The sequence below is a fragment of the Lactobacillus sp. X-49 genome, assembly GCF_057063645.1.
This window is the reverse complement of record NZ_JBXSQM010000006.1, coordinates 56,781-99,161: the sequence shown is the minus strand read 5'-3', so window position 1 is coordinate 99,161 and position 42,381 is coordinate 56,781. Positions and strand designations below refer to the sequence as shown.

Genomic DNA, 42,381 nt, shown 5'->3' with positions numbered 1-42,381 from the left:
CTACATGTAATGCACGATTCTCTAAACGTAGACGTTCAAGTTCAGTTAACTCTTGAGAAGTATATTTATGCTTCTTTGCTTTAATTTTCTTTTTATGCATTAATGGTCGTCCTTGCTTAATAAATAAAGCATCAACACCGCCTTCATTTAATTTTCTTTGCCAATTCGCAATAGTGGAATGTTGTTTAATATTAAAATGATTGGCAGTAATTTGATAGCTGGCACTATGTTCTTTTCTCCAGTTTAAGACTTCTAATTTAAATTGACCACTATATCTTGTCTTAGAAAAGCTTTTTTCCAGGCCTCTGTTACCATACTGTTGATAATTATTGATCCAACCATCAATAGATCTACGTGATGTGATATGTAATTTCTCTTGAATTTCTTTTGTACTAAATCCTCTTTGATACAAATCTACTGCTTCTAATTTTGTTTTTAGTAAATATTTAGACATAAGAAAACCCCCGAATTGGAATCTTTGTCCAATTCCGGGGGTTAACTTCACTTTAATATAATTAAATGCCAGTTTTTTAATTTAGTTCTTTTAATAATCTCTTAGCCTCCCAACCGTGGCCGAGCCGTTATCAGCAATTGCTGACCTATAATTAAAAGCTGTGAACTAAAATTAAGCTTAAATATAATTTTGGTTTCTTCTATTATTAAGCTTTCAGATAACATAATAAACTTGTCGTTAGACTAGCAAAAGTTAAAAAGTATAATTTAAACTAAAAAGACTAATCTCAATTTAACATCAAGAATTAGTCTTTAATTAAACGCTATCCAGAATATTTTTAAAGATGTTGCGCATGGACTACTGCATCAATTATCATTGTCCACTGTACACCTTATCCACCTAGTCGTTGAACATTGTAATATTGTCCTTATATAAATTTAACCCCAGAATTAACTAGAAGGTTAAACTTTTTTTGTTTTAAAAAATGGCATCTAAGCAAAAAAATTAATATTGATTAATTATGAGAAATCATGCTCAATTGGTTATTTTCCAATTTATAAGCACGAGTAAATTTATTCTGCAAATCTTCAGGAATATGGTGATCGATCTCGACCACGGTCAGGTTTGATCCCAGAATTAATTCGTGAATTTCGTGTGCGGTTTGCGGGTCTAGTGAAGCGGTACCCTCGTCAATCAGTAGGAAGTCGCGGTTGTATAAAAAAGCTCGGGCCAATTCAATACGCTTCTTTTCACCGCCCGACAGATTAGTCCCGTCCTCCTTGATGACCGCGTCAAGACCAATTTTATCTACTAACGGTATTAAGCCCGCTTTTTGAACGGCATTTGCTAGTTCTTGTTCAGAGAAGCTACGTCCTAGCGTCAGGTTGAAGCGCAGGGTATCGTTAAAAATGTTAGAATCCTGGTTTACCTCCCCGAAGTAGTCGGGCTCAGGAGCGATAGCTATGCCGTCCTGCCTAACTAATTCAACTTTACCTTGCTCGGGTTTTAGGACGTGTGCTATTAGCTTAAGCAGCGTACTCTTGCCTTGACCACTGCGACCGGTCAAAAGGATTTTCTCTCCACGCCTAACCACTAAGTTGGCATGCTGAACGACAGCTTTATCCTGATAACTAAAAGTTACATCATCTAAATATAGCTCTTTAAAGTCGATTGTTGTCAGCTGGTCACTTACTTCAGATTGAGGCAGCTTTTTAATCTTTTCCAGCTTACCTAACAGTGGCTTAGCCGAATTAATCGTTGTCATCGACTGGTTAATAGCTAAGATTGAGTTGACCACCCAAGTGCTCGAATACTGGACCATGATAAAGGAAGAAAGTGGCAAACGGTGATCTAGAACAAACAAAATACCGATTCCGATGGGTAAATATGACAAAGAATAAGCCAAGATGCCAGCCAGCAAGTTACTCATAGCAATTGTGTTCTCCCGTTTTTGTTTAGCAGTGGCAGTGTCGGTGATAGCTTTCTTACCCTTTAGTAAAAAGAAAGGCATAGCGTTGTAGTGCAGAATTAAATCGATGTGTTTAAGGTAATCCGACATGAAACCCGTATACTTGCTCACGCTGGCACTCCACGCTTCTGAACTAAGCATGACGCGCTTAGCCATAATCCTGGGAGCGACTGCCGAAATAACCGAAAAACACATAAAAACCAAGGTTAGTAGGAAGTTGGCGTTTAGAGCCATAACCAGACAAAGTAGCAAGTTAACAATACTAGTAATTAATTTAAAGATTTCCTTGACGTAATTATTTTCGACCAGCTCTAAATCATTGGTGACAAAAGATAGCTTGTCAGAAACCGATCCCTTCTGCCGAACAAAGTTGGAAGAGAGCAGATCGCTGCGCACGTTCCGGTTAAAAAGGTAAATATTCCGGTTCAGAGTTCGCTCATACAGGTAACGAGCAAAAGTCAAAATAATAGTAACCAGGACAATCAAGCTAATTTCGACCACCACCCGCCTTTTATCAGCGGCCTCAACCATGGCAAAAATTTGTGAATAGGTCCACGTGCTAAAAGGCGTATCCAGACCCACAATTACGGTCAATAAGAGGCAGAACAAGATGCTCTTACGTTCAAAATATTTTTTCATAATCCTAATACCTTTACCTTTCAGGTTTTTAATCTACTCTCGTTGAAATTACTCCATAAAATGGAATTATGTCTGAGTCACTGAATATATGTTCCCATTTGTTGGGTATTATTTGTTTAACCGGACGATTTTATGAAATCACTTTTTGCATTGTTTAAACAAATTATTTGAGCACAAGCTCCAATTAATTCAACTACTTTGTTAATGTTACAGTCCACTTTTGTAATTCCAAAGACAGTTAATGCGCTACCATAACGTGGATCCCAAAATGAAAATTTATTTTGAAGACTTTGATATGATAAACTTTTGTTTTTTTCCTTATCCCAGAAACAATGACCGTCATTTTCAAAAGTTTTATAAAAACAATACTTATCTTCTATTCCTAAGTACTTACTAATCTGGGATAATTCTATTTTTTTTAAGGCTTTAAATTTATCAATTTTAATCCAATTTGAAAGCATACCGTAATATATTCCACTTGATCGATACCGATATTTTTCCCTTAATTGATCGAACTGAAATAGATTTAAATTTTCTGCTTTAAAGTTACCTAACTTGATTACATCAATATTTCTACCAAAGCTAACTTTATCGAATTTCAAGTCAAGCATACTTGCTAACATATAATATGATCCTATAATATGACCAGCTTCTAATGATTGAAGACTATTATGTATTTGAACATAAATTTTCTCTTTTATTTCTTTAGTTCTAACAATATATATATCATTTTTATTAACCTCAAAATTTACACTATATATAGTAAATTGACTTTCACCCGGTATCTTACTAATTACTTGGTTGTTTCCTAAACCGACAAATCCTCTTATTGTGTAAAAAGATCTTGCTGATGGATACGACAGATGCCAAACATATGGAGTATCATTTAAGTTTCTTAAAGATTGCTCTATCAGCGGTAAAAGAAGAATTTTTGTCTCAGGAGAGAGACTATTAATATTAATTTTTTTTATTTTAGTTAAGATTACATTTTCTTCATCACAATAATATTGTTGAGATGAAAACTTAGTTTTAGTATTGCAATATAAAATATCTTTATATAAATCTTCAACAGTATATTTCATTTTCTTCACGCTATCGGCAAAAACTTAGGGAAATTTAGCTTTTCTAATTTATAGTTAAAAATCATACTATTTCCTCCCAGAGCTACAACTTTTACACAAGATAACCCCAATTCTGCTATTGCTGTAGGAGTTATATCTATAACTACAATGTCTCTATATCTTTTAGTTAACGAAATATTTTTACATTGCTTATAGAAATCTTCAAGTGATAGATCCCTTTTAAACTTGTACAGATTTGCAATAATTTGATTATTATTTGCATCAAAGTAGTAATTTTGAATTTTATCTAAAGTGCTATCACCATTTTTTTTAGTATTTTTCTCCTTTTTAACTATTGCTCCCATAGCTTCATCAAATGAATGCTTTAGGCATTTTTGAATATTTTCACTTGAAGCAAATCCTGAAGAACTAAAAATATCTTTTTTTCTAGTCTTCACTAAACACCAGACAATAAACTTGTTATCAATTAAATTTTTATATAAAAAGAAGTCAGTTTTTATATTCATCAAACTACATAATTGTTTAAAGGATTCGCCTAAAATTTGGCTAATTGAAGTTAATCTAACAAGATTAGCTCCTCTACCTAACCAAGACTCAATTAAAACATCTCGTTCAATAAACTCGTTCAATGCCCGCTGTACACTATCTTGGTAGCTTGAACCAATGGCTGTACCATTAGAAGAGCCTAAATATGTATCTTCTCCTTTGTCTGGATTACCATAAAACACAAAGTTAAATGGTATATATACAGGATTTTGGTCTCTTTCGGAGAACGCTTCTACCCATTTACTAACTTTAGGAATTGATTTTGTACCCCATAGAATCCCCAATTGCTTATAGTCAATAGCTTTACTATGCAACGGAACATTCCTAACCGATTCTATATGATCAACATTAGTCGAACTAATTCTCTCATAGTATTCAAATATAGCTCGTTTTTTTAATGAATCAATCGAATTATCCCAAACACTAAATGCATATCCAGATAATTCTGGGTACTTCTCATTAAATATCACTATTTCATCTTTTAGGCTTACTTGTTGCCATAACAATGAATTTTCTATTTTCAAATTATTTATTTCTAGAAATCTAAGGCTTTCTATTCCATCAATAACAGTACCTATAAAAATTCCCCATTAGCAATCTTATATGAACAGTACCTATAAAAAATTCCCCATTAGCAATCTTATATGCCGAAATGAAAGTTAAGCTATAAAAATTAGATAAAAATAAGTCAAATTTTATTTTATCAAGTTTAAGCCAAATTACAGGTTCTTTGCTTCTAGTTCGATTTTGTATAATCAAGCTATCCCCTGCTTGAAAGAACATAAAGTTATCATTGATTGTTTTTAAGGGGCGAGCTTTCTTAGCTGAAATTTTCAGGCATTTCATTTTAATACTTCTCCTTCTTTAATAATTTTTGAGAAAGTTTAAGAAAAGAATCAATAGTAGAAGTAGATTTAACACGACATATTTGTTTTAGTATTCTAAGAGCTTCAGTACTCATGTCATCTAGCTTTTCAACTTCTTCAATAATCAATTTATTAATCGTAGAAATATTAAATTTATTTTGATTTTTTGATAATGCACTATATAAATATAGTAATTTTGCAATACTAAAATTTGGAGCGTAAAATATACATTCTTTTTGATCTATTGCTTTAAACCTAATTTTTTTAAAAGGTAAAAAATTAGATTTTAATACTGTAGTTTTCAAAAATTCTCTTTGCAACAAATAATAAGATTCTGAATTCAATAATTGTGTAGAAAATTGTTCACTTCTATGTCTGAAGTCCAAAACATCTAAAGCAAGAATTCCAAATTTATTATTTTTTATTTCTTTTACTAAGGAAAAATTTTTTTGTATTCCTGACAATAAGTATATTTGCATTTCTTCCGTCAAAGATATATTTTTGATACTTTTCCTACTATTTTCAGGCAATGGCTGTGAACATAGCCATAACCGTCCAGAATTAGAAAAATAGTATATACTCAGTTCAATTGTTTTTCCACAATTTATCTTTTTATTTTCTGAATTTATTCGTCCTTTTGCAAAAATATTACTATCATAAGAAAAAATATCTATTTTTTCTGTTTGCTTCTTTAAGGGTTCCGAAACTTTTTCTATTATTTTAGTTTGTAAAAAGAAATTTATTATTTGAGAGTTATTCTCAATATCCTTACCAAGTCTTATTTCATGAAGAATATCATTAATTTGTTTAGCTTGTTCTTCATTAATATTTAATTCGAAATTGTTATCTTTAGTAGTTATGAAATGATGTCCATTTCCTGAAACAAATCCAACTCCTGAAGCTATTTTATATATACTCATTTTATTTTCTCCACGTTTTTACAAAAAAAGTCAAAATCTGGAAACATTTTTTCATGTCTCTTAACTAGGCAAAAATTCATAAAATATTTCTCTAAAATAGTAAAGTTCATCAGAATCATTTTTTCGTATACCAAATTAACAAGCCATCTAGACAAAGTCAAAGTAGAAGACTTGATAGCTATTTTCTGTGATTGATCGTCTAAAACAGTTCTTTTATGATAATACGAAGCGAAAGAATTTGTGGCAATCTGTTCTTCTCTTGTCGAGGGAGAATAGAAATCTAATTTTCCGTGAGCTATCATAAATTCTACTTTTTCTATAGTATCTAGAGCAATGCTGGAAGAAGCTTTTAAAACAGAACTATTATTATTAACATAAAATAATTCAAATTGATCTATTATTTCTCTTCTTTGCTTAACTGTAAGTGAATTCAGAAAAGCATATAAATGTGACCATTGAGACACATAACCCTTTTTAATATCTTCAATATTTTTTGTAACTGGTACTTTTGATAATAATTTATCTACCCAATTTATAAATTCAAATAAATTATTTTGTGTAAAATAATATTTTTTTAATTGTTTGTCAAACCAGTTCTCTAAATACAAATATAACTTGTATTGTTCAAAATTTTGAAAATATTTTTTTGAATCGTCAACTGATATTATTGTTCGCATTTGATTGTACCTTGTCGATACATCATCTGACAAGTTCATTAAACTTATTTTCAAACTATCATGTTTAGCTTTTGATTTTAAAAAATAAGATTCTAAATTTTTATTATTCAAGTTTAAAAGTTCTGTCTTAAAACTTTCAATTTCCTGATCATTTTTAAAATATAAATCCATCTTGAATTTCATTTTTATTTCCTCACAGATAATGACTTAATATTTTTTTACATATCTCTCTTGATAACACTTCTCCATTTTCATTACTACCTAGTAATCGATTCTTACATAATTGGATTAAACTAAAATAATAATATGCAAATTTGTTCAATGAATCATTTTCAAACTTACTTTTCAAGCACTTAGTAATTCTTCTTTTTAAAGTATCCGGAAATTGAACTTTAGCAGTATATTTTAATTGGGCTTTGTCAATTAAAAGTTTGTGTTTGTTATAATGATTTTTCCTTTTACTAGAATATATTTTTAAAAGTATATGCTTATTTATAATCAATAATGCGCATTTTAAAAAATTTTCTTCAATTGCTACTCTCTTGTATGTATCATTAATCTCCGGTACTAATTTGTTTTTTAATATAAAATAGTTTTTAGTTTCACAACTAAATTCTTGTAAAGCTTCATACATGGACTCAGTAGCTCCAAAACGATTACTTTCTATAGCATATGCCTTTTTTATTACTTCACATCCATAATCCTTTGAAAATTTATCCAGTTCTTTTGAAAATGATATTAATTCTTCTGTATTTAAAAGTCTTATCCTGATGCTTGCCTTAGCATTATCAAAATATCTTATGAAGTACCAATTATCATACTTATTAAAAGTTTGGATAAGTTTTTCTAGGTAAAAGTCAAAATCTTTATTTGGCAGTAATAATGTAAACCCATGTAAAAATTTTTGATATTTATCATTTGTAAATAATTTATATTTTTCGTTTATAGCATTCACAAGACCTAATTTTTCTTCTTTAATAAATTGGATTGCATAATTTGCTTGAGGTAATAAAGTTTCGCAAAACGTTGTGTTTTGTATTGTTTTTATTACATTAAAAGTTTTGTTTGTATGCCATTGATAAAATGGCATCATGTTTCCTTGTGAAATCACACTAATATTTTGCTTTTTATTTTTCCAATATTCTAAATATGAATCAGTTTCATGTTCATTTAAGTTCCAAGTTTCTGGAGACAAACAAATATTTTTATATTTGATTTGGGGAATATGATGTAATTTATTAAAATAAGGAGGTAGTGCGGAAAACGGTACTTGATTAATATAATTTGTAATCGACTTTAGCAAATCAACTGTATCTTCTTCTTCTGACACTCTTGTTTCCATAATACTATTCCATTCAATGTCCAATATATGTCCTTCATTATCGCAAAATTTTAAGCCGTTTGATAATAGTATAAAACCAAGATTTGCTTCACTATATCCATTGTAAGGCACATACTGATTGATATATAAGTTTTTTCCAAAAAGCTCGGGATTGTTCATAAAAAAAGGATATACATTGGGAAAATAAGATACAGTTGATATCTTTGTATGTTTAGTATTTATAGAATTTTTAGAAAATATTGCTTGAGTAGGTAAGACAAATAGATTTTCCTTTTCTAAATAGCTATATACAAATTCATACGACTTTAGGGGACAATCATGATCAAGAGCTCCAATTAATGTTTCTGATAGTTTATCAATAAAATCATCTGTTATAGTTATAGATTTTTTAGATCCATTCTTTGATAGAAAAGAAAGCCACATTTTTTCCACTTTGAAATAGACAAATGATATTCATTATCGTGTTCTTCAATAAATTTTAGTTTACTACTTAAGTTCTCAAAATCAGTTAGTTTTAATGCTTCGTTAATCGGAACAAATTTAAATAGTCCATACTTTTCTTGGAAATATTGTTTGAATGCTCTACCCACTTTATAATCATTTGTTGTAACCGAATTTAGTGAAAACAAACGTTTCAATCTGTTGGGTAAATTAAGACTCTTAGATTTTATTTTGGTTGTGTTTTCTATATTAGATAATATTAAAGGCTGATCAATTTTATATAAATTATTCATTTTTGTAATAATTGCCTTTATATCTTTTAATGAAGGTATTTGATTTAATTGGTCTAACTGTGTTTTTATTTCAGTTAATTCATTCTTTAAATTGCTATTTATTTGTAGACTCAATAATTCTTCTAATTTTAAATTTAATCGATCAAATTCTAAAAAATAATTTTTTTGTTTATAAATATTTTTAAAATTGAAACTATGTTTTCATTATCAAAGCCTAAGTTTTTAGCATATCCCAAATAATCTCCATACGAAAGCGTTAAATTCGGAGATATAACAAATTTGTGTATTAGTTTTCCCAAAGGAGTTTTTAAATCTACATGCACATATTCCGTGCTAACAGTAACTCCTGATCTCCATGTTATTAAGCTTCCATTAATAGAAAAGCCTGAAGAAAGTTGAAGCCTTGTATTCAAAGACATTTTTTGAATAACTAAATATTTATTAGCTAGAGCTCTTAACCACTTTGGATTGACTTCTACTTCAATTCTTTTTGTTTCCTTTTTTTGCGTATCACCGTAGCAAGTTAATGCTTGAAATTTACTAAACCGCGACGCTATACGAATCAATAACAGCCTTAATTTGTCTTTAGCTTTATCTGAGCCATGTAAGAAACTTAAATATAATTCCTCATAAAATAAATGTATAGTTAAAAAAGTAGCTCTATCAGACTCTATAATATTTTTAATGTAAGAATTATCTACTGTACTTAAACTTAATTTATCAATTATATCGGTTTTTAAATTAGTTCTTCTATATCTCATTTTTATTCTCAATAAAATAATAGTGTCACACAATGTGTGGCACTATAAAAATCAATACATTAGCTTTGACGACTAATATTGGAACAACTATTCTATCTGAAGGAAGCGCCCAGCTTTTCAAGCATAGTTGGTATCTACTTTATAGATATCAAGTCCTTCAATATCAACTACTTTGTTTAAATCCTTGTTTTCTATTTCTATTTATCCTTTTTATTTTATTTTTTAATATAAATGTAGGAATAACGTAGAGTGAAATAAAAAATCTATGAAATTTCAGCTTGTTCGACGATTAATATTAGAGCAACTATTCCATCAAATGGAAGCGCCCAGCTTTTCAAGCATAGCATTGGTATCTACTTTATAGATATCAAGTCCTTCAATATCAACTACTTTGTTTAAATCCTTGTTTTCCATTTCTATTTCTCCTTTTTTATTTTATTTTTTTATAATTATATAATATAATTATAAAAAGTCAATATTTTTTTAATATAAATGCAAGGATAACGTAGAGCGAAATAAAAAATCTATGTAACTTCTTTGATAAAATGTAATTATCTACTAATTACAGAAAAGGATTTTATGAGCTTTAATTCTGATGTGAATTCCGAAGTTGAAGTACTCATAATAGTTAAACATTAATCTAGTTATTACGAACCTTTTTTTCATGACTAAATTTTCAAGTGCTTCAAAAACTAAAATTATTTTGTACATATTTCTTAGCGTCTATTTAACTTTTCCGGATTGACTTAATTCAAGTCCTAATTTTATCTTTTCTTATTATTAAATATTTAAAGATTAATATTTCCAACTTTCTCTATTCAAAGGGAAATGCGACCTAATTTAACGAAAATTATAGAATCATTGGAGTTTATAACTTTATTCCTTTTTTAGTATTTCACGTCTTTTAACCTACGAATATTGATACATCAATTTTTATAAGACTTAAAGCTTAAAATTCAAACTAAATTAAGCGGTATTTTTAACGAAAATTTCGCTAGTTAAACGTTGATTAATAAGACATCAACAAAAAAACAACCATTTGGTTGCTAACATTATCTAATAATTAAATTGGCACTTAATACTTGTCTTTAATAAAGTCATTGATTGCCTGGTTTAATTGCGGGCCATAATTAGTTGCCCAAAATGTTTTGGTTTTCATTGTTTAATTTCCCTTCTCTATTTTTATCTCTTACTTTGTAGTTGTTTAAAGTATTCCAAATTTTATTTACTTTGCATTTAATATTCTTAAAAGTACCTTTTCTAACAGTATTGCTTTGAATTATTAAAATATTTTTACCATCATTTCTAGGATTATGTTAGAAGCAAAAAATGTTGTTCTAAAAGAAAACACTTTAAGCATGACTGCTTAAAGTGCATCTAATTCATTATTTATCTTCATCAACAGGATTTGACAAAGAGCCAAACTTTTTCTGTTTTACTTTGACAACCGCACATAGTTTTATGCTTGAGAGTATTGAAGTGTCGACTTTTTTCTTAGACGCTCTTAGCTATATTAATTAAAAATTATTTACTTCTTAGCAGCGGCAGCCAAGCATTCCATGTATACTGTTTAATATCTGTTAAAAGAAGCAGTAACCCACTGCTTCCAGTAGTCAAATCTAGGGAACACTTAAAGCCAAATCTTCCAGGGACCATTACTCCGCCATCTTTGGCAACTAAATAATTATTAAGTAAATTGTACTTTTTATTTAAAGTTTCCGTATTATTGGTACAAATAGCAAAGGCATTATCTAAAATTAGTAGACTAAAAAAGCCATCGAACAATCCAGCAAAAAAAGTTACAAAAACATCATTCTGCTTTAATATTTTTCGTAAAATTTCTAATTCTTTCTTAGTAAAAACTTCCGGATCATCTTGCAAAAACTCTATCATTAACAAAGCTAAACCAGCACTACCATGATTAACATATGGTATTAAACGTTCATATGAGTATGAATTATCCTTAATAAATGCACCATTGTTTGTAAGCAGTAATGAATTTTTAATTACTAACTGGTAAATTTTTAAAGCTTCTTGCGTGTATTGCTTTGTGTCTGTAGCAATACTTAATTTCCATAAAAATAATGCTGCACCTAACCAACCAGTAATTAATCCACTATCAGTTTTTTCAGTATAGTGTTCACGCTTAATAATTTCTATGATTTGTTGAGCAATCGCAATTGCATTTTGTAAGTAAATAGTTTTTTTAGTTTGGACATAAAAGCATAAAAAAGCTAACCCAACGCCTGCTAAGCCAGAATAAATTGAAATATCATTACCTAACTTAAATATATCAGTGGTTTGTATCTTTTCCATTATATTATAACTAACTTCGGTATAGCCTTGTTCCCATAAAACGGTAGCAATGCCACTTAGACCAGTAAATAATCCAATATCTGTTGTTGGCACTGCTAACAACTTTTTTAAATTTGGTAATTGCTGTTCAATCCAAATATTAATCTTTTGTTTATTTTTCTGATCTAAGGTTTGTGATCTATTTAAAGCCATTATAGCCCCAAAAGCGCCATTGGCTACGGAATAATAACTAATTTCAGAACTATATTGCGGAATATCACCATAAATTAATCCTTTAAAGTTAAAGTTTAAGTTATCGATGATTCCCTTAGCTACTTCGGCAATATTTTGATTTAGCTGACTCAATGAAAATGGTGTAGCCGGCACTGCTAGATTTTTGTGATAATACTGCGGGTGGCGTAAGTCAGAATTAAAATTCAAATTTAATTGTTTTTTTAAATTATGCAAAAATTTTACAATTTGATTGCCAAATTCATTACTAATATTCTTATCTTGCACCGCCTCTAAGTCAGGAGCCCAATCAAACCCAGTTGCTGTTGGCAAAATCATATAACGTGCGATTTTGTATAACGCAATTCGATCAGCTTCTTCAAAAGTCTTCGCATTAAAATCAGAATAGCCTGGTGTTGCTAGACCTGGATTGTACGCAGCTGAAGTTTTTTGAGCATTTTCAAAATCAATTAACTTTAACTTATCTGTATCCAATATGATTATATTATCCGGTTGTAAATCGCCAATTGCGATCCCTTTTTGGTGAATTTGGTTAATTGTATTTAAAAGTGCCGTAATAATTTTAACCATCTTCGTAAGATATTCATTTTTCTTTTGTTCATTTGCAGTAAAAGGATATTGACTATCAATAAAATCAGCTAGAGTATCTCCTGGAAGATATTCTTCAACCAAATACATATGTTTCCATGCCTTAAAACTATCATAAACATTAACAACTGTTGGTATATCAGCTAGTTGCTTTAATATCTTATACTCGTGTTTAATACGATTAAAACCGTCGTTACCATTAGCATCTAAGCCCGCAAACGAACGACCTTCTTTTAGAACCCATTCTTTACCCTTAGAAACTGCGTGATAAACCCCGCCAGCATTGCTATAATGCAAAGAAAAATCCACGTTATAATTCATTAGTTTTTTGAATTCATTTTGATCATAATGCTGCACATTATCTTTTAATTGTTCAGGTTCTACAATAAAATTAGGCTGATAATAATATGGTAACTGTTTATCCTCAACTAAGTTATGCTTATTATCGATAATGGCATAAACCTCTTTACCTGCAATCACCGTTTTCATTGCCTTAAAGGCACCATAACGGTAAAAGACATGACTATCTTGCCACTCTTTGTCACTTAATATATATGGCCCCTCTAAAAAATCTTGCGTAATTTCTGCTAATGCAGTAAGAAGTTGTACAAACTCAGTAGTATTTACGGGATAAACTGTAATAAACTTTCCAGATTCTGTTCGATCACCGTATTTCGAATTACTCAAAACCATTTCATCTACTGTATTAATAAATTTATAACTAACTTTTTTATTGTTTAAGTACTTGCTTACTGTCAATAATAGTTTTTGTGCATCCTTAATATTAGCAGTTAGATGAATTTTCCAGCCTTGTTGGGGCAATTTATGATCAAATAAAATATAATGCCAATAGTTATCAGTTGATTCTTGAAAGTTAGTTTTAGGCTTTATGAATTTAAATTTATTTTGGATTTTATTATTCGGATAATAAAAAAGTGAACGCTCGTTTTTAATAAATTCCAGATATTCATTACCAGTTAAGTCCATCTGTATGTTCTCTCCTTTTAATTATTTTTCAACTGCCAATATTTCTTCATTAACAAATTGTTTATATTTAGGAACCAATTGCATTAGCTCTTGATGCGTACCACTGCCGGTAATTTGATGATTATCTAAAAAATAAATTTTGTCTGCATCAACAATTGTCGATAAGCGATGCGCAATAACAATTAGAGTTGTCTGGTGATTGGCTACCAACTTATTCAAAGTATTAGTAATAATTTTTTCCGAATTGGGATCCAAGTTAGAAGTTGCTTCATCTAGAATTAAAAAATTGGCTTTGCGCAAGTATGCGCGAGCAATCTGTAGTCTCTGCCTTTGCCCACCCGATAAACCGATTCCTTGTTCACCAACCAAAGTTTGTAAACCATTAGGCATTTTTTGTACATCTTCTAATAAATTAGCTTTATCTAGGGCTACCCAAATTTCACTTTCTTCAGGAATAGCTGTCAGACCAAAAGTTAAGTTTAAATAAATCGATCCTGAAATAATTGTGTTTTCTTGAGTCACTACTGCAAATAAATTACGCCAAGTATTTAAATCATAATTAGTAGCACTTACTGAATTAAATAAAAGCTGTCCTTCATTTAATTCATATAATCTGGTTAGTAAATTAATAATTGTTGTTTTACCAGCACCAGAGGGTCCAACTATTGCTATTTTTTGACCACTGTTAAAGCTTAAAGAAACATTTTGTAAAACTGGTTCCTTTTGATATGAAAAAGAGGCATTTTTTAACGTTAAGCTACTGTTTTCAGCAATCAATATTTGTGAATTAACTTGATAAACAATTTTTTCTCCCGGTGTCTTCAAAATCTTATTTAATTCCAAAGTAGCTCCCTTAGCTTGTTTGTAACTTGTGTAAAAATTACCCAGCATATTAATTGGCTCAATTATCTGAAAAAGATAAATTAAAAAAGATACTAAGGTACCAATACTTAAACTAGCCTGTTGTACACGAATACCACCATATATAATAATTAAAAGAATGATTCCTAAGGTAAAAACTGTTTGAATGGGACCTACGATTGAAAATATGCGATCAGTTTTATTTGAAATTTTAAATAATTCAACTACCACATGCTTAAAATTTAACAAGACTGGGCGATAAGCATTATTTAGCTTAATACTGCGAATATTATACAAATTTTCTGTACTTTGCCCAGAAAGTTCACTTAATTTATTCTGAGTAGTAAGCGATAATTTTTCACTAATTTTTCCAATTGGGTATGCAATTAAGATAATTAATGAAAAAGATAAGACAATAAATATGGTCAATTGCCAATCTAAATGAAATAAAACAATGATTGATCCTAACACTGTAATTAAACTATTAATGGTCGCAGGAATACTATTAGTCATAAAAGATTGAACTACTTCAGCATCATTAATTAGATGACTAGAAAGCTGACCGCTTTTTTTATTAGCAAAAAAACTCATGGGTAAAGTAAGTAATTTTTGCTCAATTTCCATTCTAATTTCAGCAATTTTTAAATTTCCAGCTACACTAATTAGATATTGGCAAAAAGCACTAATAATCGCACTGAAAATAATCGTTAGTACGATTAAAGTGGCTAAATGAAAATTTAAATGTGCGATTATTCGCGTTTTACCATCAATAAATCGCCGTACTATTAAAGGTATCAAAACTTCAATAAAGGTACCTAAAATTCCTAAAACTATTCCTAAAATGAACTGCCAAGAAATTGCATATAACTTTATTTTCTTATCCATAAATCTCACATTCTTTTACAATTAATAAAAGACATATCTTAGTGTCAAAGATATGCCTTTTATTAATTTATTCGCTTAAAATATACCAAAGAAAGTATGCCCGCAAATTAGCGACTTTCGTTTTTCGTTATTGTATTTATTATGTTTTTGATGCTTGACCTTCTTCTTTTGTAAGCCAAAAATATGCCGCATTAATGACTCCATATAATCGCTCCCTCTCATTCGTATAATAGCATATTTATAAAAAAACTCAATATTTTTTATCATTATTTAATACTTACACTCGTTTATATGCTTACTGCTTTATAGAAATTAACTAGTCTCTCTTAATTTCTAAGTCTTTTAAGTCTTTAGCAATTTTAGCTTCTAATACAGCGATTTCTTCGATGGGAGCTAAATGAGCATATTTTGATAAGTCTACATGTTTTTGAAAGGAAAAACGAATCGCCATAGTTAATTTTTTGTTTAAATAATAAAAGCCCTGTAAAACGAAAGCAAAACCAACCTTAGAGCCAATTTGCCATAATTGTGAAAACGTGGATCTGTTAACTTGTTTTTGTTATTATTCCAATATTGAGGATATGGTGGATTAACCACAACCGCATCAAAGGTACGTGGATAATCAATTTCCTTAGTATTTGGTTCGGATGGCCAATCACTTTCAAGCGCATCAGTGTTGAACAATGTCGTATTAGTAAATACAACATTAGATTCATTCTAGCTAAATTGTAAGCGGTTGAATCTGATTCTTGTCCATGCAACTTAACAATTCCTGAATTATTCCTGTTTGGTGCTTCATTTATCGCAATAATACTTTTTACTTTTGAAGATGGACTTATTTCTATTGACTCATACTAATTAGCTTATCAGGCTTTTAAAAAATGTTAAATTATGGGAGCTAATAATAATTTTTACTTATTAATAAAATCAAAATAAAAAAGCTATCTAATTTATTAAAGAAATCGATTGGCTTTTTATACTTTACATAATTATTATTATTTAAAAAAGTTTACGATATTCGCCATATCCTTCTTTTTCTAATTGATCAAAAGGAATAAATTTTAAAGCCGACGAATTAATACAATAGCGTAAACCTCCTTGGTCTTGCGGTCCATCAGTAAAAACGTGACCTAAGTGAGAATCAGCCTCTGGGCTTTTGACCTCAGTTCGTTCCATACCATGTGATTGGTCACGATGATACACTAATTTCTGAATAGGCTTACTAAAACTAGGCCAACCGCAACCAGCATCATACTTATCTTCGCTGAAAAATAAAGGTTCACCAGAAACTACATCAACATAAATGCCTTTTTGATAAAAATCATCATACTTTCCTTTAAAAGGAAAATCAGTAGCTGCATGTTGAGTAGTTTCAAATTGTTCTTTTGTTAAATCCTTAAGTCGTTCTTGTTTTTTATTTTCATCCATCATAATCACCATCCTAAGCTAACTATAACAAAGTTATTTAAACTACAGTAAAATAGTGCTTAGTAAATTAATATTAATTTAAATTCTCGAAAAGGTTGCTCTGCGGTATAATGAACGTTGTATCAAAATCTTAGAAAGGTTCTTTTTATTATGCCGATTTTAGCAAATAATCTAGCTGGAACAATTAACACAAGAATTAAAAAATTACCTAAATCCGAAATTCGCTCATTTAACAACCAAATCTCTCAAATTCCGGATATTGTTAAGTTAACTGTCGGGGAACCCGATCTAAATACGCCTGATCATATTAAGCAGGCAGCTATTAACGATATTAACAAAGACGATTCGCATTACGCCCCTGAAGCCGGTAAAACCGAATATTTAAACGCCGTAAGTTCATACTTGCAAAAAAGCCTCAAAGTTTTTTATGATCCACAAAATGAAATTTGTGCAACTGTTGGTGTTTCTGAAGCTTTAAATGTTTCTTTTATGGCAATCTTGAATCCGGGCGATAAAGTCATTGTCCCCACTCCTGTTTGGGGCGTTTACTTTGGAATTATTGAGATGGCAGGTGGTATTGCGGTTCAAGTAGATACCTCTGAAGATAACTTCATTTTGACAGCTGAGCACCTATCTAAGGTAATGGAAAATGAGGGTAAAGGTGCTAAAGCAATTATTTTAACTGACCCTTCAAACCCTACTGGGCGTGTCTATAATAAAAATGAACTTGAAAAATTAGCACAAGTAATTGTTAACTATAACTTATATGCTTTAAGTGATGAAATTTATGCAGAACTAATTTATTCTCAAAAGAAACATTATTCTCTTACTCAGATTATTCCTGAACGAACAATTTTATTGTCGGGATTATCTAAAAATTTTGCAATGACGGGGTGGCGCATTGGTTATATTGCTGGTCCAAAAGAAATTATGCAAACAATTATCAAAATCAACTCATTCATGATTACTTCAGTAACCGATAATGTTCAAATTGGTGCCGCGGAAGCAATGGCTAATGGTGAAGAAGATTACATAGAAGCAAGGAAAATTTATGAAAAGCGCTTGCATATTATTCAAACAGGCTTGGAAAAAAATGGCTTTACAATGGCTACACCTGAGGGTGCCTTCTATATTTTTGCTAAAATTCCTGCTAAATTTGGTTGTGATGATGTTGCCTTTGCAAAAGATTTAGCTACTAAAGCAAAAGTTGGCGTAATTCCGGGAAGCTATTTTGGACAAGGTGGACAAGGGTTTGTAAGATTATCTTATGCTTCTTCGGAACAAAATCTTTTAACTGCCGTTCAACGTATAACCGATTATGTTAATGAGCATCTTGCATGTAATTAAGGTGCTTATTGTTTGGGAATATCTAAATATTAGTCTAGACTAATAATTAGATAAAAAGCATGTTATTTATCAGAGAAAGGATAAAAATGCAAATTACAAGAAATAATACCCCATTAGCAACTAACGGACAACCACCTTTAGTTGGGACAACTCTTCCAGATTTTCAGGTTGAACGAGCAGATAAAACTAATGCCACTTCTTTTGATCTGATTACTAAACCAACTTTAATCAGTGTAGTGCCTAATATTAATACAAGCGTATGTAGTATTTCAACTAAACACTTTAATAGCGAAGTTGATAAATATGAGGGAATCAATTTTTATACTATTTCTACTAACACATTAGATGACCAAAAAAATTGGTGTGCTGCTGAAGGTGTCGAAAAGATGGAACTTTTGTCAGATAACCAGCGGGATTTTGGTAAAAAGATGGGTCTGTACATTGAAGAAATGGACGTTGATTCAAGAAGTATTTGGATAGTTGATGTCAATAAGAAAATTCTTTATCAAGAATTAGTTCATGAAATGACCGATGAGCCAAATTATGACGCAGCCTTAGAATTTTTAGATGGTCTAAAATAAAAAAATTAAGTAAACAAAAAAGAGCTTCGACGGTATCTAACTTTCGAAGTTCTTTTTGTTATCTGATTTAAATTTCTTACTTAAAATTTCTTACTTTGACGTATTGTTTCTTCGGTCCACCAATGCGGTAATATAACTTGCCGTTTTTAAATTGATAAGGTGCACCATATGTTCGAATATATCTGCCCTTACGTAGCAAGCGATGATTAGCACGTTTTCTGCCAGTTTGATAAACATAGGAATTATGCTTTAATTGGCGCAAGGTGCCATCAATGTTAGCTGCAAGTATGTATTGGTTATCAGCTAATTTATAAGCTAAAACGCCATCAGTTAAGCGCACGGTTTCAGGATAAACCATGATGTTTTCATATGAGTGAAACTTCGAATTACCAACACGGTGATGATTAATATCATAGATAAAGGCGTTATGCATTAGTTTTTTACTGATTTTTGCTTGATCTAAAGTATAAACATATGTAATACTTTGAGGATTATTTTCAAAAAAGCCCATTGCCTTTTCTGGTCTTAATTTTAGACTATAACCAGTAATTTTCTTTTCTTGGGAAGTATAACCTTCTCCCAGATGCCCTTTAAGAATTTCATCTGGTGCCAAAGTATTGCCTTGTTCATCTTGATAATGAACTGTCACATCGCCGCCTTGAACATTCTGAATACTGGAGCCAGCATTAGGGATATTTCCCTTAGTATAATAAAAACTAATATCTCGGGGGGGATCAGTAAAAGTAACATTCTGAGAATTCTTGCTATCGGTAGTTAAAAAATATTTTTGACCATTGTTGTCAGTTATCTCTTGTTTTGGACTAAATTCCCCACCAAGCAATCCGCTGCATGTTTCTTTTTCGATCTCTTTATTACTACTATCTAGGTAATGAACAGTTACCGAGCCTAAACGAACATAAGTATCCGCTGAAGCTATAGGACTATCAAAGCGAGTACCTGACTGCCCAGTTTTTTCTTCAGGATTATTTAAAGTACCTGAACCTACTCTATGCCAGCTTCCGCCAAGGGATAAACTACTACTATTTCTATTAAAGTTAGAGCCCAACTTTAAGGTATTCAATGTAGTGCACCCTTCAAACATGTTGCCCATGCCCATGTCAGTTACTTTTGACGTATTAAAGTGGCTGACATCTAATGAAGTTAAATTGCGACAGCCGTAAAACATGCTAGACATGTTAGTTACTTTTGATGTATCAAAGTGGCTGACATCTAATGAAGTACTGGTACAGTGGTCAAACATGTCAAACATATTAGTCACGTTTGACGTATTAAAGTGGCTGACATCTAATAAAGTTGGACAGGCACAGCCGCTAAACATGCTAGACATATTAGTAACGTTTGACGTATCAAAGTTGCTGAGATCTAATGAAGCTAAACTTCCACAGCCGCTAAACATGCTAGACATATTAGTAACGTTTGACGTATCAAAGTGGCTTAAATCTAATGAAGTTAAACTAGAGCAATAATTAAACATGTTTTTCATGTTAGTCACACCTGAAGTATTTAATTTCTCTAACCCTTCAATTTGAGTTAAAGCTCCTAGGTTACTAAATAAGGAAGAAGTATCCCCTGTAATTGTTAACTTATCGGTTATCTTTATTTTCTTAATTGAAAATAATTCATTTCCCAAAACAACCAATAACGGTTGAGGATCGGTAATAGTGCCACCGGAAATATCTAACTCTTGATTATCGTCAGTTAGCGTCAAAGTTACATTGCTATCATCTTTCCATTTTATTTGCGTTGGCGAATCAGCTACCGTTTTGATAGTCTGTTTTGGTTGCGCTGGTTGGTTATCATTAACAGGAGGTTGAACTTTTTCATTTGTTTCACTACCTGTCTGCTTTGATAAGTTATCATCAGCATCATTAGTTGTATTTGCAACTGGTACAATATTATTTGCAGTTTGCTTTAATTTTGCTGTAGCAACCGATTGATCAGTTGTTTGATCAGCCCACTTCTTGAGTGTTTAATGCTACTACACCTAAGGCCGCCGCAGCTACACTAGCTACTAAGGCCTTGCCAGAATAGAAATTTGCTTTTTTACTCATAAAATATTTTCACCTTCCTCTATATAAAAATAGCATATTTCAAAAAATATGTCCACCAAAAATAATCTTATATAAATAATCACTAACGCTTTATATATTAGATAATACTTATTATTATAAGCAATACTAACAGTATCTTTTATACATATCTTTCAAGCTGGTTTATCTATCTTTATAACTCTATCTACCATGAGATTAGATTTGCTTTATGACATTATTTTATTTGCTACATAAGGAACATTATTAATTCTGGGATTGCTTTTTGGTTAGAAAGCTGGTTTATCTAATACTTTCCAACTTTTAAATATTTGGTCATCTAGATTAAAAGTTAAAGGATTAAGCAAAAACTCTTTAGCTTTCAGGACCAATGGAGACGAATTATTAATATCTAAACAAGCTAGAGGTACTAAAATGGCTCCAAGTGAATCTTGACCAGCAAACTGCTCTACCTGTCTAGCAATTTTACCAGTTACCTTCTTTATTTCATAAAAAACACAGATATGCTGATTATATTGCCACTGTTGATAATTCCAAGGATATTTAAAGGAAGTAACCCCTATCTGGTTATATGTTAAAGCATCAAGCCCCGTTTCCTCTTTTACTTCACGTAAAACTGCGTGGTTAAGGCTTTCACCATCCTCTAAACTACCACCCGGTAAATCATAACGATTAGTGTATGGGCCACCATGCTTTTTAATGACAACAAGTTCGGACTGATTTCCAATTATTCCATAACAGCCAAAGGCGTAATGATATTTTTTAAGCATTGTTTTGTTTCCAATCTTTTATTAAACACATTATAAAAATAAGCCACAAAACTAGAAGATTACATCAAGCAGTCAGTTTTGCGGCTTATTTTTCTTTAAATTTATCTATTAATTTTCATCCCAAGAAGTGTTTTTAGCAGCAGTTTCTTCTGCTTGTTGCTTAAGAGTTGTTTCAATTTTAGCTACACTTTTGTGATACTGTGCTTCAACTTCAATCCCCAAATCAGCTAATTGCTGCTCAGCAACTGGGGCTGGTGCGTGCATCATTGGCTCTGAGGCACTTGCATTCTTAGGAAAAGCCAAGACATCACGAATATTATCTTTTTCTGCTAATAGCATAGCAAAACGATCAAGCCCAATTGCTAGCCCAGCATGTGGCGGAAATCCCATATCCAAAGCATCAAGAAGATAGCCAAATTGTTCATAAGCGCGCTTCTTAGTGAAACCAAGAGCCTTAAGCATTTTTTCCTGAATTGAGCGTTGATGAATTCGAATTGAACCACCGCCCAATTCATCACCATTCATTACAATATCGTAACTGCGTGCATGAGCCTTGTGAGGATCCGTATCAAGCAGTTTAATTCCCTCATCATCAGGCATTGTGAATGGGTGATGTGCAGCAATCCATCTGCCAAAACCTTCATCATATTCAAATAAAGGCCAATCAACGACCCAAATGAAATTAAACACGTGTTTAGGAATAATATTCGTTTCTTTTGCAAATTCACGCCGCAAGTGATCTAAGGAATCACAGCAAACTTTCCATTTATCAGCCACAAAGACTAATAATTCGCCACCTTCAAGATTAAATTCTTTAGATAAAGCGGCTTGATTCTCTTCAGTTAAAAAGCGTGCCACCGGCCCACTAAATTCACCATCTTCAAATTTTACCCATGCAAGGCCTTTTGCGTGATAACGTTTAATATAATCTTGCTTCTTCTCAATTTGCTTACGTGAATATGATTGAGCACCATTTTTAACCGCAATGCCTTTGACAAAGCCGCCAGCCGCAATTGCTTTAGAAAAGACTTGAAAGTCACTGTCTTTAAAAATTGAATTCAAATCATGAATACACATACCATATCGAACATCTGGCTTATCGGTTCCATACTTATTCATTGAATCTGTCCAAGAAATCCGATCAATTGGGGTTTTTAGGTTGATACCCATGACGTCTTTCATAATTTTCTTTAACAAGCCTTCGGTATATTCTTGCACTTGTTCTTCATCTGTAAATGAAGTTTCCATATCAATTTGCGTGAATTCGGGTTGCCGATCTCCACGTAAATCTTCATCTCGGAAACATCTTGCTAACTGATAATATTTATCAAATCCGGCTCCCATTAATAATTGTTTGAAAAGTTGGGGCGATTGCGGCAATGCGTAGAAACTTCCCGGATAAATTCTAGAAGGAACAAGATAATCGCGAGCACCTTCAGGTGAAGATTTTCCCAAAATTGGCGTTTCAATATCAATAAATCCATTTTCATCGAAGTATTCATGAGTAGCGCGCAAAATTTTGGAACGCAAAATAATTGCCTTTTGCAAACTTGGACGGCGCAAGTCAAGGTAACGGTACTTTAACCTTGTTTGTTCACCAATTTCGGCACTATCCTTGATTTCAAATGGTGGATTTTGGGATTTATTTAAGATATTAATTGCGCTCGCATCAACTTCAATTTCACCAGTTTTCATATCTGGATTGACGCTTGCTCGTTTAACAACTTTTCCTTTAACTTGAATAACATATTCATTACCTAATTGCGCTGCAATAGCCATTAGTTCTTCGCCTGAACTGTGGTTAATAACAACTTGAACTATCCCTGCGCGATCACGCAAATCAATAAAAATAAGGTTCCCTAAATTCCGGATGCGTTGAACCCATCCATACAAATTAACACTTTGTCCAAGATAGTCAGCAGTGATATTACCACAATAGTTTGTTCTTTTTTCCATTTTCTTAATCCTTCAATTTTTCAATAACTGAATTCATGTTATCAACAGCGGATAATTCTAAATCGAGTGTCTTACCATCAGCTAAACGTTTAATATTCAATACACCATTAGCAAGTTCTTTTGCACCCAGAGTAATCACATATTTTGCATTTGAGCGGTCGGCTTTTTTAAACTGTGCCTTCAGTTTTTTCTGGTCTACATCGTATTGAACCTTGTAGCCTTGCTTGCGTAAGGTACGCGCAATCTCGACGGCTTTAATGTCAGTTCTTTCACCAATATTAGTAATGAAGAAATCAATTCCTTGATCAGCAAAGAGAGTCGGATTTTGCTTTTGTAAAACAAGCATTAGCCGTTCTTCACCAATTCCAAAGCCGACAGCTGGTGTATGCGGACCATCAAACTCTTCAACTAGGTTATCGTATCGTCCCCCGCCTAAAATCGTTGTTGCTGATTCCCATAAGCTCTTATCTTCAACCATAAATTCAAAAATTATCCCAGAATAGTAATCAAGCCCTCGAACTAAATCATTATCAATTACGTAGTTAATCTGAAGCTGATCGAGTATTTCGGTTATTTGATCAAAATTATTTTTGGCATCCGTGTCCAAATAATCAATTATTTTCGGTGCATCCGGAAGAAATTTTTTATCTTGCTCATCTTTTGAATCCAAAATTCGTAACGGGTTTTTTTCAAGACGACGTTTAGAATCATCAGAAAGTTGGTCCTTAAGTGGCTGGAAGTAATTAACCAAGGCATCATGATAGTCTTGACGCACTTGTGCATTACCCAAAGTATTTATGTGCAACTCGTAATTTTTAACGCCTAATTTTGCTAATAAATCATGTGCCAAAACAATTGTTTCAACATCAGCTAATGCATTATTAGAGCCAAAGCTTTCAATTCCAATCTGATGAAATTCTCTTTGGCGCCCAGCCTGCGGCCGTTCATAACGAAAAGTCGATTCAATATAATAAACATTAAATGGCTTAACCATTTCTGGTGCATATAACTTATCTTCAACATATGCTCGGACGACGCCGGCGGTTCCTTCAGGACGCAAAGCAATGTGGCGCCCCCCCTTATCGTTAAAGTCATACATTTCCTTTTCAACTACATCTGAAGTTTCTCCACTTGAACGTGAAAAAACTTCATAGTTTTCAAAGCTAGGTGTACGAATTTCCCGATAATTGGCTTGCTTGAAAAAATCACGTAAAATTTGTTCAACCTTTTCCCATGAGCCAGATTGTTCTGGCAAAATATCAACTGTTCCTTTGGGTCTTTGAACTTTCATTTAATCATCCTTTTTTAAAAATAAAAAGCGCTCTTGAATAAAATCAAGGGCGCTCTAGATTGGCACGGTACCACCTTTTACCTGCTGCGAATAACGCTCGCGAAACGAATATTATCTGGTAAAGGGGTCACAGTCAGTTTTTTATCCGTTCTTGCAGCTTCATAAACGGTCTCTAAAATAAAAATACTGATCTTCAATCTTTGTCATTGATAATTCTTGTTTTAGCTTATAGTTTTAAGGGCAAAAAGTCAATATCTTAGTTAAGTAATTGCTTTTATAAATCCAAAACAATGGTAAAAGGACCATCATTTTCTAAATCAACTTTCATATCTGCACCAAATTCTCCGGTTTCAACATGTAAACCTTGTTTTTCTAGTTCTTTATTAAATTCTTGCCAGAGCTTATCAGATTCTGGCGGCCGCATTGCTTGAATAAAGCTTGGACGGTTTCCCTTTTTGGTATCAGCAAGCAAAGTAAATTGACTAACACTTAAAATCTGTCCGCCTACATCTTTTATTGCTAAATTTGTTTTGCCATTTTCATCTTCAAAAATTCGCATTTTTGCAATTTTAGTTGCAGCCTTTTTTGTAACTTCTATATCATCACCGTTTTTAAGTCCGACTAATAATAACAGCCCACGCTCAATCTGTCCCACAGTTTGTCCAGCAATTTTTACATTTGCTCGATTTACTCTTTGAATTACAATTCGCATTAATTATCTGCTCTCCTTGTTTGATATACGTCTGGAATGTCTCTTAGTTTGGCTAAAATTCCCTCTAGTTGTCCTGAATTGTTAACAGCTACCGTGGCATAAATATGGGCAATGTTTTCTTCATTAACTTTCCCAGAAAGATTATTAATATTTGAAGTAACCGAATTTAACTTATTGAGCACATCGCTTAACAATTGACTACGGTTATAGCCAAATATTTCAATTTCCGCATTGAATGTTTGAGTGCTACTCTCACCAACATTTTCCCATTCAACTTCAATTAATCTTCCTTGATTAGAGTCACTATTAACTATATTGCGACAATCTTTACGGTGAATTGTAACTCCTCGACCCTTAGTCACGTAACCAACAATCTCATCACCTGGAACCGGATTGCAACACTTAGCTAAATGCTGCATAAGATCACTAATTCCTTGAATCATGACACCATCTTTATGTTTGACTTTCATCGTAGATGAGTCATTTTTAACGCTTTTAGTATTAACTGTCGATTTTTGTCCCGAATTTAAGATTTCTTCTTCAAGCTGTTTCTGCTTTTTCTTCTCATCCTCGTGTCGCATATCAGCAGTTAGACGATTAACAATACTTACGGCAGATAAATCACCAAAGCCCACTGCTGCATACATTTCATCAGTTGTATGATAATTCAATTGCTCAATAATCTTATCAAGGTGATCTTTATCCATAAACTCTTTAGGCGTCAAATCTTGTTCACGCAGTTGACTAATAATCATTTGTTCACCTTGCTCGATACTATGATCACGATCAAGATTTCGATAATAACGTCTGATTTTATTACGCGCACGTGAAGTTTTGACCATATCAATCCAATCACGTGATGGCGAAGCATTGGATTGGGTCATAATCTCGATAACATCACCATTTTTAAGTTTATAATCCAGTGGCACTAACTTTCCGTTAACTTTAGCACCTACTGCATGACTGCCAACCTGTGTATGAATTTCATAAGCAAAATCCAGTGTAACCGAACCCTTAGGTAGCTCATAGACTTCACCTTTAGGCGTAAAAGCATATACTCTGTCAGAAAAAATCTCACTTTTGACGCTTTTCATAAATTCGTCTGCATCTTGGGTTTCATCTTTTAATTCAAGAATTTCACGTACCATATCTAGTTTTTCATTAGAACTAGTAGGTGTTACTCCACTGAAATTTCCTTGTTTATATGCCCAATGAGCAGCAACACCGTATTCGGCAACCTCATGCATTTGCTTAGTGCGGATTTGAATTTCTAATGGACGTCCTCCTGGACCAATGATGGTTGTATGTAAAGATTGATACCCATTTACTTTTGGAACAGCAATATAATCCTTAAAGCGACCAGGCATCGGTTTCCACTTAGTATGAACTGCACCTAAGACAGCATAACAATCTTTAACAGTTGGAACAATTACCCTCACAGCGAGCAAGTCATAAATTTCATTGAAATCCTTATGTTTATCTACCATTTTTTTATAAATAGAGTAAATATGTTTTGGTCGCCCATGAATTTCATATTTAATTCCTAGACTTTCTAAACTTGCTTTTAAAGTATTTATTGCGTCATTGATATATCCTTCACGTTCACTGCGTTTAGCATCCATCAAATTAACAATCTGATAGTATGCCTTGGGGTTTAGATAGTGAAAACTCATGTCTTCAAGTTCCCACTTGATTGTTCCAATACCCAAGCGATCGGCTAAAGGAGCATAAATGTCCATTGTTTCAGAAGCAATTCGGCGTTGCTTATCTGGTCGCAAATGCTCTAATGTATGCATATTATGCAAGCGATCAGCTAACTTAACCATAATTACTCTCAGATCTTTAGCCATAGCAATTAGCATTTTTCGGTGATTTTCGGCCAAAAATTCTTGGTGTGATTTATATTCGTATTTATTTAGCTTAGTAACACCATCAACAATAAAAGCAACATCTTTTCCAAAATTATTTTTGATATCCTCATTAGTCACTGGTGTATCTTCAACTGTATCATGTAAAAAACCAGCAGCAATCGTATCAGGATCAAGACTTAAGGTAGCTAGAGTTCCAGCTACCTGTGTTGGATGTACAATATAAGGCTGTCCAGAAGCACGCTTTTGATCATGATGAGCTTTAAACGCAAATTTATATGCTTTTTCGACAAAAGCCAATTGTTCATCGTTCATATATTTTTTGCAAGCTTCGATTACCTCATCATGCGTCATTTCTTTATATTTTGACATTTAAAACGCTCCTCTTAGTTATATATTTGTTGATCCATCAATCCGAAAATTTCAAAAATTAAATAAACTATTCCAAATAGTAAATTGTAATTTGCATATTTGATTAAAACAATCAGACAAAAGCACACTGGTAAAAATAGTAGCCAATAGCGCTTTAAATTAATTACTTTAATCAAATTGCCAACATGATAGCTGACAATACTATTAAAAATAATAAACAAAATTCCAATTCGCCACACAGTTGAAATTCGTAATAAGCCAAAAACAAGTGGTAATATGTTAACGAAAATTGTCCACCAGACAATAGGCATTGAGCGATACTGATTCAACTTTCTTATAAATGGTATTTGTTTTAGTTTATTAATCAATTTTTTAAGTCCTTATTCAATTTAGTTTCATATTATACTCTTTAGTTGTCTTTTCGTTCAATAACTAATCCAACCCAACGCTTCTGTTTCATGGTTAGTGTAATTTGAAACCCAAATTTATCCAGTGCCTCTTTAATCTTATCCAATTGCTGATAATCAATACCTGAAAAAACAATTTGACCGCCCAAATTTAAATGACTATCTAATTGTGGAATTAACTCTAGCAAAATCTCTGCCAGAATATTAGCGACAATGATATCAAATTTGCCTACGATATCTTTTAACAGGCTTGCTTGTTTAATTTTAATATTTGGCAATTGATTTAAAGCAACGTTTTCTTTAGCTGCTGTAATAGCTTGACTAGAAATGTCTGTCGCTAAAACAGATTTGGCACCTAATAAAGACGCAGCAATGGCTAAAATTCCTGACCCAGTTCCAACATCAACAACTGATTTAGGAGCAACTAATGTTCGTTCAAGTCCCATTAGTGATAGTCTAGTAGTAATATGTCCACCTGTACCAAAAGCCAAACCCGGATCAAGCTTAATCAATTGCTGATCGGCAAATTGAGGTTCATAATTTTCCCATTCTGGGACAATTGCTAAATGTCGTGAAAAATTGATAACATGATAGAATTTTTGCCAAACTAAATTCCAATCCTTATCTTCTATATACGATGCGGCAACTTGAGCTTGACCAATTTCCAGGCCATAACCTTGAAGCTCAATTAATTTTTGCTGATAAGCATTAAGTAATTGTTTACGGTCAGCATGTTCATCATAATAAGCAAAGAATTGCATGTCTTGAGGTAAGTTTTCAATTTCATTAAGCTCAACTACTGTTGAATCTTTAAGCCAACCAGCTTGTTCAAAATCAGAACGCTTACGTACTTGTGTGCCCAAGCAGTGTAAGACATCTTGGCTAAAAATATTGAGGGCATCTTCGACCTCATGACTTGTTTCTATCTTGATGATCAACACTTTCATTATTATAAAACTCCCTTTTTATTTCTTATTTATCAATGCTATCATTATAGAAGGTGATTATTATGGCAAAGAAAAAACATCAAATTGAAAAAACACTTGTAGAAAAAATACTTGACCAAAATAAAATTTCTTACCGGCAAGCTGAATTTGCCACGCACGAAGATTCTGGTGGTGTGGCACAGATGGATACCTCTATTTTAAACGAGAATGAACATTTGGTCTACAAAACTCTGGTCTGTTATGGAAATAAAACGGGGATAGTTGTTGGTGTCATCCCCGTAACTGAACACTTAAATATGAAAAAGCTTGCCAAAAATTCGGGTAACAAAAAATGTGAGCTGCTTCCACTAAAAAATTTAGAAAAAACAACCGGATATGTTCATGGAGCAAATACCCCAATTGGCATTTATTTTAAACATCACTTTCCAATTTATCTTGATGAAAAAATGAAAGCTGAAGAAGAAATTGCTGTTTCCAGTGGTAAAGTTGGGCGGAGTGTCTTTTTAAAGCCAAGCGATTTACAGAAAATAACACATGGTATTTTTTGTGATCTGTTGGAGTAAATAGATCACCTTATTCTAGCTTTATATATTATAATATTTTAAAAGTTGAATAGAATTTAAGTAACAAAAGAATTAAGGAACACAAAATGACATTATTAACAAATGAGCAACTTGCCAATATTGCACATGATTATTTTTTGAGTCATCTTAACATTGCTGATATTTCTAAAAAATATAATCTATCACGTTATCTCATTACAAAAGCAATTGAAGATGCTCAAGATAAGGGAATAGTTAAAATTAGTATTTACCAAAGTCCAAAAAGATCACAAAATTTAGAGCGAGAATTACAACGGCTGTTTAATCTCAAGGAAGTTGATATTTTAGAAGATTTAGAAACTAAAAATCAAGATAACGAAATGATTGTTAACTATGCTGCTAAACAAATTCAAAATTATGTTAAGTCCGCTAGTGTTATTGGTTTAACATGGGGAACACTACTTCGTGATATTATTAATAATTTTGCTGAAGAAAATCGTGAAAATTTAACTTTTCTGCAATTGGTTGGGCAACCTGTCAACACCAGTAAACGTAAGCGCCAGCTAACACAAGTTGCCGCTAATAAATTTAATGCGCAGTGTGTTGACTTCTCCGCACCTTTATATTCGTTAAACCCACAACTAATTACAGATATTAAGGAAGAACCATATTATAAATTTGTTGAACAATACTTTCCACGCCTTGATTTGATTTTTGCAAGTATTGGGACCGCTCAATCGCTTGAATCCGGACAATTTTTTATGGAGCACTATGCAGACAAATTGTTTGCTCATCTAGATAGAAGACAAATTGCAGGGATAATTTTCGGAAGACCATATGATATCAAAGGCAACTTTTACCAGCCTATTGAAAACCATATCTGTGGTATCAAATTGGCTGATATTATGAACGTACCTGACCGCTTTGTCATCGTTAAAAACCGTTTCAAAGAAGACGCTTTATTAGGTGCTTTGCGCAGTGGCATTATTACTCATCTAATAACCACAAGTGGCATCGCTAAAAGAGTTTTGCTAAAAAATCAAACTCTTTAATTAAAATATTTATTATAAAGATGAGTAAGATAATTTTGGAGTTCGTCAATTGAATGACGCCGCGAACGAGCACAATCTTTTGCAAGTCGATTACATAAAAAGCAGCGACGACTGGTCTGATTAAGTTCAGATCTCGATAAAGCCTGCTTTTTATTTTTGACTAAAACATCAGCATCAAATAAACGATTTAACTCAGTCTTGTCCTCAAACTTAACTGCAACCTTTTTTACAAGTTGACTATTCTCAAATAATAAATAAAAGTTTTCCATTCCTGCAGGTTCGTCCCATGTGACCATTACTGAATATTTTAGCCCATTTTCTAATAATTCTTGTTCCAATTGATTACAACCATGCTTAAATATTTGCTTTAAATAGCGATTGTTTTTAATCGGTCCCGGAACATTTAATTTCACATCAAGCAATATACCTTGTGGATATTGCTCGAAAATTTTGTTTTGTAATTGAACCCTCCTATCTTTTTGTCCCAATACCTCAGTAATTCCCTGCTTTTCTCCTTCACCAAAAATTGATTTAATCATTAACTAACCTCAATTCTAATCCTAATTATTTTGGAATTAGCAATTATATTTTCTAAAAACTTATTTTATTGTAACTTAATTCAGCTATACAAAAACCCCAAAATTTAACAATTTTGGGGTTTGTAATAAATATTATTATTAATCTTTAACTTCTTTAATGGTATCAATAATTGAACCATCACGATATTGAATTAAAGCAACTGTCCGATCAGTATATTCAAGAGCCTTAGGAACACCAACTTGTTGTTCTGCCATCTTTTGTAAGTCTTTGATATCAACAATCTTGAGATCAGGAACTTTACTAAAGGCTTCAAGTAAGTCAGGACGATTCGGGTTAATTGCTATGCCACGTTCAGTTACTAAAACATCAATTGACTTTCCTGGAGTAACAACAGTTTCAACTGCTGGAACTACCGTTGCATTGCGTCCACGAACTAATGGAGCTGTGATAATTGTCATTTTGGCAGAAGCAGCATCTTGGTGACCACCAATTGCACCGCGAATTACGCCGTCAGAGCCAGTCATCACGTTAACATTAAAATCAGTATCAATTTGCAATGCTGACAAAATTGCAACATCTAAATTATTAACCACTGCCCCTTTATTATGAGGATCAGCATACCATGAAGCATCAATTTCTTGTTGATTCTTATTCTTAGCCATTGACGATGCAGCACCCTTGTCAAAGTCCTGAACATCCATAATCTTCTTAACTAGACCCTCATCAAGTAAATCTGTAGTTGGTTTAGTAATTCCACCTAATGCAAAAGATGCGGTAATTCCGTCATCTAGCATTGATTGGCGCAAATAACGAGTTACAGCTAATGCTGCTCCACCAGAACCAGTTTGGAATGAGAATCCTTCTTTATAATATGGTGAATTAACAATAACTTGATTAACCATTTGGGCAATCTTTAATTCTTTAGGATCTTTCGTGAACCGAGTAGCACCGGATCCAATTTTATCAGGATCACCAATTTGGTCTACCTTAACAACATAGTCGACTTGGGTTTGCTTGATTGAAGCTGGTGTATTAGGATAATCAACAACATTATCAGTAAGCAGGACAACTTTATCAGCATATTGCGCATCAATTAAAGCATAGCCAAGTGATCCGAAGACTGCGTCTCCTTCTTGGCCATTAGCATTTCCTGCAGGGTCAGAGTTTGGCACACCCAAAAAGGCAACATCAATTTTGATTTCACCCTCTTCAATAGACCGTGCCCGATTACCGTGTGAGCGAAAGATTACAGGATTTTTCAAGCCACCATGAGAAACGAAGTCGCCTAAACTACCACGCATTCCTGATGAAGTAATATTTGTAATTACACCCTTTTTGATTGCTTCAATAACTTTGTCATTCATTACACCGGTTAGAGATGATGGTGCCAGTGTCAAATCTTGATATCCTAATTTAATTATTAGATCCATGACCTTATTGAAGGCAAAATCACCATTTCTAAAGTGGTGGTGGAAAGAAATAGTCATACCATTTTTAAGAGTCTTTTTAATTACTTCTTCAAGTGAATTAACAACCTTATTTTCACCAGTGGTTACATGAACCTTAGGTGCAACCCGATTTATATCAGGATTACCGATTTCAACTGATTCAAATGGTTTTAATCCCATTTCAGACATTAAGTTTTCTGGTAATTCACGCTTAACTTTATTCTCCAATGTAATTACCCTCCTCATCGATCAAATTAGATGCTTTGGCTGTTTCAATTACGCGATTGGCTTTTTCAACTACTGGCTTGTCAACCATCTTACCATTCATTGATATAACACCAGAACCCTTAGCTTTGGCTTCACGAATCGCATTTTGAACTGCCTGAGCATTTTCAATTTCATCTTTAGTTGGATTAAAGACTTGATTAACCATTTCTACCTGTCGTGGATTAACTAACGATTTCCCATCATAGCCTAATTCATAAATATAGTTAGTTTCACGGAAGAAACCTTCTGTATCATTCATATTTGAAAAAACAGTATCGAAAGCATAAACACCAGCAGCACGAGCAGATTGTAAAACCATATTACGTGCAAACTCTAGCTCACGCCCATCAGGATAACGATGAGTATGCATATCAGCTGTATAGTCTTCACCCGATACGGCAAGTCCCATCATCAGTGGACTTGCTGTGGCAATTTCTGGGGAATTTAAAACTCCCTTTGCACTTTCAATCGCGGCCATAACACCAATTGAGCCTTTTTCAACACCATATTCTTCTTCAGCTGCTTCCATATCTTTTACAAGTTTTTGAATCATTGCAGCTGATTCAGTTTTAGGTAAACGAATCACATCAACACCAGCGCGAACCATTGCTTTAACATCTTCATCATAAAATGGTGTATCTTGACCATTGATCCGAACGACAATTTCAGCACCACCAAAATCAACGGTTTTGATGGCATTATAAACAAGCATTCTGGCAGCATCTTTTTCTGTTAAAGAAACCGCGTCTTCTAGGTCAAGCATGATCGAATCAGCACCGTATATTCCAGCATCTTTAACCATAGCTGGGTTATTACCAGGAACAAACATCATTGTTCGACGCAAACGATTTTTAACATAAGTCATTTTTACTATAATACCTCCAATTCTGGATGATTTGAGGTTTCTGTGGCTCTTTGTGCAGCAGCTAAAGTTCTAGCAGCAATTACACAGTCAAGGGCACCTTTATCAGTAGCCTTAACCTTTGCATTTTCAATACCGTACTTAGTTAGAGTATCGATAATGACTTTCTTAATTTGTTCGCCGTAAGCCTTAATAACTTCAGATTCCAAATCTATTTCAATTCCATTATTTCCTTGAGTAATCATAATTTGGATATCTGACGATTCCAAGGTGCCTGCAACACCAATCGTCTTAATTTCCATCTATTTTCATTCCTTTCTTAATCCTATCTTGTAATTCACGATAATGTTCATAAATAAATTGCATTGTTGTAGTTGGAACATAGGCTTCAATATCGTTGATTTTATTTTGCTTAATCAGTTGACGTACTTGTGTAGCTGTTATGACTTTCTCATTAACTGTAAAGCGATCAACAATTTTAACTTCAATATTTGGTCTAAGGATTCGAATCAAGCTTTGATTATAAACATTAGTAGTATTAGAAAATGGTTCTGTTCCTAAATATCGCCGACTAATTGCTAAATTAGGAGCAATTTTATTTTTAAAAACAAGTGCATCAATTTCTGTTTGAGTAGCAATCAAATCATCTGGTGACTTTAAAAAGTAAGCAGGAAAAGTTGATTTCGATACCAGATAATCGCTTCCACTTAAGACGATTACATTCTTTAAATCTGCAGTTCCAGATTTAACTAAGTTCATTCGTTCATTAGATGAAAATAATGAAGCATCAGTTGAAACTACAAATAAATAAACTAAATCATTTTCTTGACTCGCCAATTGCACAAGTTGCCTGTGACCCATTGTAAAGGGATTAGCATTCATTACTATTGCCGCTATTTTCTTTTCATTCTGCTTTTCGATTCGCGGAATTGCCTTCACAAAATCATTAATATCTGGTGTGCCACTTTCTAAAAATGCGGCAACATCATTATGAGCTAGTTCCGTAAATCCAAGATGAGAAAAACTTTGAGAATACTGTGTTTTTGTAAAAACAAAACTATGAAAAATTTTTTGAGCAAATAAATACTGTTGTAAAGCTGTTACAATCTGATTAAATCTTGCACCTGAAACTGCTTCATCCTTTGAAACAGCAACATATTTGAGAACATTATCGGCAACGCTACCAGTTCCTACGAGCTTACCATCGTCATTAACTAATCCGAATGTATGATCGATAACATCAATTTCTCGTGGACTAAAATTACTTAAGCCGTGTTTCTTTAAAAAGCTTTGCCACTTTTCACGTGTCTGCAAGTTATTTAAATATAAGTCAATGATTTTATCCATTACTTATTCTTTCTATACATTAGAGCAAGATAGGAAATTACATATTTCGTTATACATGATTTCAGGCTGCTCTGCTTGAATCAAGTGACCACAATTTGTAACTACACTAGTTTTAATATGAGAGTTCATTTTTTCCAGTGCACCTGCAAAATGATAATCAAAGAACGGTGAATTTTCACCTGCTAAAACCAGCATTGGTTTCTTTAAATCAAGCAACACATCGCGCCAATCTTGTTCAGCATGATCAATTCTACATTGAAAATTATCTTCTGCTCGATATGGAAAATCGTGTGCAGCTTTCTTAGCTAGCGCAAACATATCATCGTCAATATGAGCATATATACCGCTACCAAAATCAGCCTTTAAATAATTAGGAAAATTATTCCAAGATAAGCCTTTAAAGCCATAATTCCAACTGTCATCATTGATCATTTTAGGTGGCTGATCGAGATCGATTAAGCACGCCAAATGACTATCTCCGTACAGTGAAAGGTATGCCCATAAATTAGCAGCTCCCATTGAATTCCCAATTCCAATAATATTGGTTAAGTTTAACCTGTTAATGAGTTCAGCAAGATCTGCCGCATGGCGACTAATTCGTTGCCCTCGATAAGTCCGTGCTGATAATCCTTGATTACGTGGATCAAGAATAATGAATCGATATTGCTTTCGGAAAAGTTCAAATGCTTTAAACCACATTTGAGCATAACCACCAATTCCAGGAATAGCTAAAATAGGTTGTTTATTTTCTTGACTATCATAATAATGTAACCTGATTCCATCATTGGTTATCAGATTAGCTTCATGTAACATTACCAAACACCGATAACTTTCATCCAAAGTGTCCCAATCACTCCGAAGATTAACAGATAAATGAGACCAAGAATAAAGTTATATTTCCACCATTCACCCTGTTTAATATATCCAGTTGTTGCAAGAATTGAAGCTGGACCATTAGCATAATGAGTAGTTGATGCATTGAAAGCACCAGTAAAAGCAAGTAACATAGCTGCCAATCCGATTGGAGCACCTGTCGCTACCGCAACAGATAAAAATGGTAAGTACAAAGCAGTCATGTGAGCAGTACCACTTGCAAAGAAGTAGTGAGTATAGAACATTAGAATAACTAAAATTGCTAACACAATTCCCCAACTAACTCCGTGCAATCCACCTTGAATTGTCTTTGAGAACCAATCAATAAAGCCAAATGAAATTAGCTTACTTGCCATATAAACTAAAATTGAAAGCCAAATTAGAATATTCCATGCGCCTGTCTGCTTTAAAGCATCATTCATTGTTAACACACCAGTTAATAACAAAAGACCAACTGCCAAAAATGCAATAAAGGTTGAATCTAACTGTGGAATATCAAAAATTCCGGATAAAACCCATAAAACAATTGCTAATAAGAATACTACAGACATGATTTTTTCGGGCTTAGTAACAGGACCCATCTTTTTAAGCCGATCATCTGCCCATTTTTCTGCATTAGGAGTTTCCTTAATTTCTGGTGGAAAAATTTTGTAAATGACGATTGGGATAACGATTGTAGCAACTAAAACAGGTACAATTGCTGCTGTAAACCAACCTATCCAAGTCATGTTATAACCTTTTTGGGCAGCCATTTGGGATGCCACCATATTAGGAGCAGCACCAGTAATAAACAATGCCGTTGATAAAATATTTGCATGAAACGCAATAAAGCTCAAATATGCACCAATTTTTTTTCGTGATGGGTCATTAGGTAGTGAATCATAATCTTTTGAAATTGATTCAGTGACTGGCCAAACAACGCCCCCAGTTCTAGCACTGTTAGATGGGATTAATGCTCCCAAGATTAGTTCCAAGGCAGTAATCGCATAGCTAATTCCAATTGAACGTTTTCCAAATTTACGAATCATCCAGTAAGCAATTCGATTACCTAAGCCAGTCTTACTAATACCATAAGCCATGATAAACGCCATCGCAATTAGCCATGCAGCCGAATTACTAAAGGCACTTAAAATTCCTGCATTAACAACACCTGTTTTAGGATTAACTTCATCCTTTATTGGTGCTAAACCAACTAAAACTGTAACAATTAATCCAATTAAAGTTGTACCCCCAATTGGTAATGGCTTTGTGATACAACCAACAATAGTTGCTACAAACACAGCAAACATTTCCCATGCTTGTGCAGACAATCCAGCTGGTCGCATAGGAGTAAAGCACCATAAGGCAATACCAATTATTAATGGTAAAATAAAGCCTTTGTAATTTACTTTTTCTAATTTCTCCATAATTACCCTCATTAATTATGGGCGATAAATATCGTCAATAATCCTATAATTCTTTTTCTTTAATTCTTCATCAAGCCAATTCAAATTGCCTGTTCCATCATGAAAGCTAGCTGCTTTGGCATCATCTTCTTTATGAAACTGTTGAACAACAGGTAATAGCTCGGCTGCTCTTTGTCTAGCAACCTTGACTACACCATCAGCATCACCTAGGATTAAATCGCCTGGATTAACACTAACATTACCACAAGATACCAGAACATTTATCTCTCCAGGGCCTTCCTTATATGGTCCATTAGGTGTTGTGCTTACAGCGTATATCGGTAATTCCCAATTTTGTAAACTATCAATATCACGGATAGGACCATCAACTACAACTCCAGCAACATGCCTTTGGTCACGTAACCATGTCATCATTACTTCACCGATAACTGCACGGGTGTTATCACCCTCATTGTCAATCACAATGACATCGCCTTCATGGCAATATTTAAGAGCAGCATAAATAGTTAGATTATCACCAGGACGATTATGTACGGTGAAAGCCGGTCCACACATTTGTTGTTTCGGCTTGGACATCAAGTTAATTCTTGGTGCCATTGCTCCTCTTCTATTCATACAATCTGCCACATTTGAAGTAGGTAGTGTTCGATATGCCTCAATCAAATCTGGATCTGGAAGATTTCTCTTTAAAAATATTCTTTTACCAACTTGCATTAACTAGGCCTTCTTTTTTGATTAATTTAAATTAATATCTGCTAAAACTTCCTGCATTTTATCAGCTGAATTAACCATTTTCTTCATTTCTGCATCTGATAAATTAGCTTCAATAACATGACTAATTCCTGAACCATTAATTGCAGTTGGAGTTCCCAAGTATAAATCATGCTTAATACCATATTCCCCATTAATTGGTGCTGAAAGTGGTAAAACAATTGAACGATTATCCAAAATTGCACCAACAATTTGTACCAACATCATAGCAATTCCATAGAAAGTTGCACCTTTATTTTCAATGATTTGGCCACCTTTTTGACGAATATCGCTTTCAATTCTAGCTAATTCATCATCATCAATTCCATTACAATCTTTTAGTGATTTGCCTGAAATTGTTGACTCATCGAAGTTTTCAAATGAAGTATCGCCATGTTCGCCAAGAACCATCGAATTAACTTCTGATAGTGATACGTTCATTTTCTTAGCTAATTCAACTTGTAAACGAGCCGAATCAAGTGACGTCCCTGTACCAATAACTTTTTGTTTAGGAAAACCAGATAATTTTTGGGTTAACGTTGTTAAAATATCGACTGGATTAGCAGAAACAACAAAAACACCATCAAATCCAGATTTAACTACTGGTTGAATAATACTCTTTAAAATTGAAACATTTTTATTAACAAGATCTAATCTTGTTTCGCCTGGTTTGCGTGGAACACCTGCTGTAATTACAACCACATCAGCATCCTTAGCATCGGAGTATTCACCTGGATGAATATCACAATCACCAGCAAATGGTGTAATGTCTTCTAGATCCATTGAATCACCAACTGGACGTTTCTTTACAACATCTGTAATGATTAATTCATCAACTTTAGTATGTTGCAACAGGTCATTAGCAAAGGTAGAACCAACTGCCCCATCACCTACAAGTAATACTTTTCTAGTCATAAATTATTTCCTTTCATTTACAAAAAATGTAATCCTTTACAAAATTAATTATAGAAGTGATTGTTATAATTTGCAATATTTAAAATAAATATTCTTATTTTTGAAATTTTCAAAAGCAAGAATTAATCAATAATAGCCATTATAAACTTTCCTATTATCAAGTGATTAGTAAATTGTTTTATTAGAAATAGTCTTGAATCTTAAATTATTAATTTAAGAATTTATATTCAGTATGCTATCCTCGATTGCCACTTTAATAATCACTCTTATCATACAAAAGGGTACTAAAACCCTTTATGGATCTAAGTACCCTTTCAGCTTTCAAATTATTAATAATTATTTTTCGTTGCGAATAAACTTTGTCATCTGCATCCCTGCTTGACGACCAAAGACAACCGTTTCAGCAACTGAATTACCACCAATTCGGTTGTTACCATGAAGTCCACCAGAAACCTCACCAGCAGCATATAACCCATTGATAACATTACCATTAGTATCCAAAACCTCGGTCTTAGAATTAATGTGAATACCACCCATTGTGTAGTGAATTGCTGGATTAATATGAATTGCAAAGAATGATCCCTTTTCAATCGAACGATCCATTCCAGTAGTTCTGCCAAACTCACCATCATTCTTGGTATTTACGGCTTCATTCCAAGTTTTAATGGTTTCTTCTAGATTAGAACTATTAACATCAATTGCTTGCGCAAGATCTGCTAAATTATCACCATGTTTAACCAAGCCAATGTGATCATAAAATTCAACGGCTGTAAAATTATCACGAATACTTTGATCAAAAATAAGGTAAGCACCTTCTTCATTCAAATTTGTAATAGCATTGGAAACAATTTTACGAGTGTTCATTTCATTAACAAATCTTTTACCAGATTTATTAACTAAGATAGCACCCTCACCACGCAAACCTTCGCCAATCAAATAAACGTGATCAGTATCCGTTTGAGCAGTTGGGTGAACTTGAATAAAGTCCATTTGTTCTAATTGAGCATCAATTTGATCTGCTAATTTTAGTCCATCCCCAGTTGCACCTGGTTGATTAGTTGTCTTGTAGTCAACTAAGTCAGGACGATATTTCTTGATCAATTCCTTGGAAGAACCAAATCCGCCTGATGCAAGTAAAACAGCTTTAGCATTAACAGTCTTTATTCCCCCTTCAGTTTCAAGTTGAACACCAATAACATTCTTATTCTCATCTTGCAAGAGTTTGATTACCTTAGTGTTATTAAAGACAGGGATACCTTTTTGCTGTATTTGCTTTAACGCCCCAGTTATCAGATAGTTACCAACAGGAGCCATTGATGCCGGACGGTGAGCACGCTTTTTACTCATCCCACCAGTAATGGTTAAGTTAGTTAATTCGATTCCATGGTTGAGCAACCAGTCAATTGCAGCAGCTGAATGATCGACAAAGTATCGTAATAATTCACGATCATTCAGCAGTCCTCCACCTTTGAGAGTTTCTTGATAAAAATCTTCTTTATTATCAATGATTCCCTCATTTAATTGAACTAAACTTTCAGAGGCATTCATTCCAGAAGATGCGCGAGTTGTGTTACCACCTAAGGATGCGTTTTTTTCAAATACAGCTACATTCAAGCCTAGTTCATGAGCCTGAATTGCAGCGGTTAAACCTGCTCCGCCGGCACCTACGATAATTGCATCGTAATGACTTGCGATTTCAGAACTTTTATTTGGGGTAAAGACAAATTTTGCCATTTAAATAATTCTCCTCTGTGTTTCTTATTCTTCAGGCTCAGTCCGATCAATATTGGTCATTTGCATGTAATCCATCCATTCATCGTACTGTTCCTCAGTTACTTCACCACTCTTAAGAGCGGCTTCTTTTAGGGTAGTACCCTCTCTATCAGCTGTCTGCGCAATTTTAGCAGCTGCATGATAGCCAATATGTGGTGATAAGGCTGTAACTGTCATCAGTGAATTTTCAAGTAATTCATCCATCTTTTCAGAGTTGACAGTTAAACCAGAGATCATCTTATCAGCAAAGCCAGTGATTGTACCAGTTAATATATCACAGGTATCAAGGAAAGCAGCAATCATTACCGTTTTATAAACATTCATTTCAAAGTTACCTTGAGAAGCAGTAAAAGTAATTGTTGTATCATTACCAAAAACTTTAGCAGCAGCCATGGTAACTGCTTCAGCTTGAGTTGGGTTAACCTTACCCGGCATGATTGATGACCCCGGCTCATTAGCTGGAATATTCAGCTCATGATAAGCGGCTCTTGGACCAGAAGCCAAAAAACGAACATCTTGAGCAATTTTGAACATATCAGCTGCCAATGTTTTAAGGGCACCATGAACAACAGCAATTCCAGAGTGGTGAGCTAAGCCCCAGAATTTATTAGTCTTAACTTTAAATTCATGACCGTACACTGCGGATAATTTGGTAGCAATCTTTTCGGTCATCCCTGGTGCAGCGTTCAGACCAGTTCCGACAGCAGTTCCACCAATCGCTAATTCGTAAAGCGTTGGTTTCAATTCTTGAATATAAGCCAAATCATGCTTTAGTGCAGCAATATAACCGGAAACTTCCTGACCAAAAGTAATCGGTGTCGCATCTTGCAAGTGAGTTCGACCAACTTTAACTGTCTTCCAATATTTATCCTGTTTAATCTTTAATTCATCAATCAAATGCTGAACAGCTGGCTCCAAGTTATCAAGTGCCTCAACAGCAACAATATTCATTGCAGTTGGGAAAGTATCATTAGATGATTGACCTCGGTTAACATCATCATTAGGTAAAATATTAAGTCCAGGATGAAGTTTGTTAGCTAGATTGGCAACAACCTCATTCACATTCATATTACTTTGAGTACCCGAACCTGTTTGTAAAACGTGTAAAGGGAAATCTTTACGTAAGTCATCATCACTTAAGGTTAACAAATAATCAATTGCATCTTCTATTGCTTGACCCTTTTCTTTAGGCTCATCGCCGACCTCAACATTTGATTCAGCTGCTGCTTTTTTTAAATTCAAAAAAGCACGAACAATTGCTAATGGCATATATTCACCACTTGGGAAATTATTTCGACTTCTTTCAGTTTGAGGTCCCCATAGAGCATCTTTAGGGATTTTAACTGGCCCAATAGTATCACTTTCGATACGATATTCTTCTTCACTCATCGTAATTCTCCTTTAAATTGTTTTTTAATTTTAACTATTTTCTGTCATCATCGACTTTTAAACTTATAATACCTGGTTTTTATCATTTTTTCAATATTTTAAAAAATAAAGC

General features: G+C 33.3%; 38 protein-coding genes. 4 read left to right on the top strand and 34 right to left on the bottom strand.

The window, feature by feature from the left end; genetic code table 11:
- From ACYIAQ_RS04620 to msrB, 15 genes are all read right to left on the bottom strand, one after another.
- Nucleotides 1–454 (bottom strand): helix-turn-helix domain-containing protein (locus ACYIAQ_RS04620; protein ID WP_483562690.1); only part of this gene is annotated, 454 nt, incomplete at its 3' end.
- 514 nt (nt 455–968) lie between these two features.
- Nucleotides 969–2,561: an ATP-binding cassette domain-containing protein gene (locus ACYIAQ_RS04615; protein WP_483562689.1), complete on the bottom strand. Its 1,593-nt coding sequence runs from the start codon at nt 2,559–2,561 to the stop codon at nt 969–971.
- Nucleotides 2,562–2,677: 116 nt separating this feature from the next.
- Nucleotides 2,678–3,643 (bottom strand): hypothetical protein, encoded by a 966-nt coding sequence (locus tag ACYIAQ_RS04610; protein WP_483562688.1) that lies wholly within the window; start codon nt 3,641–3,643, stop codon nt 2,678–2,680.
- A 5-nt stretch (nt 3,644–3,648) separates the two neighbouring features.
- Entirely contained in the window at nt 3,649–4,713 is a 1,065-nt protein-coding gene (locus ACYIAQ_RS04605) for a YcaO-like family protein (protein WP_483562687.1), read from the bottom strand.
- A gap of 37 nt (nt 4,714–4,750) precedes the next feature.
- Complete coding sequence (locus ACYIAQ_RS04600; protein ID WP_483562686.1) at nt 4,751–5,035, bottom strand: hypothetical protein; 285 nt, start codon at nt 5,033–5,035, stop codon at nt 4,751–4,753.
- A 1-nt stretch (nt 5,036) separates the two neighbouring features.
- Nucleotides 5,037–5,975: a hypothetical protein gene (locus ACYIAQ_RS04595; RefSeq protein WP_483562685.1), complete on the bottom strand. Its 939-nt coding sequence runs from the start codon at nt 5,973–5,975 to the stop codon at nt 5,037–5,039.
- Nucleotides 5,972–6,835 (bottom strand): hypothetical protein, encoded by an 864-nt coding sequence (locus tag ACYIAQ_RS04590; protein ID WP_483562684.1) that lies wholly within the window; start codon nt 6,833–6,835, stop codon nt 5,972–5,974. Before ACYIAQ_RS04590 ends, ACYIAQ_RS04595 begins: the two co-directional genes overlap by 4 nt.
- 10 nt (nt 6,836–6,845) lie before the next feature.
- A complete protein-coding gene (locus ACYIAQ_RS04585; RefSeq protein WP_483562683.1) occupies nt 6,846–8,417 on the bottom strand; it encodes a lantibiotic dehydratase C-terminal domain-containing protein in 1,572 nt (523 codons plus the stop codon).
- Nucleotides 8,372–8,842, bottom strand: a complete 471-nt coding sequence (locus ACYIAQ_RS04580) for a hypothetical protein (RefSeq protein ID WP_483562682.1) — start codon at nt 8,840–8,842, stop codon at nt 8,372–8,374. The genes ACYIAQ_RS04585 and ACYIAQ_RS04580 overlap by 46 nt, the downstream gene beginning before the upstream one ends.
- A gap of 35 nt (nt 8,843–8,877) precedes the next feature.
- On the bottom strand, nt 8,878–9,489 hold the full coding sequence (locus ACYIAQ_RS04575) for a hypothetical protein (RefSeq protein WP_483562681.1): 612 nt from the start codon (nt 9,487–9,489) through the stop codon (nt 8,878–8,880).
- Nucleotides 9,490–11,013: 1,524 nt separating this feature from the next.
- Nucleotides 11,014–13,611, bottom strand: coding sequence for a class III lanthionine synthetase LanKC (lanKC, locus tag ACYIAQ_RS04570; RefSeq protein ID WP_483562680.1), 2,598 nt, complete (start codon nt 13,609–13,611; stop codon nt 11,014–11,016).
- 21 nt (nt 13,612–13,632) lie between these two features.
- Complete coding sequence (locus ACYIAQ_RS04565; RefSeq protein WP_483562679.1) at nt 13,633–15,357, bottom strand: ABC transporter ATP-binding protein; 1,725 nt, start codon at nt 15,355–15,357, stop codon at nt 13,633–13,635.
- Between the two features lie 75 nt (nt 15,358–15,432).
- Nucleotides 15,433–15,561 (bottom strand): hypothetical protein, encoded by a 129-nt coding sequence (locus ACYIAQ_RS04560; RefSeq protein WP_483562678.1) that lies wholly within the window; start codon nt 15,559–15,561, stop codon nt 15,433–15,435.
- A 261-nt stretch (nt 15,562–15,822) separates the two neighbouring features.
- A complete protein-coding gene (locus ACYIAQ_RS04555; RefSeq protein WP_483562677.1) occupies nt 15,823–16,041 on the bottom strand; it encodes an N-6 DNA methylase in 219 nt (72 codons plus the stop codon).
- Nucleotides 16,042–16,356: 315 nt separating this feature from the next.
- Nucleotides 16,357–16,788: a peptide-methionine (R)-S-oxide reductase MsrB gene (msrB, locus tag ACYIAQ_RS04550; RefSeq protein ID WP_483562676.1), complete on the bottom strand. Its 432-nt coding sequence runs from the start codon at nt 16,786–16,788 to the stop codon at nt 16,357–16,359.
- Nucleotides 16,789–16,935: 147 nt separating this feature from the next.
- On the opposite strand from msrB, the gene ACYIAQ_RS04545 reads away from it, so the two are divergent.
- Both ACYIAQ_RS04545 and tpx read left to right on the top strand, forming a co-directional pair.
- Nucleotides 16,936–18,132 carry an aminotransferase class I/II-fold pyridoxal phosphate-dependent enzyme gene (locus ACYIAQ_RS04545; protein ID WP_483562675.1) on the top strand — a complete coding sequence of 399 codons (1,197 nt, stop codon included), beginning with the start codon at nt 16,936–16,938 and terminating at the stop codon, nt 18,130–18,132.
- An 86-nt stretch (nt 18,133–18,218) separates the two neighbouring features.
- Nucleotides 18,219–18,713: a thiol peroxidase gene (tpx, locus tag ACYIAQ_RS04540; RefSeq protein ID WP_483562674.1), complete on the top strand. Its 495-nt coding sequence runs from the start codon at nt 18,219–18,221 to the stop codon at nt 18,711–18,713.
- Nucleotides 18,714–18,789: 76 nt separating this feature from the next.
- On the opposite strand, the gene ACYIAQ_RS04535 is transcribed toward tpx, so the two are convergent.
- From ACYIAQ_RS04535 to prmA, 8 genes are all read right to left on the bottom strand, one after another.
- A complete protein-coding gene (locus ACYIAQ_RS04535; protein WP_483562673.1) occupies nt 18,790–20,442 on the bottom strand; it encodes a BspA family leucine-rich repeat surface protein in 1,653 nt (550 codons plus the stop codon).
- Between the two features lie 609 nt (nt 20,443–21,051).
- The gene (locus ACYIAQ_RS04530; protein ID WP_483562672.1) at nt 21,052–21,552 is read right to left on the bottom strand and encodes an NUDIX hydrolase; all 501 of its coding nucleotides are present in this window, start codon (nt 21,550–21,552) and stop codon (nt 21,052–21,054) included.
- 108 nt (nt 21,553–21,660) lie between these two features.
- Nucleotides 21,661–23,508 carry an aspartate--tRNA ligase gene (gene aspS / locus ACYIAQ_RS04525; RefSeq protein ID WP_483562671.1) on the bottom strand — a complete coding sequence of 616 codons (1,848 nt, stop codon included), beginning with the start codon at nt 23,506–23,508 and terminating at the stop codon, nt 21,661–21,663.
- Nucleotides 23,509–23,512: 4 nt separating this feature from the next.
- Nucleotides 23,513–24,799, bottom strand: coding sequence for a histidine--tRNA ligase (hisS, locus tag ACYIAQ_RS04520; RefSeq protein WP_483562670.1), 1,287 nt, complete (start codon nt 24,797–24,799; stop codon nt 23,513–23,515).
- A gap of 274 nt (nt 24,800–25,073) precedes the next feature.
- The gene (dtd, locus tag ACYIAQ_RS04515) at nt 25,074–25,511 is read right to left on the bottom strand and encodes a D-aminoacyl-tRNA deacylase (RefSeq protein ID WP_483562669.1); all 438 of its coding nucleotides are present in this window, start codon (nt 25,509–25,511) and stop codon (nt 25,074–25,076) included.
- Nucleotides 25,511–27,751 (bottom strand): RelA/SpoT family protein, encoded by a 2,241-nt coding sequence (locus tag ACYIAQ_RS04510; RefSeq protein WP_483562668.1) that lies wholly within the window; start codon nt 27,749–27,751, stop codon nt 25,511–25,513. The genes dtd and ACYIAQ_RS04510 overlap by 1 nt, the downstream gene beginning before the upstream one ends.
- 14 nt (nt 27,752–27,765) lie before the next feature.
- Nucleotides 27,766–28,119, bottom strand: a complete 354-nt coding sequence (locus tag ACYIAQ_RS04505; protein ID WP_483562667.1) for a hypothetical protein — start codon at nt 28,117–28,119, stop codon at nt 27,766–27,768.
- A 41-nt stretch (nt 28,120–28,160) separates the two neighbouring features.
- Nucleotides 28,161–29,105 carry a 50S ribosomal protein L11 methyltransferase gene (gene prmA / locus ACYIAQ_RS04500; RefSeq protein ID WP_483562666.1) on the bottom strand — a complete coding sequence of 315 codons (945 nt, stop codon included), beginning with the start codon at nt 29,103–29,105 and terminating at the stop codon, nt 28,161–28,163.
- A 62-nt stretch (nt 29,106–29,167) separates the two neighbouring features.
- Here prmA and ybaK point away from each other — a divergent pair, with 62 nt between their 5' ends.
- Nucleotides 29,168–29,668, top strand: a complete 501-nt coding sequence (ybaK, locus tag ACYIAQ_RS04495) for a Cys-tRNA(Pro) deacylase (RefSeq protein WP_483562665.1) — start codon at nt 29,168–29,170, stop codon at nt 29,666–29,668.
- 86 nt (nt 29,669–29,754) lie between these two features.
- Nucleotides 29,755–30,699: a sugar-binding transcriptional regulator gene (locus tag ACYIAQ_RS04490; RefSeq protein ID WP_483562664.1), complete on the top strand. Its 945-nt coding sequence runs from the start codon at nt 29,755–29,757 to the stop codon at nt 30,697–30,699.
- On the opposite strand, the gene citX is transcribed toward ACYIAQ_RS04490, so the two are convergent.
- From citX to ACYIAQ_RS04435, 11 genes are all read right to left on the bottom strand, one after another.
- Nucleotides 30,696–31,238, bottom strand: a complete 543-nt coding sequence (gene citX / locus ACYIAQ_RS04485) for a citrate lyase holo-[acyl-carrier protein] synthase (protein ID WP_483562663.1) — start codon at nt 31,236–31,238, stop codon at nt 30,696–30,698. The two genes, ACYIAQ_RS04490 and citX, sit on opposite strands and share 4 nt — an antisense overlap.
- A gap of 138 nt (nt 31,239–31,376) precedes the next feature.
- On the bottom strand, nt 31,377–32,915 hold the full coding sequence (citF, locus tag ACYIAQ_RS04480) for a citrate lyase subunit alpha (RefSeq protein ID WP_483562662.1): 1,539 nt from the start codon (nt 32,913–32,915) through the stop codon (nt 31,377–31,379).
- Nucleotides 32,905–33,819 (bottom strand): citrate (pro-3S)-lyase subunit beta, encoded by a 915-nt coding sequence (gene citE, locus ACYIAQ_RS04475; protein ID WP_483562661.1) that lies wholly within the window; start codon nt 33,817–33,819, stop codon nt 32,905–32,907. Before citE ends, citF begins: the two co-directional genes overlap by 11 nt.
- Nucleotides 33,820–33,824: 5 nt before the next feature.
- Nucleotides 33,825–34,118, bottom strand: a complete 294-nt coding sequence (gene citD / locus ACYIAQ_RS04470) for a citrate lyase acyl carrier protein (protein ID WP_122018274.1) — start codon at nt 34,116–34,118, stop codon at nt 33,825–33,827.
- Nucleotides 34,108–35,163, bottom strand: a complete 1,056-nt coding sequence (gene citC / locus ACYIAQ_RS04465) for a [citrate (pro-3S)-lyase] ligase (protein WP_122018275.1) — start codon at nt 35,161–35,163, stop codon at nt 34,108–34,110. The genes citD and citC overlap by 11 nt, the downstream gene beginning before the upstream one ends.
- A gap of 12 nt (nt 35,164–35,175) precedes the next feature.
- The gene (locus tag ACYIAQ_RS04460; RefSeq protein ID WP_122023202.1) at nt 35,176–35,976 is read right to left on the bottom strand and encodes an alpha/beta fold hydrolase; all 801 of its coding nucleotides are present in this window, start codon (nt 35,974–35,976) and stop codon (nt 35,176–35,178) included.
- Nucleotides 35,976–37,442, bottom strand: coding sequence for a DASS family sodium-coupled anion symporter (locus ACYIAQ_RS04455; protein ID WP_483562660.1), 1,467 nt, complete (start codon nt 37,440–37,442; stop codon nt 35,976–35,978). Before ACYIAQ_RS04455 ends, ACYIAQ_RS04460 begins: the two co-directional genes overlap by 1 nt.
- 15 nt (nt 37,443–37,457) lie before the next feature.
- On the bottom strand, nt 37,458–38,156 hold the full coding sequence (locus tag ACYIAQ_RS04450) for an RraA family protein (protein WP_483562659.1): 699 nt from the start codon (nt 38,154–38,156) through the stop codon (nt 37,458–37,460).
- 21 nt (nt 38,157–38,177) lie between these two features.
- Entirely contained in the window at nt 38,178–39,107 is a 930-nt protein-coding gene (locus tag ACYIAQ_RS04445; protein WP_483562658.1) for an L-lactate dehydrogenase, read from the bottom strand.
- Nucleotides 39,108–39,443: 336 nt separating this feature from the next.
- A complete protein-coding gene (locus ACYIAQ_RS04440) occupies nt 39,444–40,841 on the bottom strand; it encodes a flavocytochrome c (RefSeq protein WP_483562657.1) in 1,398 nt (465 codons plus the stop codon).
- A 24-nt stretch (nt 40,842–40,865) separates the two neighbouring features.
- Nucleotides 40,866–42,269 carry a class II fumarate hydratase gene (locus ACYIAQ_RS04435; protein WP_483562656.1) on the bottom strand — a complete coding sequence of 468 codons (1,404 nt, stop codon included), beginning with the start codon at nt 42,267–42,269 and terminating at the stop codon, nt 40,866–40,868.
- Between the last annotated feature and the right edge of the window lie 112 nt (nt 42,270–42,381).

Coding starts and splice junctions, on each gene's coding strand:
- ACYIAQ_RS04615 (WP_483562689.1), bottom strand. CDS start 2,561: ATGAAAAAATATTTTGAACGTAAGAGCATCTTGTTCTGCCTCTTATTG.
- ACYIAQ_RS04610 (WP_483562688.1), bottom strand. CDS start 3,643: ATGAAATATACTGTTGAAGATTTATATAAAGATATTTTATATTGCAAT.
- ACYIAQ_RS04600 (WP_483562686.1), bottom strand. CDS start 5,035: ATGAAATGCCTGAAAATTTCAGCTAAGAAAGCTCGCCCCTTAAAAACA.
- ACYIAQ_RS04595 (WP_483562685.1), bottom strand. CDS start 5,975: ATGAGTATATATAAAATAGCTTCAGGAGTTGGATTTGTTTCAGGAAAT.
- ACYIAQ_RS04590 (WP_483562684.1), bottom strand. CDS start 6,835: ATGAAATTCAAGATGGATTTATATTTTAAAAATGATCAGGAAATTGAA.
- ACYIAQ_RS04585 (WP_483562683.1), bottom strand. CDS start 8,417: ATGTGGCTTTCTTTTCTATCAAAGAATGGATCTAAAAAATCTATAACT.
- ACYIAQ_RS04575 (WP_483562681.1), bottom strand. CDS start 9,489: ATGAGATATAGAAGAACTAATTTAAAAACCGATATAATTGATAAATTA.
- lanKC (WP_483562680.1), bottom strand. CDS start 13,611: ATGGACTTAACTGGTAATGAATATCTGGAATTTATTAAAAACGAGCGT.
- ACYIAQ_RS04565 (WP_483562679.1), bottom strand. CDS start 15,357: ATGGATAAGAAAATAAAGTTATATGCAATTTCTTGGCAGTTCATTTTA.
- ACYIAQ_RS04560 (WP_483562678.1), bottom strand. CDS start 15,561: ATGGAGTCATTAATGCGGCATATTTTTGGCTTACAAAAGAAGAAGGTC.
- msrB (WP_483562676.1), bottom strand. CDS start 16,788: ATGATGGATGAAAATAAAAAACAAGAACGACTTAAGGATTTAACAAAA.
- ACYIAQ_RS04545 (WP_483562675.1), top strand. CDS start 16,936: ATGCCGATTTTAGCAAATAATCTAGCTGGAACAATTAACACAAGAATT.
- tpx (WP_483562674.1), top strand. CDS start 18,219: ATGCAAATTACAAGAAATAATACCCCATTAGCAACTAACGGACAACCA.
- ACYIAQ_RS04530 (WP_483562672.1), bottom strand. CDS start 21,552: ATGCTTAAAAAATATCATTACGCCTTTGGCTGTTATGGAATAATTGGA.
- aspS (WP_483562671.1), bottom strand. CDS start 23,508: ATGGAAAAAAGAACAAACTATTGTGGTAATATCACTGCTGACTATCTT.
- hisS (WP_483562670.1), bottom strand. CDS start 24,799: ATGAAAGTTCAAAGACCCAAAGGAACAGTTGATATTTTGCCAGAACAA.
- dtd (WP_483562669.1), bottom strand. CDS start 25,511: ATGCGAATTGTAATTCAAAGAGTAAATCGAGCAAATGTAAAAATTGCT.
- ACYIAQ_RS04510 (WP_483562668.1), bottom strand. CDS start 27,751: ATGTCAAAATATAAAGAAATGACGCATGATGAGGTAATCGAAGCTTGC.
- prmA (WP_483562666.1), bottom strand. CDS start 29,105: ATGAAAGTGTTGATCATCAAGATAGAAACAAGTCATGAGGTCGAAGAT.
- ybaK (WP_483562665.1), top strand. CDS start 29,168: ATGGCAAAGAAAAAACATCAAATTGAAAAAACACTTGTAGAAAAAATA.
- ACYIAQ_RS04490 (WP_483562664.1), top strand. CDS start 29,755: ATGACATTATTAACAAATGAGCAACTTGCCAATATTGCACATGATTAT.
- citX (WP_483562663.1), bottom strand. CDS start 31,238: ATGATTAAATCAATTTTTGGTGAAGGAGAAAAGCAGGGAATTACTGAG.
- citE (WP_483562661.1), bottom strand. CDS start 33,819: ATGACTTATGTTAAAAATCGTTTGCGTCGAACAATGATGTTTGTTCCT.
- citD (WP_122018274.1), bottom strand. CDS start 34,118: ATGGAAATTAAGACGATTGGTGTTGCAGGCACCTTGGAATCGTCAGAT.
- citC (WP_122018275.1), bottom strand. CDS start 35,163: ATGGATAAAATCATTGACTTATATTTAAATAACTTGCAGACACGTGAA.
- ACYIAQ_RS04460 (WP_122023202.1), bottom strand. CDS start 35,976: ATGTTACATGAAGCTAATCTGATAACCAATGATGGAATCAGGTTACAT.
- ACYIAQ_RS04455 (WP_483562660.1), bottom strand. CDS start 37,442: ATGGAGAAATTAGAAAAAGTAAATTACAAAGGCTTTATTTTACCATTA.
- ACYIAQ_RS04450 (WP_483562659.1), bottom strand. CDS start 38,156: ATGCAAGTTGGTAAAAGAATATTTTTAAAGAGAAATCTTCCAGATCCA.
- ACYIAQ_RS04445 (WP_483562658.1), bottom strand. CDS start 39,107: ATGACTAGAAAAGTATTACTTGTAGGTGATGGGGCAGTTGGTTCTACC.
- ACYIAQ_RS04440 (WP_483562657.1), bottom strand. CDS start 40,841: ATGGCAAAATTTGTCTTTACCCCAAATAAAAGTTCTGAAATCGCAAGT.
- ACYIAQ_RS04435 (WP_483562656.1), bottom strand. CDS start 42,269: ATGAGTGAAGAAGAATATCGTATCGAAAGTGATACTATTGGGCCAGTT.